The 57,671-nt window shown below is 72.0% G+C and carries 50 protein-coding genes and 2 pseudogenes (1 of these 52 running past the window's edge); 40 read left to right on the top strand and 12 right to left on the bottom strand.

What is annotated here, in order from left to right:
* From HNR23_RS00005 to truA, 11 genes and pseudogenes are all read left to right on the top strand, one after another.
* Positions 1-174, top strand: a pseudogene (locus HNR23_RS00005) (preprotein translocase subunit SecY); the annotation flags it as partial.
* Positions 174-824, top strand: a complete 651-nt coding sequence (locus tag HNR23_RS00010; protein WP_184072234.1) for an adenylate kinase — start codon at positions 174-176, stop codon at positions 822-824. The pseudogene HNR23_RS00005 and the gene HNR23_RS00010, both read left to right, overlap by 1 nt.
* A complete protein-coding gene (gene map, locus HNR23_RS00015) occupies positions 824-1,648 on the top strand; it encodes a type I methionyl aminopeptidase (protein ID WP_184072236.1) in 825 nt (274 codons plus the stop codon). The genes HNR23_RS00010 and map overlap by 1 nt, the downstream gene beginning before the upstream one ends.
* A gap of 88 nt (positions 1,649-1,736) precedes the next feature.
* Complete coding sequence (locus tag HNR23_RS00020) at positions 1,737-2,237, top strand: DUF1707 domain-containing protein (protein WP_184072238.1); 501 nt, start codon at positions 1,737-1,739, stop codon at positions 2,235-2,237.
* Positions 2,238-2,556: 319 nt separating this feature from the next.
* Positions 2,557-2,778: a translation initiation factor IF-1 gene (gene infA, locus HNR23_RS00025; RefSeq protein WP_017593374.1), complete on the top strand. Its 222-nt coding sequence runs from the start codon at positions 2,557-2,559 to the stop codon at positions 2,776-2,778.
* A 67-nt stretch (positions 2,779-2,845) separates the two neighbouring features.
* Complete coding sequence (gene rpmJ, locus HNR23_RS00030) at positions 2,846-2,959, top strand: 50S ribosomal protein L36 (RefSeq protein WP_013156136.1); 114 nt, start codon at positions 2,846-2,848, stop codon at positions 2,957-2,959.
* 222 nt (positions 2,960-3,181) lie between these two features.
* Positions 3,182-3,562 carry a 30S ribosomal protein S13 gene (rpsM, locus tag HNR23_RS00035; protein WP_184072240.1) on the top strand — a complete coding sequence of 127 codons (381 nt, stop codon included), beginning with the start codon at positions 3,182-3,184 and terminating at the stop codon, positions 3,560-3,562.
* Positions 3,563-3,633: 71 nt separating this feature from the next.
* A complete protein-coding gene (gene rpsK, locus HNR23_RS00040) occupies positions 3,634-4,041 on the top strand; it encodes a 30S ribosomal protein S11 (RefSeq protein ID WP_017621562.1) in 408 nt (135 codons plus the stop codon).
* Between the two features lie 141 nt (positions 4,042-4,182).
* Positions 4,183-5,202: a DNA-directed RNA polymerase subunit alpha gene (locus HNR23_RS00045; protein WP_184072242.1), complete on the top strand. Its 1,020-nt coding sequence runs from the start codon at positions 4,183-4,185 to the stop codon at positions 5,200-5,202.
* Positions 5,203-5,269: 67 nt separating this feature from the next.
* On the top strand, positions 5,270-5,797 hold the full coding sequence (gene rplQ / locus HNR23_RS00050; RefSeq protein ID WP_184072244.1) for a 50S ribosomal protein L17: 528 nt from the start codon (positions 5,270-5,272) through the stop codon (positions 5,795-5,797).
* A 109-nt stretch (positions 5,798-5,906) separates the two neighbouring features.
* Positions 5,907-6,758, top strand: a complete 852-nt coding sequence (gene truA, locus HNR23_RS00055; RefSeq protein ID WP_184072246.1) for a tRNA pseudouridine(38-40) synthase TruA — start codon at positions 5,907-5,909, stop codon at positions 6,756-6,758.
* 105 nt (positions 6,759-6,863) lie between these two features.
* Here the strand turns inward: truA and HNR23_RS26420 are convergent, their stop codons facing one another.
* The gene (locus HNR23_RS26420; RefSeq protein ID WP_246421505.1) at positions 6,864-8,474 is read right to left on the bottom strand and encodes a hypothetical protein; all 1,611 of its coding nucleotides are present in this window, start codon (positions 8,472-8,474) and stop codon (positions 6,864-6,866) included.
* Between the two features lie 1,324 nt (positions 8,475-9,798).
* Here HNR23_RS26420 and rplM point away from each other — a divergent pair.
* From rplM to glmM, 3 genes are all read left to right on the top strand, one after another.
* Positions 9,799-10,248, top strand: coding sequence for a 50S ribosomal protein L13 (rplM, locus tag HNR23_RS00065; protein WP_184072248.1), 450 nt, complete (start codon positions 9,799-9,801; stop codon positions 10,246-10,248).
* Between the two features lie 35 nt (positions 10,249-10,283).
* Positions 10,284-10,799 (top strand): 30S ribosomal protein S9, encoded by a 516-nt coding sequence (rpsI, locus tag HNR23_RS00070; RefSeq protein WP_184072249.1) that lies wholly within the window; start codon positions 10,284-10,286, stop codon positions 10,797-10,799.
* 332 nt (positions 10,800-11,131) lie between these two features.
* Complete coding sequence (gene glmM, locus HNR23_RS00075) at positions 11,132-12,478, top strand: phosphoglucosamine mutase (protein WP_184072251.1); 1,347 nt, start codon at positions 11,132-11,134, stop codon at positions 12,476-12,478.
* Positions 12,479-12,498: 20 nt separating this feature from the next.
* On the opposite strand, the gene HNR23_RS00080 is transcribed toward glmM, so the two are convergent.
* Both HNR23_RS00080 and glmS read right to left on the bottom strand, forming a co-directional pair.
* Positions 12,499-14,034, bottom strand: coding sequence for a M1 family metallopeptidase (locus HNR23_RS00080; RefSeq protein ID WP_184072253.1), 1,536 nt, complete (start codon positions 14,032-14,034; stop codon positions 12,499-12,501).
* A gap of 395 nt (positions 14,035-14,429) precedes the next feature.
* The gene (glmS, locus tag HNR23_RS00085; RefSeq protein WP_184072255.1) at positions 14,430-16,283 is read right to left on the bottom strand and encodes a glutamine--fructose-6-phosphate transaminase (isomerizing); all 1,854 of its coding nucleotides are present in this window, start codon (positions 16,281-16,283) and stop codon (positions 14,430-14,432) included.
* A 297-nt stretch (positions 16,284-16,580) separates the two neighbouring features.
* Between glmS and coaA the strand changes: the two genes are divergently transcribed.
* The 3 genes from coaA to HNR23_RS00100 all read left to right on the top strand — a co-directional run bounded on the left by coaA (position 16,581) and on the right by HNR23_RS00100 (position 19,375).
* Positions 16,581-17,525, top strand: a complete 945-nt coding sequence (gene coaA, locus HNR23_RS00090) for a type I pantothenate kinase (protein WP_184072257.1) — start codon at positions 16,581-16,583, stop codon at positions 17,523-17,525.
* A gap of 196 nt (positions 17,526-17,721) precedes the next feature.
* Positions 17,722-18,201 (top strand): hypothetical protein, encoded by a 480-nt coding sequence (locus tag HNR23_RS00095; RefSeq protein ID WP_184072260.1) that lies wholly within the window; start codon positions 17,722-17,724, stop codon positions 18,199-18,201.
* 7 nt (positions 18,202-18,208) lie between these two features.
* The gene (locus HNR23_RS00100) at positions 18,209-19,375 is read left to right on the top strand and encodes a glutathionylspermidine synthase family protein (RefSeq protein WP_184072261.1); all 1,167 of its coding nucleotides are present in this window, start codon (positions 18,209-18,211) and stop codon (positions 19,373-19,375) included.
* Positions 19,376-19,397: 22 nt separating this feature from the next.
* Here HNR23_RS00100 and HNR23_RS00105 read toward each other — a convergent pair whose 3' ends face one another.
* Positions 19,398-19,913: a DUF4913 domain-containing protein gene (locus HNR23_RS00105; protein WP_184072263.1), complete on the bottom strand. Its 516-nt coding sequence runs from the start codon at positions 19,911-19,913 to the stop codon at positions 19,398-19,400.
* 328 nt (positions 19,914-20,241) lie between these two features.
* On the opposite strand from HNR23_RS00105, the gene HNR23_RS00110 reads away from it, so the two are divergent.
* On the top strand, positions 20,242-21,765 hold the full coding sequence (locus HNR23_RS00110) for an NAD(P)H-hydrate dehydratase (protein WP_184072265.1): 1,524 nt from the start codon (positions 20,242-20,244) through the stop codon (positions 21,763-21,765).
* Positions 21,766-21,785: 20 nt separating this feature from the next.
* Here HNR23_RS00110 and HNR23_RS00115 read toward each other — a convergent pair whose 3' ends face one another.
* Together HNR23_RS00115 and HNR23_RS00120 are read right to left on the bottom strand one after the other, a co-directional pair.
* Complete coding sequence (locus HNR23_RS00115) at positions 21,786-22,286, bottom strand: NUDIX domain-containing protein (RefSeq protein WP_184072267.1); 501 nt, start codon at positions 22,284-22,286, stop codon at positions 21,786-21,788.
* 121 nt (positions 22,287-22,407) lie between these two features.
* Positions 22,408-23,073 carry a TetR family transcriptional regulator gene (locus HNR23_RS00120; RefSeq protein ID WP_184079657.1) on the bottom strand — a complete coding sequence of 222 codons (666 nt, stop codon included), beginning with the start codon at positions 23,071-23,073 and terminating at the stop codon, positions 22,408-22,410.
* Positions 23,074-23,257: 184 nt separating this feature from the next.
* Between HNR23_RS00120 and HNR23_RS00125 the strand changes: the two genes are divergently transcribed.
* From HNR23_RS00125 to tsaD, 7 genes and pseudogenes are all read left to right on the top strand, one after another.
* On the top strand, positions 23,258-23,920 hold the full coding sequence (locus HNR23_RS00125; RefSeq protein WP_184072268.1) for a hypothetical protein: 663 nt from the start codon (positions 23,258-23,260) through the stop codon (positions 23,918-23,920).
* A 158-nt stretch (positions 23,921-24,078) separates the two neighbouring features.
* Positions 24,079-26,268, top strand: coding sequence for a PrsW family intramembrane metalloprotease (locus HNR23_RS00130; RefSeq protein WP_184072270.1), 2,190 nt, complete (start codon positions 24,079-24,081; stop codon positions 26,266-26,268).
* Positions 26,269-26,371: 103 nt separating this feature from the next.
* A complete protein-coding gene (gene alr / locus HNR23_RS00135; protein WP_184072274.1) occupies positions 26,372-27,538 on the top strand; it encodes an alanine racemase in 1,167 nt (388 codons plus the stop codon).
* 87 nt (positions 27,539-27,625) lie between these two features.
* Positions 27,626-28,120: a tRNA (adenosine(37)-N6)-threonylcarbamoyltransferase complex ATPase subunit type 1 TsaE gene (tsaE, locus tag HNR23_RS00140; RefSeq protein ID WP_184072276.1), complete on the top strand. Its 495-nt coding sequence runs from the start codon at positions 27,626-27,628 to the stop codon at positions 28,118-28,120.
* Between the two features lie 11 nt (positions 28,121-28,131).
* Complete coding sequence (gene tsaB / locus HNR23_RS00145) at positions 28,132-28,806, top strand: tRNA (adenosine(37)-N6)-threonylcarbamoyltransferase complex dimerization subunit type 1 TsaB (RefSeq protein ID WP_184072278.1); 675 nt, start codon at positions 28,132-28,134, stop codon at positions 28,804-28,806.
* A pseudogene (gene rimI / locus HNR23_RS00150) lies at positions 28,794-29,288 on the top strand (ribosomal protein S18-alanine N-acetyltransferase); the annotation flags it as partial. The gene tsaB and the pseudogene rimI, both read left to right, overlap by 13 nt.
* Before the next feature lie 86 nt (positions 29,289-29,374).
* A complete protein-coding gene (tsaD, locus tag HNR23_RS00155; RefSeq protein ID WP_184072283.1) occupies positions 29,375-30,415 on the top strand; it encodes a tRNA (adenosine(37)-N6)-threonylcarbamoyltransferase complex transferase subunit TsaD in 1,041 nt (346 codons plus the stop codon).
* Here tsaD and HNR23_RS00160 read toward each other — a convergent pair.
* From HNR23_RS00160 to HNR23_RS00170, 3 genes are all read right to left on the bottom strand, one after another.
* Positions 30,412-31,032 (bottom strand): Uma2 family endonuclease, encoded by a 621-nt coding sequence (locus HNR23_RS00160; RefSeq protein ID WP_184072285.1) that lies wholly within the window; start codon positions 31,030-31,032, stop codon positions 30,412-30,414. The genes tsaD and HNR23_RS00160 overlap by 4 nt on opposite strands.
* A 137-nt stretch (positions 31,033-31,169) precedes the next feature.
* Positions 31,170-33,389, bottom strand: a complete 2,220-nt coding sequence (locus HNR23_RS00165; RefSeq protein ID WP_184072287.1) for a hypothetical protein — start codon at positions 33,387-33,389, stop codon at positions 31,170-31,172.
* A 393-nt stretch (positions 33,390-33,782) separates the two neighbouring features.
* A complete protein-coding gene (locus HNR23_RS00170; RefSeq protein WP_184072290.1) occupies positions 33,783-35,024 on the bottom strand; it encodes a THUMP-like domain-containing protein in 1,242 nt (413 codons plus the stop codon).
* 202 nt (positions 35,025-35,226) lie between these two features.
* Here HNR23_RS00170 and groES point away from each other — a divergent pair, with 202 nt between their 5' ends.
* The 9 genes from groES (at position 35,227) to galE (ending at position 47,324) form a co-directional block, all read left to right on the top strand.
* Entirely contained in the window at positions 35,227-35,535 is a 309-nt protein-coding gene (groES, locus tag HNR23_RS00175; protein ID WP_449406824.1) for a co-chaperone GroES, read from the top strand.
* 113 nt (positions 35,536-35,648) lie between these two features.
* A complete protein-coding gene (groL, locus tag HNR23_RS00180) occupies positions 35,649-37,271 on the top strand; it encodes a chaperonin GroEL (RefSeq protein ID WP_184072294.1) in 1,623 nt (540 codons plus the stop codon).
* 212 nt (positions 37,272-37,483) lie between these two features.
* The gene (locus HNR23_RS00185) at positions 37,484-38,071 is read left to right on the top strand and encodes a sigma-70 family RNA polymerase sigma factor (RefSeq protein ID WP_184072295.1); all 588 of its coding nucleotides are present in this window, start codon (positions 37,484-37,486) and stop codon (positions 38,069-38,071) included.
* Between the two features lie 255 nt (positions 38,072-38,326).
* Positions 38,327-39,817, top strand: a complete 1,491-nt coding sequence (guaB, locus tag HNR23_RS00190; RefSeq protein ID WP_184072297.1) for an IMP dehydrogenase — start codon at positions 38,327-38,329, stop codon at positions 39,815-39,817.
* A 159-nt stretch (positions 39,818-39,976) separates the two neighbouring features.
* Positions 39,977-41,083 (top strand): GuaB3 family IMP dehydrogenase-related protein, encoded by a 1,107-nt coding sequence (locus HNR23_RS00195; protein ID WP_184079658.1) that lies wholly within the window; start codon positions 39,977-39,979, stop codon positions 41,081-41,083.
* 210 nt (positions 41,084-41,293) lie between these two features.
* A complete protein-coding gene (locus HNR23_RS00200) occupies positions 41,294-42,169 on the top strand; it encodes a lytic murein transglycosylase (protein WP_184072299.1) in 876 nt (291 codons plus the stop codon).
* 133 nt (positions 42,170-42,302) lie between these two features.
* Positions 42,303-44,036 carry a glycerol-3-phosphate dehydrogenase/oxidase gene (locus HNR23_RS00205; RefSeq protein WP_184072301.1) on the top strand — a complete coding sequence of 578 codons (1,734 nt, stop codon included), beginning with the start codon at positions 42,303-42,305 and terminating at the stop codon, positions 44,034-44,036.
* 86 nt (positions 44,037-44,122) lie between these two features.
* Complete coding sequence (locus HNR23_RS26425) at positions 44,123-46,195, top strand: hypothetical protein (RefSeq protein ID WP_184072303.1); 2,073 nt, start codon at positions 44,123-44,125, stop codon at positions 46,193-46,195.
* Between the two features lie 112 nt (positions 46,196-46,307).
* The gene (galE, locus tag HNR23_RS00215) at positions 46,308-47,324 is read left to right on the top strand and encodes a UDP-glucose 4-epimerase GalE (RefSeq protein WP_184072305.1); all 1,017 of its coding nucleotides are present in this window, start codon (positions 46,308-46,310) and stop codon (positions 47,322-47,324) included.
* Between the two features lie 97 nt (positions 47,325-47,421).
* On the opposite strand, the gene HNR23_RS00220 is transcribed toward galE, so the two are convergent.
* On the bottom strand, positions 47,422-48,690 hold the full coding sequence (locus HNR23_RS00220; RefSeq protein ID WP_184072307.1) for an FAD-dependent oxidoreductase: 1,269 nt from the start codon (positions 48,688-48,690) through the stop codon (positions 47,422-47,424).
* Positions 48,691-48,924: 234 nt separating this feature from the next.
* Between HNR23_RS00220 and HNR23_RS00225 the strand changes: the two genes are divergently transcribed.
* The 4 genes from HNR23_RS00225 to guaA all read left to right on the top strand — a co-directional run bounded on the left by HNR23_RS00225 (position 48,925) and on the right by guaA (position 54,216).
* On the top strand, positions 48,925-50,496 hold the full coding sequence (locus HNR23_RS00225) for a succinic semialdehyde dehydrogenase (RefSeq protein WP_184072309.1): 1,572 nt from the start codon (positions 48,925-48,927) through the stop codon (positions 50,494-50,496).
* 273 nt (positions 50,497-50,769) lie between these two features.
* Positions 50,770-51,351, top strand: a complete 582-nt coding sequence (locus HNR23_RS00230) for a methanogen output domain 1-containing protein (RefSeq protein ID WP_184072311.1) — start codon at positions 50,770-50,772, stop codon at positions 51,349-51,351.
* Positions 51,338-52,462 (top strand): SpoIIE family protein phosphatase, encoded by a 1,125-nt coding sequence (locus HNR23_RS00235; protein WP_184072313.1) that lies wholly within the window; start codon positions 51,338-51,340, stop codon positions 52,460-52,462. Before HNR23_RS00230 ends, HNR23_RS00235 begins: the two co-directional genes overlap by 14 nt.
* Positions 52,463-52,629: 167 nt before the next feature.
* Positions 52,630-54,216, top strand: coding sequence for a glutamine-hydrolyzing GMP synthase (guaA, locus tag HNR23_RS00240; RefSeq protein WP_184072315.1), 1,587 nt, complete (start codon positions 52,630-52,632; stop codon positions 54,214-54,216).
* 128 nt (positions 54,217-54,344) lie between these two features.
* Here the strand turns inward: guaA and HNR23_RS00245 are convergent, their stop codons facing one another.
* Both HNR23_RS00245 and HNR23_RS00250 read right to left on the bottom strand, forming a co-directional pair.
* Complete coding sequence (locus HNR23_RS00245) at positions 54,345-54,593, bottom strand: hypothetical protein (RefSeq protein ID WP_184072318.1); 249 nt, start codon at positions 54,591-54,593, stop codon at positions 54,345-54,347.
* Positions 54,580-56,019 (bottom strand): PspC domain-containing protein, encoded by a 1,440-nt coding sequence (locus HNR23_RS00250; protein ID WP_184072319.1) that lies wholly within the window; start codon positions 56,017-56,019, stop codon positions 54,580-54,582. Before HNR23_RS00250 ends, HNR23_RS00245 begins: the two co-directional genes overlap by 14 nt.
* A gap of 285 nt (positions 56,020-56,304) precedes the next feature.
* On the opposite strand from HNR23_RS00250, the gene HNR23_RS00255 reads away from it, so the two are divergent.
* The gene (locus tag HNR23_RS00255; RefSeq protein WP_184072321.1) at positions 56,305-57,594 is read left to right on the top strand and encodes a PspC domain-containing protein; all 1,290 of its coding nucleotides are present in this window, start codon (positions 56,305-56,307) and stop codon (positions 57,592-57,594) included.
* A gap of 71 nt (positions 57,595-57,665) precedes the next feature.
* Positions 57,666-57,671 carry the 5' portion of a response regulator gene (locus tag HNR23_RS00260; protein ID WP_184072323.1) on the top strand. It continues 681 nt past the right edge of the window, so only the first 6 of its 687 coding nucleotides appear in the window; its start codon is at positions 57,666-57,668; its stop codon lies off the right edge, out of view.

A 57,671-nucleotide genomic window follows, 5' to 3' on the forward strand; every position in this document is an offset into this window, starting at 1 on the left:
TACCTCGGGCTGATCGCTCTGCTGCCGATGATCGCTCTGGGAGCCTCCGGTGCCACCCAGAACTTCCCCTTCGGCGGGACGAGCATCCTGATCATGGTCGGTGTCGGGCTGGACACGGTGAAACAGATCGAGTCTCACCTCCAGCAGCGGAACTACGAAGGTTTTCTGCGATAGTGCGTGCCGTATTGGTGGGACCCCCGGGAGCCGGTAAGGGCACCCAGGCCCAGATCCTGGCGTCAGAGTTGTCGATTCCGAAGGTGTCCACAGGCGACATCTTCCGTGCCAACGTGAGCGGTGGCACCGAGCTAGGGAAGCAGGCCAAGGCCTACATGGACCGGGGCGACCTGGTCCCCGACGAGGTCACCAACGCGATGGTGCGCGACCGCCTCGGCCAGCAGGACGCCCAGAGCGGTTTCCTGCTGGACGGGTTCCCGCGCAACGTCGCCCAGGCGGAGACCCTGAACAAGATCCTCGACGACATGGGTGAGCGCCTCGACGCGGTGCTGGAACTCAAGGTCGACGAGGAGGAGGTCGTGAAGCGGCTCTCCGGCCGCCGCTCCTGCCGGAACTGCGGCCATGTGCAGCACGTGCTGTACGACCCGCCGAAGAAGGAGGGCGTCTGCGACGCCTGCGGCGGCGAGCTGTTCCAGCGGGAGGACGACCGGGAGGAGACCATCCGGCACCGCCTGGAGGTCTACCGCGAGCAGACCGCACCGCTGGTGTCGTTCTACGAGGGCGAGGGGCTCCTGGTGTCGATCCAGGCGACCGGCGCCGTCGAGGACGTCACGGCGCGGGCTGAGGAAGCACTGAGGGCCAAGGACTGATGTTCCGGAAGGCAGACCCCGCGATCCAGCTGAAGACCGAGGCGGAGATCGCGAAGATGCGGGCGGCGGGCCAGGTCGTCGCCCGCACGCTCGACCTGCTGCGCTCCTCGGTCGAGCCCGGCATGAGCACGCTGGACCTCGACGCGATCGCCGAGCGCAGCATCCGCGGCGCGGGGGCGATCCCGTCGTTCAAGGGCTACCACGGCTTCCCCGGTTCGATCTGTGCGTCGGTGAACGAGGAGGTCGTGCACGGCATCCCGCGTGAGACCACGGTGCTGGAGCCCGGCGACATCATCTCGGTGGACTGCGGCGCCATCCTGGACGGCTGGCACGGCGACTCCGCGATCACCATCCCCGTCGGCGAGATCGGCGAGGCCGACCGGCGGATGCTGGAGGTCTGCGAGGAGTCGATGTGGCAGGGCATCGACCAGCTCCGCCCCGGCAAGCGGCTCGGCGACATCGGCCACGCCATCGAGTCCTACATCAGGTCCCAGGGCGCCTACGGCAATGTGCAGGAGTACGGCGGGCACGGTATCGGCACCGAGATGCACATGGAGCCGCACGTGCTCAACCACGGGCGGCCGGGCAAGGGCCTGCGGCTGGCCGAGGGCATGTGCCTGGCCATCGAGCCGATGACCAACATGGGCACCCGGCACGTGGTGCAGCTGGAGGACGGCTGGACGGTCGTCACCCGTGACGGAAAGCGCTCGGCACACTTCGAGCACTCGGTCGCGATCACCGCCGAGGGCCCCATGGTCCTCACGGCTCGTGAGGAGAACCGGGCGAAGATCGCCGAGATGGGATTCGTGGATCCGGGCTTCTGACGCTCGAAATGGAGGGACGTCGCGCCTGTCGCTAGGATGGGCGGCGATGGTCATCCGGTCCCGGTCAGTCGTCGAGGATGGTGTGAGCGTGTCCGAGTCAGCGCCGGAGATCCGGGCTTCCGACACCGATCGCGATCGCGTGGCCAAGCTTCTGCAGGAGCACTTCGCCCAGGGGCGGCTCGACAACGAGGAGTTCAGCGCCCGGCTGGAGCGGGCCTACAAGGCGCGCACGGTCGGCGAACTCCAGCCGCTCACCCGCGATCTTCCCGAACGCGATCTCACCGAGCCCCGCGGCGCACGGTACCGGGCGGCCGCAGGGGAGGTGCGCCGGGCCGAGGGCGCCGCGGTCGAGCGCCCGGCCCAGGTCGGCGACCTGTTGAAGGATCCGGCGCTGCTGATCCCGTGGGGGCTGTGGGCCGGGGTCAACACCATCTGCTTCTCGGTCTGGTCCATCCTTTTCCTGACCGGAACCACCGGCGGATACCCGTGGTTCTTGTGGGTGCTCGTTCCATGGGGGATGATCATGTTGCTCATCACCCTGGCCCTGCTCTTCACCCGGACGGGATCGGGTCGGCCCGAGGGCGACTGAGCCGCCTCCGGGCGTGGTTCCGGGCGCGACATAGGCGTGATGGGCGCCGGCGGACCGGGAGGGCACCGCCGTCCCGCGGCACGTCGCGCCCCGTTGTCGAGAGCACCCGTCCGGGCACGCTAGACTGGCACTGCCCACACTCGGGCTGTTGGGTCAGGCTGCCTGAAATCGCATCCGCTCGGTTCCTGGACGTATGCTGACGCAGTTGACCTGATTTCTCAGTGTTCGATTCAGCAAATGGTTACCGGGCCCCAGCGGCCCTGCCTCGTGTCCCCCGCGACCGTGCGGCCGCGAGGCGTGATTCCGAAGCGTGGAGGATATGGCTAAGAAAGACGGCGCCATCGAGATCGAGGGCTCCGTTATCGAGTCCCTGCCCAACGCTATGTTCCGAGTGGAGCTCGACAACGGGCACAAGGTGCTTGCCCACATCAGCGGCAAGATGCGGATGCACTACATCCGCATCCTTCCCGACGACCGCGTCGTCGTGGAGCTGAGCCCGTACGACCTCACGCGCGGGCGCATCGTTTACCGCTACAAGTAGGCCATCGCGCGTCGGCCGCTTTTTCCATGGAGACGGCACGGCGTGGTGGCATGAGTTCGGAGACACCATGAAGGTCAAGCCGAGCGTCAAGAAGATCTGCGCGAAGTGCCGTGTCATCCGCCGCAACGGCCGGATCATGGTCATTTGCTCGGACCCGCGCCACAAGCAGCGTCAGGGCTGACGGCTTCTTTCTTGACAGGCTGGTCCGCCACGGGGGCGACAGGTTCGCCCACCCGTCGGCGGCGGTAGAAGTTTCGAAGTCCCGTTCCCATCTCCCCGATCCGCGGGTGACCGCGAGGCGGAGGGATAACCCCCGGTCGGAGGCCGGGGCCTCGTCGATTGGGCGACGAGAGGGTGGAGGAACGGGAAAGACCTCCGCACTAGTACGAAGGAGTTCGCCCACATGGCACGCGTTGCCGGCGTTGACATCCCCCGCGACAAGCGGGTGGAGGTCGCTCTCACCTACGTTTTCGGGGTCGGGCGCACCCGGTCCACCGAGACCCTGCAGAACACGGGCGTCAACCCCGACACCCGGGTCCACCAGCTGACCGAGGACGAGCTGGTGAAGATCCGTGAGTGGATCGACGCCAACTACAAGGTCGAAGGTGACCTCCGCCGTGAGGTCCAGGCCGACATTCGGCGCAAGATGGAGATCGGCTGCTACCAGGGCATCCGTCACCGTCGCGGCCTGCCGGTCCACGGCCAGCGGACGCAGACGAACGCCCGTACCCGCAAGGGCAAGAAGAAGACCGTGGCCGGCAAGAAGAAGGCCGGCAAGAAGTAGTCCGCCCCGGACGTAAGCCAACCGCTTCGTGTCCGGGAACGCCAACGGACCGATGATCTTGGGAGTAGTCAATGCCGCCTAAGGGCCGTCAGCAGGGCGCAGCGCGTAAGGTGCGCCGCAAGGAAAAGAAGAACATTGTCCACGGGCACGCTCACATCAAGAGCACGTTCAACAACACGATCGTGAGCATCACCGACCCGACGGGTGCGGTGATCTCGTGGGCGAGCTCCGGACAGGTCGGCTTCAAGGGCTCGCGCAAGTCCACCCCCTTCGCCGCGCAGATGGCCGCCGAGGCCGCCGCGCGCCGTGCCCAGGAGCACGGGGTGCGCAAGGTGGACGTCTTCGTGAAGGGCCCCGGCTCCGGCCGTGAGACCGCGATCCGCTCGCTGCAGGCCACCGGCCTGGAGGTGGGCTCGATCCAGGACGTGACGCCGGTTCCGCACAACGGCTGCCGTCCGCCGAAGCGCCGCCGGGTCTGACCCGCCGCTTCGCCGCGCTGTCCGCGCGGGTCCGCTCGATCCGGACCCGCGGGGCGGGTATGAGGTAATCAGGCTCCGCGCTCGCGGAGCCGTCCAGTGGCCGTCATATAGCGGGCGGCCGTGGGAAAGGAAACACGGACCATGTTGATCGCTCAGCGTCCGACGCTCTCCGAGGAGTCGGTCTCGGAGTTCCGCTCCAAGTTCGTCGTCGAACCCCTGGAGCCGGGCTTCGGGTACACCATCGGGAACTCGCTCCGGCGGACCCTGCTGTCGTCCATCCCCGGTGCCGCTGTCACCAGCATCCGCATCGAGGGCGTCGAGCACGAGTTCACCACCGTTCCCGGTGTCAAGGAAGACGTCACCGAGATCATCCTGAACCTCAAGGGCCTCGTCGTGAGCTCCGAGCACGATGAGCCGGTGCTGATGTACCTGCGCAAGCAGGGCCCCGGTGTCGTCACCGCGGCCGACATCGCGCCGCCCGCGGGGGTCGAGGTGCACAACCCCGACCTGCACATCGCGACGCTCAACGGCAAGGGCAAGCTGGAGATGGAGCTGACGGTCGAGCGCGGCCGCGGCTACGTCTCGGCCGCGCAGAACAAGCAGCCGGGTCAGGAGATCGGGCGTATCCCGATCGACTCGATCTACTCGCCGGTTCTGCGGGTCACCTACAAGGTCGAGGCCACCCGTGTCGAGCAGCGGACCGACTTCGACCGGCTGATCGTCGACATCGAGACCAAGCCGGCGATCCGGCCGCGCGACGCCGTCGCGAGTGCCGGTAAGACCCTGGTCGAGCTGTTCGGCCTGGCCCGCGAGCTCAACGTCGACGCCGAGGGCATCGACATGGGCCCGTCGCCGACGGACGCCGCCCTGGCGGCCGACCTGGCACTGCCGATCGAGGACCTGAACCTCACGGTCCGTTCCTACAACTGCCTCAAGCGCGAGGGCATCCACAGCGTCGGCGAGCTCGTCGCACGCTCCGAGCAGGACCTCCTCGATATAAGGAACTTCGGCGCGAAGTCCATCGAAGAGGTCAAGCAGAAGCTCATCGACATGGGCCTCTCGCTCAAGGACTCCCCGCCCGGATTCGACCCGAGCAGCGCGGCGGACTCCTACGGTTCCGACGATGAGGACCAGTCCTTCGTCGAGACCGAGCAGTACTAGAAGACGTCGCCCAATGGTCCACGGCCGAGTGCCTGGTCGAGGACCGCACCACTAGGAGAACGACACCATGCCCACGCCAACCAAGGGGCCTCGCCTGGGGGCCGGCCCGGCCCACGAGCGGCTCATGCTGGCGAACCTGGCGACCTCGCTGTTCCAGCATGGCCGCATCAGGACCACTGAGGCCAAGGCCAAGCGTCTGCGCCCGTACGCCGAGAAGCTCATCACCCTCGGCAAGCGCGGCGACCTGCACGCCCGCCGCCAGGTGATGACCAAGATCCGCGACAAGTCGGTCGTGCACGAGCTGTTCACCGAGATCGGCCCGCGCTACGAGAACCGCAACGGCGGATACACCCGGATCACCAAGATCGGGCCGCGCAAGGGCGACAACGCCCCGATGGCCGTGATCGAGCTGGTCGAGGCCCTGGTCGCGCCGGCCGCGAAGGCCGTGCCGGCCGAGCCGGCGGCGGAGAAGGCCGCCGACGCCAAGGCCGAGGAGGCCAAGGCCGACGAGAGCACCGAGGCTCCGGCCGAGGCGAAGGCCGAGGACACCAAGGCCGAGGACACCAAGGCCGACGAGGCCACCGAGGAGAAGTAGGGACGCCCGCGTTCCTGCCTCACTCACCGCGAAGTGCCCGACCCCCGGGACCGGGGGCCGGGCACTTCCGTCATGTGGGGGCAGGGCCACCGAGACCACGGAGCAGACCATGACCGACACGGCGCCGCCGACGAGCGCCGCTGAGCTCCTCCGCCTGCGGCTGGACATCGCCTACGACGGCACCGACTTCTCCGGGTGGGCGGACCAGCCCGGACGCCGGACCGTCCAGGGCGAGCTGCAGGCCGCCCTGGCGCGTGTGCTGCGCCTGGACGGCGTCCAGTTGACCGTGGGCGGCCGAACGGACGCGGGCGTGCACGCCCGGGGTCAGGCGGCCCATCTGGACGTCCCCGTTGATCTGTGGGCCGCCGAAGGCGACCGGCTCCTCCGCCGCCTGTCCGGGGTGCTCCCCGCCGACGTGCGGGTCCGCGCCGTGGGCCCCGCCCCCGCGGGGTTCGACGCCCGGTTCTCCCCCCTGTTCCGCCGGTACGTCTACCGGGTCAGCGACGCCCCCGGCGGCGTCGACCCGCTGCGCCGCCGCGACGTGCTGTGGCACAAGCGCCCTCTCGACCTGGACCGGATGAACCGGGCCGCCGCCGAGCTGCTGGGCGAGCACGACTTCGCCGCCTACTGCCGCAAGCGCGAGGGTGCCACCACCATCCGCGAGCTCCTCCGCCTGGACTGGGTCCGCGAGGACGACCATCTCTACGCGGGCACGGTGCAGGCGGACGCCTTCTGCCACAACATGGTCCGCGCCCTCGTCGGCGCCCTCCTGGCGGTCGGCGACGGCCGCCGCGACACGTCCTGGCCGCGAACGGTCCTCGGCGCCGGGGTCCGCGACTCGGCCGTCCACGTCGTCCCGCCCCACGGGCTGTGCCTGGAGGAGATCCGCTACCCGGCCGACTCCGAACTGGCCCGGCGGGCCGCCGCCACCCGCAGGGTGCGAACCCTTCCCGGCACCTGAACCCGGACCGCCCGGCCACCGGCCGGGAGACACGACCGCCGGTCGACGCCCCGGTACCCGCTGTGGTGGCCGGGGCGTCGCGCGTGGACGCTCGTGCGGCTCCCGTCAGCCGACGTTGGCGGAGAGGGACGACAGGGACTCGCCGGTGAAGCCGTCGCTCAGGCCGGCCAGATCGGAGTCGGCGGCCTCGGGAGCCCGGCCGTCGCTGTTGGCGGCCAGGGCGAACACCAGGTACGGGCCCCACTGGGCGCCGGAGGCGTGGCCGCCGGCGAAGCCCATGCGTTCGGCGCCCCCGTCGTTGCCCTTGAGGCCCGCGAACCAGTCGGCGGAGTCGAGGTCCTGGGCCTGGCGCACGGCGTCCGCTTTGTCCGGTGCCGGAAGCGCGGCCACACCGGTGGTGACGGCGCGGTCGCCCTCCTTGCTGACGTAGGTGGCGCGGATGAGCTGGCGGCAGTCGTTCTCGGTGAGGACGTCGCCGTAGTCGCCGTGGGCGGCGGTCGCGCAGTCCTCACCGGTGTCGTCGGTGATGACGCGCGTGAACGTCACCCCACCGACCTCGACCTCGTCCGGGAAGATGGCTCCGGGTTCGAGGTCGACCGGCGCGTCGGGTGTGGCCACGGCTCCGCCGCCCGAACCGGTCTCGGGATCCGCCGAACCGCCGCCGCTGGCGATGAGGAATGCGCCTCCGCCGCCGAGCAGGAGCAGGACGGCGAACCCCGCGCCCAGCAGGATGCCCTTCTTGCCGCTGCCGCTGCCGCTGCCGCTGCGGCGACGGCCCCGGTCGCGGCCGGCGGGCTCCTCGCCGTCGATGTCCATGGCGGACAGGTCGATCTCGGCGGTGCGCTCATAGGTCGCGCCGCTCCTGCGGGTCTCGTCGCGGAACATCGGCAGGCCGCCGAAGTCGTCCTGGACGGGCGGGATCGCCTGGGTCGCGTTGTCGTCGACCACGGCGCTGATGCTCTGCGTTGCCGCCCCGGCGTCCGCGGGGAAGACGGGGTCGTCCGCGACGGGCTCGGCCTCCGGCGTGGATGCCCCGGGCTGGAGGACACGGCCTTGGAGGGGCCGGTGCGGTGCATCGCCGACCGGAGGCTGGTGCGCGTCGCCCATGGAGCGCTGCCCGCCGGTGGGGCTGCCCGGCGGAGGCTCCTGGCCGCCCATGGGGCGCTGCCCGCCCGTCGGGACGTTCAGCGGCTGCTGGCCGCCGGTGGGCCGCCCCATGGCCGGGTGCCCTCCGGTCGGGGGGTTCGGCGGAGGTGTCGTGCCCGGAGCCGGGGGCAGGGCACGCAGGGCCTGTGCCTGCGGTGGCTGCTGCGGGGCGAGGCCGCCGGGTGCAGGCGGTGGGCCTGCGGGGCCGGGCCGCTGGGGTGCGCCCTCGGGGGCCGGAGGCAGCGCCGGGCGCTGCGCCTGTCGGGGCCCGGGCGGGTTCGGCGAGGGGGCCCGCGGAGCGCCCTGCGGCGGCGGAGAGGACGGGCCGCTGGACGGACCGCTGGGGCGGGACAGTGGCTGCTGGGCGCCGGTCGGCGGCTGCGGCTGCGGGGGCGGACCCGCGGGCCGCTGCTGGGGGCCGCCGTTGGGCGCCGGTCGCTGGGCGCCGCCGTGCTGCGGCTGCGGCATGGGGGCCTGCCCGCCGGTGGGCGGCTGGGCGCCGGGGCGCCCGCCCGGAGTCGGCTGCTGGGGTGGGGGCAGGGGACGCTGTCCCCCGGTGGGGGCGGCCATCGGGGGCTGGCCGCCGGTGGGCGGCTGCGGCCCTGGTCGCCCACCGCCCGGCTGGGGCGGCTGCGCCTGCGGGGGCTGCTGGGGGCGCTGAGGTTGCCAGGGCGGCTGGGGGCCAGGAGCACTCGGAGCCGGGGCACCCGGTCGGCCCTGCGGGGCGGGCGGCGGGCCGGTGTGGCGCGCGGGTGCCCCGGGGCCGCCCGGAGGCGCGGGTACGGTCGGCGGCCCGGCGTGCGGCGGCGCACCGGGGGAGGGGGGAGCGGGCTGACGCGGCCCCTGGGTGCCGGGCCCATGGGGCGGCGGGCCGGGCTGCTGCGGTCGCGGGGTCTGCGCGGGCTCCTCGGCGGGTCCGGGGGTCATGGCGGCGTGCCGCCCGTGATGTCGGCCGTCGGGGCCGGGGCGGCCGTCGGTCGGCTCGTTCGGATGCGGTGCGATGGGAGGCTCCGGAGACTGTCCTGGGGCGGCACATGGGGGGCGTGGCGCGGCCGGTCGGTCCGGGAAGGTGTTCGGTGTACCTGCGGCGTCCTGGAGCACAGCGGCCGGGTGCCGCCCGACTGTCGGGGTGACCTGCTGCGTCCCGGGACGAGGCGCCGACGGATCCGTTCGCGGCTCAGGGGTCGCGCATCGACCGTGCGGCCAGAGGATAGCTTGTCAGGGGCTCGGGTATCCGTTGCCGGGTCGTTCTTCTCCGTTCTCGCCCCCGGCCATCCGTCGGGACCGCGTGGACGGGCCGGGCCGGCGTGGCACGTGTGGGAAGGCGTGTGCGCGCCGGGCTGTGCGCACCGGATCGGCACGACGGCGCACGGTTCGCCCTCAGGCTATGCTCTGCAGGCGGCTCCGGGGTCCGCTTCGCCGCTGTCCGCCGGGTCGGCGGGTGAGTATGGCGGTAATCTCCCGTGAGTTCGCGATCGACCCGGTCTGACGAGCGGCGATCCCCCAGGCTGCGGGCGTCGCGGCCGTGCGCCGGGGCGGCGCGCGGGTACGGTGTGCCCCGGGACCGGCGAAAGCACTCGCCGGGGAGGGCATAATGAAGGTGGAGTAAACACGGATCGTGGTGTCAGTGCTCGTCGACCCATATCAGTGCAGAGTATGATCATGGGTCGTTTTGACTTGCAGTGCACCCGGCCGGTAGGATACTCCGTCGTTGTGCGTTGAGTTGCCGTGGGTTCCCACATCTGTTGGATGGGCGCCGGTCACGCATCATCGTCTGCACACTCATTTGCCGGCCGGGCCCTCTTCCGGAGGTCGAGGCGGCCGGTCCAGTAATTACGAGTTCCCCATCTCCGCTCGCGGGGATGGACCACGCCGACTGAGAAGGCTTACGATCGTGCGCACATTCAGCCCTAAGCCCAGCGATGTCCAGCGTCAGTGGCACGTCATCGACGCCAGCGATGTCGTGCTCGGGCGGCTGGCCAGCCACGTCGCCACGCTGCTCCGAGGCAAGCACAAGACCTACTTCGCACCCCATGTCGACACCGGCGACTTCGTGATCGTCGTGAACGCCGACAAGGTTGCGCTGACCGGTAAGAAGCTGGAGCAGAAGCGGGCCTACCGGCACTCCGGTTACCCCGGCGGTCTGCGTTCCGTCGCCTACAGCGAGCTGCTTGAGAAGCACCCTGAGCGGGCCATCGAGAAGGCCGTCAAGGGCATGCTGCCGAAGGGTTCCCTCGGCCGCCAGATGGCCAAGAAGCTCAAGGTGTACGCCGGCGCGGAGCACCCGCACCAGGCCCAGAAGCCGGTGCCGTTCGAAATCACCAAGATCGACCAGCCCGCCTAGGCGTTCGCGAGACTGAAGGAAGTACGAGGAGAACCGTGGTCGAGCCCACCGGTATCGAAGACGTCGCCACCCAGGACTTCGAGGAGAACTCCGAGGAGTTCCCGAGCGAGTACACCAGCGAGACGCCCGAGGCGTCCGGTGCGGCTTATGTCCCCACCGCCACCGGCCCGGGTGCCGGCACCGGCCGCCGCAAGCAGGCCGTCGCCCGCGTCCGCATCGCGCCGGGCTCCGGCGAGTGGAAGGTCAACGGCAAGCCGCTGGAGGCCTACTTCCCGGACAAGGTCCACCAGCAGCTGATCAAGGAGCCGCTGGTCGCCCTCGGCTTCGAAGACTCCTACGACGTCTTCGCCCGCCTCAACGGCGGCGGCCCCAGCGGCCAGGCCGGCGCCCTGCGCCACGGCATCGCCCGTGCGCTGTCCGGGCTGGACCCGGAGAACAACCGCCCGGTCCTGAAGAAGGCCGGCTACCTCACCCGTGACGCCCGCGAGGTCGAGCGGAAGAAGGCCGGTCTCAAGAAGGCCCGCAAGGCGCCGCAGTTCTCCAAGCGGTAACCACTCCGTCGAGACTCTCCGAGCACCGAGCATGCCGGTGCCGCACGCTACGGCCCGCCTGTCCCCTGGTCTTTCGGGGGACAGGCGGGCCATAGCCGTTTCTCGGCGTCGAAGTGGTGAATCCGACCCGTGGAGCGTCGCCGCCGTGGATACTCTCACGGGGGCCGTGCGCGCGTCGCCGCGCCGAGAACGTTCACCCTCCGGGGCCGTCGAGGCCGGGCCCCGGGCCGTCCGTCGCACCAGTGGTCGGCGGTCGGTCGACGGGGCGCCGAACGGCGTCCCGACGGCCCTGTCATCGGACTTCCATGAGATGTGTAAGGGGCGAAGGATACGTGGCTCGGCTGTTTGGCACTGACGGAGTACGGGGGGTCGCCGGGCGCGACCTCACCGCCACCCTGGCACTGGACCTCTCCATCGCCGCGGCGCGGGTTCTGACCGAGGGGCGCGATACGGGTGCGGACGCTCGCCCGCTCGCGGTCGTCGGACGGGACCCGCGCGCGTCCGGGGAGTTCCTGGAGGCCGCCGTCGTGGCCGGCCTGGCGAGCGCCGGAGTGGACGTGGTCCGCCTCGGCGTGCTGCCCACCCCGGCGGTCGCCCACCTCACCGCCGAACTGGGCGCCGACTTCGGCGTCATGCTCTCCGCCAGCCACAACCCGGCCCCCGACAACGGGATCAAGTTCTTCGGCCGGGGCGGGTTGAAGCTCCCCGACGAGGTCGAGGACCGCATCGAGGCCCGGCTCGCCGACCCCCGCGAAGGCGCCACAGGTGCCGGGGTGGGCCGGGTGACGGAGGCGGCCGACAGCGCAGAGCGCTACATCGCGCACGTCGTCGCGTCGCTGCCGCACCGACTCGACGGGCTGCGCGTCGTCGTGGACTGCGCCAACGGCGCCGCCTCGGGGATCGCCCCCGAGGCGCTGCGCCGCGTCGGCGCCGAGGTCATCGCGATCGGCGACCGGCCCGACGGCCTCAACATCAACACCGACTGCGGGTCGACGCACCTGGACGCGCTGCGTGCGGCGGTGGTGGAGCACGGCGCCGACGCGGGGATCGCGCACGACGGCGACGCCGACCGCTGCCTCGCCGTGGCCGCCGACGGGTCGGTGGTGGACGGGGACCGGATCCTCGGCATCCTCGCCGTGGAGCTGAAGGAGGCAGGGCGCCTCGCGCGGGACACGCTCGTCGTCACGGTGATGTCGAACCTGGGGCTGAAGCTGGCGATGAGCAAGGCCGGGATCCAGGTGGTGGAGACGGCGGTCGGCGACCGGTACGTTCTGGAGGCCATGCACGCCGGGTCGTACTCGCTGGGGGGCGAGCAGTCCGGGCACGTGGTGCTGCTCGACCACGCCACCACCGGCGACGGCCTGCTCACCGGTCTGCACCTGCTGGCCGCGGTGGCCCGGCGCGGGAAGCCGCTGGCCGAGCTGGCCACCGTCATGACCCGGTTGCCGCAGGTCCTGGTCAACGTCCGCGGTGTCGACAAGAGCCGGGCGGCCACGTCCCCCGTGGTCGCCGACGCGGTGAAGTTCGCCCAGGCCGAACTGGGCGACTCCGGCCGGGTGCTGATCCGGCCCAGCGGGACCGAACCGATGGTCCGGGTGATGGTCGAGGCCACCACCGAGAACCGGGCCGAGGAGATCGCCGGGCGCCTGGCCGGGGTCGTCAAGTCCGACCTGGGCTGACACCCATCCCTGAACGGCGTTCAGGGATGGGTGTGGCCCAGCCGGTGCATCAGGTCGTGGTTGGCCTTGATGGTCCGCCAGGACTCGGGCTCCTTCGGCACTGCGCCGGGCGCCGGGGCCGTTCGGGCGCCGTCCCGCGGTGCCGGGGGCGTCGCGGGACGGCCCTCGGTGAACAGCCAGGTGTCGAAGAGCTCGGTGAGGTCCTGGCCGGAGACCTTCTGGGCCAGCTCGGTGAAGTCATCGACGGTGGCGTTGGCGTCGGTGTACTGGCTCTGCCAGGTGGTGAGGATGTCGGAGAACGTCTCCTCGCCGACCGCCAGGCGCAGCGCGTGCACGGCGAGCGCGCCCCGGTCGTAGACCGCCGAGTGGAAGACGTTGTCCGCCCCGGGGGCGCCCGGGGGCACCGTCCAGAACGGGTCGTCCTCGGGGTAGGACGCGTAGACGTAGTCGGCGAGGTCCTGGGCGGTGCCCTCGCCCTCGTGCTCGGAGAGCATCCACTCGGCGTAGCTCGCGAAGCCCTCGTTCAGCCAGATGTCCTGCCAGCGCGCCAGTGACACGTGGTTGCCCCACCACTGGTGGGCGAGTTCGTGGGCGACGACGTAGGGGTTGGATCCGCGGGCGAAGAAGGCGTGGCTGTAGACCGGCCGGGTCTGGGTCTCCAGGGCGAAGCCGAGCCCGGTCTCGGGTCCGGTGACGATGCCGCCGAGCGCGTTGAACGGGTAGGGGCCGAAGTCGCGCTCCTGCAGCTCCAGAATCTCCTCGCTGCGTTCGATGCTGGCCCTGGCCGCGCCCATCATCGTTCCGAGGCCGGGGTCGTAGGCGTTGTACACGGGCAGGCCCGACGCGGTGGTGTCCTGGTTCACCTCGTAGCGGGCGACCGCGAGTGTGGCCAGGTAGGTGGCGGCCGGCCGGTCCTGGCGCCAGGCGTACACGCTTCTTCCGCCCAGTGTGTACTGGCGGGTGAGGACGCCGTTGCTGACCGCCGTGTAGCCCTCGGGGACGTTCACCAGCACGTCGAAGGTGGCCTTGTCCCGAGGGTGGTCGTTGCCGGGGAACCACCACCAGGCGACCTCGGGCTGACCGAGCGCGACGGCGCCGTCCGGGGAGCGGTGCCACCCGTGGACGTCGCCGCCGGTCCAGCGCACTTCGGAGGGCACGTCGGCGTACTTGACGACGACGGTGAGCGGGCGGCCCTCCTCGACGGGGGAGGCGGGGGTCACGACGACCTTGTGGGTGCCCCGGGGGGCGAACTCCGCAGGTTTGCCGTTGACCCGCACGGACGTGACGTCGAGGAGGAAGTCCAGGCTGAACGCGTCGAGGTCCTCGGTGGCCTCCGCGACCAGTGTGGCGGTGCCGGAGAGCCGGTCGGTCTCGGGCTCGTATCTGAGCCGGAGGTCATAGTGGTCGACGGAGTAGCCGGTGTTGCCGTAGGTGGGGAAGTAGGGGTCGCCGATCCCGTTACCGGGAGCCGCGGCCGCGATCGCGGTGGGCGCCGCGGTGAGCAGAACCGCCGTCACCGCGGCGGCGCCGACCCGCCTCAACCGGCTGCGTGCCATGCCTGGTCCTCTCCGCGCGGAAATCTCGCCATGGTGCACCGGCACGGCAGCGGATCGGGAAATCGATCCCCGTCCGCGGCGGGTGCGATGCCGTACATCGCTTATCGTGGTGGCTCCGCGGCCGATCGCCGAGAACCGCCACGCGGTAGGCCCTCCTACCTCGCGTATTCGATCCCGGAACGTTGCCCGCACGTATTCCGCGGGTTTCTTCCGCCTTATTCGGGGCCGTACCACTCCGCCCGTCCGTCGATTTCGGCAAAGTGCACCGGAATTCTGCCGATTATTCGGTGTACTTCGCCGAGGTCAACGCAGAAAAGCGGGTGGGTCCTCGTGAGGACCCACCCGCCGCACGCGGTGGCCGACGGTCCGGGCCGCACGTGCCCGGACGCGTGCGGCTACTCCACGGTCACGCTCTTGGCCAGGTTGCGCGGCTGGTCGACGTCGTTGCCCTTGGCCAGCGCCAGCTCGCAGGCGAACACCTGGAGCGGCACGGTGGCCACGATCGGCTGTAGCAGCGTCGGCACCGCGGGCACCTCGATCAGTTCGTCGGCGAACGGACGCACCGTCTCATCGCCCTCCTCGGCGATCACGATGGTGCGCGCGCCCCGGGCGCGGATCTCCTGGATGTTGGAGACGATCTTGTCGTGCAGCACGCTGCGCCCCGCACGCGACGGCACGACCACGACGACCGGCAGGTCCTGCTCGATCAGCGCGATCGGGCCGTGCTTGAGCTCGCCGGCGGCGAACGCCTCGGCGTGCATGTAGGCGAGCTCCTTGAGCTTGAGCGCGCCCTCCATCGCCACCGGGTAGCCGACGTGCCGGCCCAGGAACAGCACGGTGTCGGCGTCGGACAGTGAGCGGGCCAGCTCCCGCACCGGCTCGACCGTGGCCAGGACCCGCTCCACCTGCTCGGGCATGTTGGCGAGCTGGGCGATCACGGCGTTGATCTCGTCGCCGAACTTCAGTCCGCGCACCTGCGCCAGGTACAGGCCGATGAGGTAGCAGGCGATGAGCTGGGTGAGGAACGTCTTCGTCGCGGCGACGCCCACCTCCGGGCCGGCGTGGGTGTAGAGCACCCCGTCGGACTCGCGCGGGATGGTCGACCCGTTGACGTTGCAGATGGCCAGCACGCGGGCGTTCTGCTCGCGCGCGTAGCGGACCGCCATCAGCGTGTCCATGCTCTCGCCGGACTGGGAGATCGCGATGACCAGGGTCTGTCGGTCGAGGATCGGGTCACGGTAGCGGAACTCGCTGGCGACCTCCACCTCGCACGGGATGCGGCACCAGTGCTCGATCGCGTACTTGGCGATCATCCCGGCGTGGTAGGAGGTGCCGCACGCGATGATGACGATCTTCTCGATGTCGCGCAGGTCGGAGGGGGCGAGGCGCATCTCGTCGAGGGTCAGCGTGCCGTCGACGCCGACGCGCCCCAGGAGGGTGTCGGCGACCGCCTTGGGCTGCTCGACGATCTCCTTGAGCATGAAGTAGTCGTAGCCGCCCTTCTCGGCGGCCGACGCGTCCCAGTCCACGTGGTACTCGCGGACGTCGACCGGGTTGCCGTCGTAGTCGGTGACCCGCACCGAGTCGCGGCGCAGCTCCACCACCTGGTCCTGGCCCAGCTCGATGGCGTCGCGGGTGTGCGCGATGAACGCGGCCACGTCGCTGGCGAGGAAGTTCTCCCCCTCGCCCCGGCCGACGACCAGCGGCGAGTTGCGCCGGGCCGCCACGACCAGGTCGGGATCGCCGACGAACATGGCGACCAGGGTGAACGCGCCCTCCAGGCGGCGGCAGACCGCGCGCATGGCGGCGGCCAGGTCGTCGTCGCCGCGCTCCTTGAGCTCCCGGGCCAGCAGGTGGGCACTGACCTCGGTATCGGTCTCGGAGCTGAACTTGGCGCCCTGCTCCTCCAAGTCCAGGCGCAGCGCTGCGAAGTTCTCGATGATGCCGTTGTGGATGACCGCCACCCGGTGGTCGTTGTCCACGTGGGGGTGGGCGTTGAGGTCGGTGGGGGCGCCGTGGGTGGCCCAGCGGGTGTGCCCGATGCCGATCCCGTCGGCGTCGCGGGGGCTCCGTTCCAGCGCCGCCCGCAGGTTCGCGAGCTTGCCGGCCCGCTTCTCGGTGTCGAGTTTGCCATCGGTGAGGACGGCGACGCCCGCGGAGTCGTATCCCCGGTACTCCAGCCGTGCCAGGCCGTCCACGATGACATCGAGCGCCGGTTGCGGCCCGACGTAGCCAACGATTCCGCACATGAGCGCCAGCGTAAGCGATCGGAAGGGGTCGCCGGGCACCGCGCAGCGCCAGACCATTGGCCATTTTCGCAGGTGGCGGTATAGACCAGTTGGTGTGTGTCGGGTCGATGGCGCACGTCAGGCGCGGCGCGGGTAGGACGAGTGCCCCCGGGACGTGTCCTTGGTCTCGCGGCGAAAAAAATCCCGTCGGGTGACGATCCGGACGTACATATCGGGGCAGAACGATCGGAACTCAATGGCGATCGCCTCAGGGGCGGTGGCCGGTCCGGGGCAGGGGCTGTTCTAGGGTGGGCAGACGTGTCTCAAGCGACGAAGAACGGCTTCTCAACGCCCTACGTTGAGCTCGACCGACAGGCGTGGGCGGCCCTCCGCGACTCGACTCCCCTCTCTCTGACCGAGGCGGAGCTCGACGTCCTGCGCGGAACCACGGACCCCACGTCGCTCGATGAGGTGCGCGACATCTACCTGCCCATGTCGCGGCTGCTCAACCTGTATGTGAAGGCGACACGGCAGCGGCACGGCGCGGTGCGCGCCTTCCTCGGCGAGGACGACCGCCCGGCCCCGTTCATCATCGGTGTGGCGGGCAGCGTGGCCGTCGGCAAGTCCACCACCGCCCGTCTGCTGCGGACGCTGCTGGCCCAGTGGCCGGACCACCCCGACGTGGAGCTGGTGAGCACCGACAACTTCCTCTACCCCAACGACGTGCTCAAGCAGCGCGGCATCATGCACCGCAAGGGGTTCCCGGAGAGCTACGACCGGCGCCGCCTGGTGCGGTTCGTCTCCGAGATGAAGTCCGGCGCCGAGAAGATGGAGATCCCCGTCTACTCGCACCTGCACTACGACATCATCGGCGGGGAGAAGCAGACTGTTTACCGGCCCGACATCCTCATCCTTGAGGGCATCAACGTGCTGCAACCGGCACAGCCGGGGCGCCTCGCCGTCGCCGACTTCTTCGACTTCTCCATCTACGTCGACGCCAAGGTCGACCACATCCGCTCCTGGTACCTGGAGCGGTTCCTGGAGCTGCGCCGCACCGCGTTCTCCGACCCGCGCTCCTACTTCCACTCGATGGCCACCTCCGTACCCGAGGACGAGGCGGTGCAGTTCGCCCAGCACACCTGGCGCACGGTCAACGAGCTCAACCTGGTGGAGAACATCCGGCCCACCCGGGCCCGGGCCACCCTGGTCCTCTACAAGGGAGCCGACCACCGCGTCCGCCGCGTACGGCTCCGCAAGACCTGAGCGCGGCCCGTCCGGATTCCGCCACGTCCGGTCGGTTGGCCGGAGTCGGCCGGGTCCGGGGGGAGGTTTTCGCGTTCCGGGCGGGAACCGCGACGCTCCGGCGCGGGTCGAAACCGGGTACGGGGACGCGGAGGACGCGCACGGCGCCGTTCCGCACCCACCCCGCGTCGACGAGCCGAGGAGAGACAGCAGCGCCATGTCGCCAGGGAACACCACAGCCGCCCGCACCGGCGAGGAGCCGCCGCAGCCGGGGCGGAAGAGTTCGTCGACGGTACTGATCGGCGCGATCGGCGCCCTGTCACTCGCGGTCGCCGGCTGCTCGACCCCTGCCAAAGAGGTCACGGCGCACTGCGTCGAGGACGGGAACAAGGGACGGCCGACCCCCGGTGCGTCCCCCGACCCCTGGGGGACCCCTGCGCCCGGCCCGACGGCCGCAGCGGACGGCGGCGGCCGCGACGGGCAGCGCGTCGTCGACGAGCGGCACTGCAAGCGCTCCGGCGGTTCGTCCGGGGTCGGCAGCGGCTACCACTACTACTACGGCGGAACCGTCGACAACGGCCGGGTCAGCGGCGGCACCACCACGCGGCCCTCGGACGCCAAGGTCGTGACCGAGCGTGGCACGGTCATCCAGCGCGGCGGCGCGGGCGGCCGCGGCGGCAGCGGATGGGGCGGCTGAGGCGCACATGATCAGGAAGAGCGGCAACCCCGTCCGGCCCGACTGGCGCGAGATCGTGGAGGCGCAGGGGCTCGGCTTCCACGTCGCGGTCCACCCCGAGCACCTGGAGCGCACCTACTGGGACGAGTCGGTGCACTACGAGTTCGAGATGGAGCAGGTGCTGCACCTCGAAGCGGTGGTGGAGTCCCTGCACCGGATGTGCCTGGAAGCGGTCGAGCACGTCGTCTCCGAGAACCGCTTCGCCGACTTCGGCATCCCCGAGTGGGCGGCGCCCGCGATCCGCGACTCCTGGCGGCGCACCGACCCCTACCTGTACGGCCGGTTCGACCTCCGCTACGACGGCGTCAACCCGCCCACACTGCTGGAGTACAACGCCGACACCCCCACCTGCCTGGTGGAGGCCGCGATCGTGCAGTGGCACTGGCTGCAGGACACCCACCCGGGCGCCGACCAGTGGAACTCGCTGCACGAGCGGCTCATCCACCGGTGGGCCGCGCTGCGCCCCCGCCTGCCCGACGGTCCGGTGCACTTCGCCTGGACGAACGAGGACGAGACCGGCGAGGAGGCGCTGACCACCGCCTACCTGCAGGAGACCGCGGACCAGGCGGGGCTGTCCACCCAGGAGATCGCGCTGGAGGACATCGGCTGGGACTACTCGGCGAGTGAGTTCGTCGACCTGGAGGAACGCACGATCACCGCCGCCTTCAAGCTCTACCCGTGGGAGTGGCTGATCCGGGACCGGTTCGGCCCGCTCATCCTGCAGCAGCTGCACGGCGTCCCCTGGATCGAGCCGCTGTGGAAGATGGTGCTGTCCAACAAGGCGCTGCTGGCCGTGCTGTGGGAGATGTACCCGGGCCACCCCAACCTGCTGCCGTCCTACCTCGGCGACCCCGGGCCGCTCGACTCCTACATCGCCAAGCCGCTGCTGGGCCGTGAGGGGGCGAGCATGCGGATCGTCACCCCCGACGGCGAGCTGGAGCGGACGGGGGGCGACTACGGGGTCGAGGGCTACGTCTTCCAGCGGTTCCAGCCACTGCCCGAATTCGAGGGGTGGCACCCGGTGCTGGGCACATGGGTGGTGGGGGACTCCTCCGCCGGGCTGGGCATCCGCGAGACGTCCCGCCTGATCACCGACGACACGTCGTCCTTCGTGCCCCACCTCATCCGGGTCTGACGGCACCCGCGCACGGGGTGGCTCAGGACGGGGCGCCGCGGCGGCGCTCGACGTGGCCGGCGGGGGTCAGGCAGGCCGCGAAGGGGCCGTCGTCCGAGCACAGCCGGTCCAGGACCGGGTCGAGGTGGTCGCGGTGCCAGACCGCCGGGCCGACCGGTCCCGAGCGCTCGGTGTCGGTCAGTTCGCCGTAGGAGAGCCGCAGCGCGTGCAGGCGGCCCACCGCTTCGTGGTGCTCCCACCACGCCGGGCACCACGCGGAGCCGTCGCCGATGTAGACCGGCACCAGGAACTCGTCCACCCACCGCACCAGGGCCGCGAGCTCCCGCTTGTAGGCGTCCCGGGACATGTTGAAGATGAACGGAACCGGCTCCTCGGCCTTCTCCTCGGTCGGCTGCGGGGGTGCCGCGGTCGCGAGATCGGTGAGCTGGGTCTGCAGCCGGATGACGTCCGCGCCGAGCTTGTGCATGGCGTTCTGCAGGTGCGCGACGCGTTCGGACAGTCCGTCATCGGTCGCGATGCGGTTGTCGGTAAAGGTCATGCGGAAACGTCCTGTGCTGCTGTCCGTGCCTGGAATATCGCTATTCGGGCCAGTAAATCAGTGGCCCGTGCGCGCCGCTTCATGCCGGTGCGCCGAGAAGGGGATGCCATCGACGGTACGCGACCGGCGGCGTCGGCCGGTCCGCTCCGGCGGACCCGCCACGCCCCACTCCGCCGCGCGGCACGGCCACCGGAACAGGGTCGAAGGGGCAGGGCCGCAGGGCCACGGCCCGCACCGGGGTGGTCAGGCCGCCGCAGGCGGGGCATGCTCTGGTGATGAGGGCACTTGTGCGTGCCCGGAGTTGCGGAGTACGGGGCGGGGAGGCACGGTGCGGTACGCACACACGGTCGAAGCGGTGCGCAAGGCCGAGGGCGAGCTCATGGCGCGGCTCCCGAACGGCGCGCTGATGCAGCGGGCGGCACGCGGGCTGGCCGCGGTGTGCGTCCGGATGCTCCCGCGGGTCTACGGCTCCCGGGTCGTGCTGCTGGTGGGCGGCGGCGACAACGGGGGAGACGCCCTGTACGCCGGCGCCTTCCTGGCACGGCGGGGAGCGGCGGTCCGGGTCGTTTCGGCCGGGTCGCGCGTGCACGAACAGGGGCTCGCCGAGCTGCGGGCCGCCGGTGGACGCGCCATCGCGGTCGGCGACGGGGGCGGACGAACCCGGGGCGGTCCGGGTTTACGGCACGTGCCCATCGCCGAGGCCGCCGTCGAGATCAGCGCCGCCGACCTCATCATCGACGGCCTCGTCGGCATCGGCGGACACGGCGGGCTACGTGAACCGCACGCCGCGGTCGCCGCCCTGGCGGGCGCCGCCACGGCGCCGGTCGTCGCCGTGGACCTGCCCAGCGGGATCGACGCCGACACCGGAGCAGTCGGCGGCGCGGCGGTGCGCGCCGACGTCACCGTGACCTTCGGCACGCACAAACCCGGGCTGTTCGTCGACCCGGGGGCGGAGCGGGCCGGGGTGGTGGAGTTCGTCGACATCGGGATCGGTGCGGAACTGCCCGCCGCGCGCGTGGAGTCCCCGCAGGCCGAGGACATCGCGACGCTCCTGCCACACGTGGGCGCCGAAGCCGACAAGTACCGCCGCGGTGTCCTCGCCATAGCCGCGGGTTCGACGCGCTACCGGGGCGCCGGAGTGCTGGCGGTCGGCGGGGCGTTGCGCGGCGGCGTCGGCATGGTCCGCTACGCCGGACACCAGGACGCGGTCGACGAGGTGCTGCACAGCTGGCCGGAGGCGGTGACCTCGGTGCTCGACCCTCTCGATCCGGTCAACGGGCTGCCCGATCGGGTGAGCGCCTGGGTGATCGGACCGGGCCGGGGGCTGTACCCGGCGGCCACGATGGAGCTGGCCCGGGTGCTCGGCACCGGCCTGCCGGTCCTGGTCGACGCCGACGCCATCACGCTGCTGGCGAGCGACCCCCGCATGGTCCGGGAGCGGGCGGCCCCCACCCTGCTGACCCCGCACGCCGGTGAGCTCACCCGCCTCCTGCCCGGAACCGACCGCGCCGACGTCGAGGCTCGCCGCCTGGAACACGCCACCCGCGCCGCCGAGGAGTACGGCTGCACGGTCCTCCTCAAGGGGTCGACCACCGTCATCGCCGAACCGGGGCGGCCCGCGGTGGTCAACCCGACGGGGACGCCCCTGCTGGCGACGGCCGGCAGCGGCGATGTGCTGGCCGGCCTCATCGGCTCGCTGCTCGCCGGGGGCCTGGCCCCGCGCGAGGCGGCGGTGTGCGGCGCCTACCTGCACGGACTGGCCGCCCGCCTGGCCAATGACGGTGCCCCGGTCGCCGCCTCCGACCTGCTGTCGGCCCTGCCGCGCGCCATCCGCGAGGTCCGGCGGCGCTGACCGCCGGGCCGCCGGCGCGGTCAGGCCCGGCCGCGCGGCCTCCGGGCGCTGCGCAGGCCGCGGGAGACGATGTCGGTGATGAAGTACTCGCCGGGGTCGCGGTGGTCGTGCAGGAGGTCGACGTGGTTCTCGTCCACCCACATGAACTCGGTGTGCTTGCCCGGCTCCAGGCGCGGCGCCGTCAGGTCGCCCTCGACGCGGACGAGGTAGTCGACCTCGTGGCGTTCGATGCCGTCGCCCGGCGTCCACACGAGCCGGTACAGCTCGTCGAGGACGGCGGTGAGCTCCCAGCCGGTCTCCTCGGCGACCTCCCGTCGCAGCGCCTGGAGCATGGTCTCGCCGGGTTCGACGTGCCCGCCCACGATGTCCCAGCAGTGCGGGAAGACCTTCCGGTCCGGCGATCGGCGCTGCGCGAAGGCGCGCCCCGCGTCGTCGATGATCACCGCGCCGCCGACCCACCGTCCGCCGTCCGCCGTGTCGGGGAAGACGATCCCCTCCGCGACCTCCACACCGCTCGCCACCGTGGCGCTCCCCTCGTCTCGGTTCCACCGGGCCTCCGCCCGTGTCGGCACCGACGCTACCGGCGCCGACGGCCCTTCCCGCGAGCTGCTCCCCGCCGGCGCTCCGGTCGCGCCCGGCCGTTCAGCCTCCGTCCGGAGCGTGGGCCGCGCCCGCGCCTCCCGCGCGCCGGGGCAGCCGGAGGGTGAGGAGTCGGGCGCGCGGCGCCACGCGCGCCGCGAGGTCCAAGACGGCTGCGGTGCGGCTGCGGTCCTCGTCGAGCACGGAGAAGAAGTTGGCGCCCATGTAGTAGGTGATCGCGCCGTAGGCGACCTCGCGCGCGGGCAGCAGCCGGGCCAGCGGAGAGCCGCCGACGACCCGCTCGTAGTGCTCTTCGACGAACGCGATCCACGGCTCGGCCCGTGCGTTGATCTCGGCGCGCAGCTCGGGGCGGGTCACAGCGGCCGCGACGAGCTCGGCGAACTCGGCGAGGTACCCGTGCTCCAGGTCGGTGCGGTAGATGTGCACCGCGGCCTCGACCAGCTCCTCCAGGGTGGCGGCGCGCGCCGCGGTGGCCCGGTGCAGCGCCATGCGCTCCTGCGCCGAGCGGTCCAGCAGCGCGAGCAGCAGCTGGTCCACGCCCCCGAAGTGGTAGAAGATCAGCGCCGAGTTGACGTCGGCGGCCTTGGCGATGGCCCGCGCCGACGTCCCGGTGTACCCCTCCTCGCGCAGGACCTGTCCGGCTGCGGTGATCAGGCGGTCGCGGGTCTCCTCGCTCGACCGGCGGCCCTGCGCGCCTCCCTTGGCCACGGCTCCATCCCTCTCCATCGGTCCGGCGGGCGCCTTCATCGTACGCTTTAACCATCTGATTAAATCGAACGGTGAAGCGCTCGGCGAGCCGGAACCGGCGGGGAGGGCAGGACATGGTGCACGAGAAGCGACCCGCTGCGGGCGCCACCGCACCCGCGGCCGCGGAAGGCGGGAGGTCGCGGTGATGCCCGCCGCGGCCGTGCAGCTGGTCGGCGGTGCCGGGCAGGTGGCCGCGGACCCCGTCGTCATCCGTGCCGTCGCCCTGATCGCCCCGGCCCTGGTGGTCGCGGCCCTCGTCGCCGCCCACCGCCCCTCGCCGCGGGACACCGCCGCCGCGGTCGCCGCCACCGCTTGGAGCGGGACCGGCGTTCTCGGCCTCAACCTGCTCGCCTTCCGCGCGGACTGGTGGTCCTTCCACAGCGAGGGGCCGAGTGTGCTCGGTGTCCCGGTGGAACTGTGGTGGGGGTGGGCGGTGCTGTGGGGAGTGCTGCCGGTACTGCTCGCCCGCGACCTGCCGGTGCCGCTCGTCGTGGGCGCCATCGTCTGGCTGGACCTCATCCTGATGCCCCTGGCCGCGCCGGTCGTCCGGCTGGCTCCGGGCTGGCCGGTGGGGGAAGCCGTCGGCGTGGTCCTCTGCCTCCTGCCCGCCGTGCTGCTGGGGCAGCGGATCCGCCAGGGCCGCCACCTCGCCCTCCGGGAGCGGGCACAGGCGGCACTGCCCGGGATCGCGTCCCTCGCCCGGTCTGCGGCCGGTGCCCTCGGCGCCCGTCCCGGGGGGCCGCGGCCGCGCACGGGTCCGGGAAGCGATGCCGCCAACGCGGGCGACACCGCGGACCCTGCGCGGTGACGTCAGGGTGGTGAACATCCGCCAAGGCCTTGCCCCGCGCCGCTGCCGGCGCGATAGCGTAGGCGATCGCCGGGGCCGGGCAGGGAACTCGCCTCGGAACGATAACGCGGGGGAATTATCGAGAATTCGTCGGACACGGCCTTAGACAAAGGGAGCCAATGGACGAACAGGCCATGCTCACCCGCGACCTCGTCCTGCGGCTGTGCGCCGATCCGATCGACTTCGACGAGGAATGGCTGCGGTCGGACGGAAAGATCACCGTCCCCTTCACCGCGCCGCGCGACACCTCCCTGATCGACACCATCGTGGCCGCGGGACGGGCCATGGGCGTCGACCACCTGCTCATCTGCCGGACGCGCAACGAGTTCGCCTTCGAGCCGGTGACCGACGTGCCCGCCGACACCGCCAGTATCGTCGCGGTCATCCGCGGCTGGGGCGACGAACCCACCGACCTGGTCGTGGCCGTCGAGGACCTGTCGGCCGCCGTCTTGGTCACCGCCTCCGAGCTCACCGTCGCCGCCGGGCCCGACGACTTCCTGCGCCCCTTCGTCGGCCGCGACCTCGCCGGAGCCCGCACCGCCTTCGCGGAGGAGGCCCGCAAGGACCGCGACCCCCGGCTGCTGCGTGCCGCCCAGCGCTACGGCTGCATCGACCAGGGCCATGCCACCGCCGCGCGCGCCCCCGGGCCCGACCTCGCCGAACGTGTCGCGGTGCGCGCCCGCAGGCTGCGCGAAAGCGCCGACCGCACCGTGGCGTGGATGCGCGCCCTGCGCGGTGCCTGGGGGTGGGCGATGGTCGCGGTCCTACTGGCCGCGGCGCTCATCGTGCCGGGCATCTCGGCGTCCCTCCCCGTCCTCGCCGGCACGCTGTGGCTGATGGCCCAGTTCGCCTGGTTCGCCCGCTCCCGAACCGTGGGGTTCGCGACCCTGATGCGGGTGGTGGCGCTGGGCGCGCTGATGATCTGGCCCGCCGCGCTGGCCGGGCGGCTGCTGGCCGGGGCACTCGGCGACGTGGAGGCCTGGGTGGGCCCGACCTACATCGCCGTCCTCGTGGAAGAACCCATGAAGCTCCTCCCACTGCTGCTGTGCCGGATGGTCGCCGGGCGCCGCTTCAGGCGGCTGGCCGCCGTCGACTACCTGCTGCTCGCCGCCGCATCCGGCGCGGGATTCCACCTGGCGGAGCAGGCGCTGCGCGCCGCCACCGGCGGGGCCGGCCCTGCCCCCGTCTACGGCGTCCTCACCCTGTTCCCCGGCTGGACCGAACTGCCCGGCCTGGGCATCCAGTTCTCCGGGCACGCCGTCACCACCGGGCTCATCGGCGCCGCACTGGGGCTGGCGATCGTCGGCCACCGGCACTACGGCGCGCGGCTATGGATCCTGCCCCCGCTCGCCCTGTGGGTGGCCGCACTGGAGCACATGACGTTCAACGCGGCGATCGCCGGCGTCGACCCCACTCCCGTCACCGCCGTCCTCGCCGCACTCACCGGCGGCGGCGCCGCGACCCGGTGGATCCTGCTCGCCCTGCTGGTCGCCGCGGTCCTCCTCGACCACCGGCTTGCCGGGGCCGCGGCCGACACCACCCCCGCGCTGCCCGGGGAGCCGCCGCTCGCCGGTCTGCGCCGGTGGGCGCGCGGCCGGTCGGTCCGCATCCGGGTGCGCGTGCCCGGAGACATCGCCCCCGTCTTCCGCCGCGCGGCCTACTCCTGGGCACTGCTCCCGGTGACGCTCGTGACCGCGCTCTCCGCGATCCTGCACGAGTTCGCCGTGATGCTCGCGGCCGCCGCCCGAGGCCCGGCCACACTCTGCACGACCTGGGACTTCCTGCGGCAGCGCCGCGCGTACGCGATGGGTGCGGCCCGTGCCGGGGACCGCCCCTGGCGCCGCTTCCCGCGCCGGGAGGACCTGGCCGCCTCGGCCCGCTCCCTGCGCGCCGCCCTGGCGCCCGCCCCCGCCTCCCTTTCGGTCGCGGCCGCCGCCAGCGTCCTGGTGGCCCTGCACCCGCACGTCGGGTCGGGATACCTCGGCGGCGAGTGGGCCGCCGTCCCGGAATCCGGCGGCGGTTTCGGCTACGCGGTGGCGGTCCTGGGCGACGCCGCCACCTGGCTGGGTGCCCTCTCACCGGTCCAGCAGGCGTGGGCCTGGGCCGCCGTGGCCGCCTTCGTGAGCCTGCTGGTCAGCGGTTGGGCCGTCCCCCGGGTGCATCCCACCGTGGGCGACGTCCTGCGCAGGCCGGGCCACAGCATCACCCTTCTCCTCGGCGCCTGCGCACCCGGCCAGACCCCCTACGCGATCACGGCCGTGGCCGGACTGGCCCTACCCCGGTCCACCGACCGCCTGCTGCGGGGATAGCCGCAGGCCGCGGAGGCTCGGGATGGACGCCGCCACCACATCCCGTTGCCTATGCCACACCGCGTTCGCGCACGTCGGTCCGCGTGCGTGCCAGACTTGAGCCATGCCTCCAACTTTCGCCGAAGCGCGCGTGGACCTGGGCGCGATCACAGAGAACATCGAGTTCCTGCGGGGCCGGGCACGCGGTGCGGATGTCATGGGTGTCGTCAAGGCCGACGGCTACGGGCACGGAATGCTCCCCGCCGCCCGCGCCATGTTGGCCGGCGGCGCGACCTGGCTCGGCACGGCGTTCATCGAGGAGGCCCTGCGACTGCGCGCCGACGGGATCCGTGTCCCCGTGGTCGCGTGGATCGTTCCGCCCGGCGAACCCCTCACGGCGGCCATCGCCGCCGACATCGACCTGGGGGTGAGCTCGCTGTGGCTGCTGGAGGCGATCGAGGCGGCCGCCCGGGAGGCCGGGCGGCGCGCACGCGTCCACCTGAAGGCCGACACCGGGCTCAGCCGCGGCGGCGTCACCACCGACGAGTGGCCCGCCGTGGTGGCCGCGGCCGCGCGCGCCGAAGCGTCCGGGCCGATCCAGGTCACCGGTGTGTGGTCGCACTTCGCCTGTGCCGACGAACCCGGCCACCCCTCCATCTCCGCCCAGATCGCCGTGTTCCACGAGGCCCTGGAGATCGCGGAGAAGGCCGGGCTGCGCCCCGATGTGCGACACCTCGCCAACTCCCCGGCGACGCTCACCCTCCCCGAAACCCACTTCGACCTGGTGCGCACCGGGATCGCCGGCTACGGCATCAACCCCATCCCGGGCCTCGACGTCCCCGAGCTGCGCCCGGCCATGACCCTGAGCACGAAGATCGCCATGGTCAAGCGGGTCCCCGCGGGCAGCAGCATCTCCTACGGGCACCGCTACACCACCGCGCGCCCGAGCAACCTCGCGCTGGTCCCTCTCGGCTACGCCGACGGTGTGCCGCGCGCCGCTACCGACACCGCGCCGGTGCTGGCCGCCGGGCGGCGCCGCACGATCGCGGGCACGGTCTGCATGGACCAGTTCGTCGTCGACCTCGGCGACGACGCGGCCGCGGCCGGGGACCGCGCCGTCCTCTTCGGCCCCGGTGACGACGGCGAACCCACCGCCCAGGACTGGGCGGACGCGCTGGGGACCATCCCCTATGAGATCGTCACCCGTATCGGCCAGCGGGTACCGCGCGTCCACGTCGGTGGTCCGGGGCGGTCGACGGGGCGACCGAACATCCCGGAAGAGGAGGGGTAGGCCGACGCGGCACGCCACCGCGGAGTTGTGCCTACCCTGGTGAGGGGCACCGACCTCGGGCCCCTCCGTCGACATCGCTGTGAGCTCATGACCGACACCACCGACACCACCACCCTCGCCACCGGCGCGCTCGTCACCGCGGCGACCGACGCGGACATGCGGGCACTGGGCAGGCGCATCGCCGGGCTGCTGCGCCCCGGCGACCTGCTCATCATGTCCGGGCCGCTGGGCGCCGGAAAGACCACCCTGACCCAGGGGATCGCCGACGGGCTCGACGTTCGCGGGCCGGTCACCTCGCCCACCTTCGTGATCGCGCGCGTCCACCCCCCGCTCTCCGGAGGACCGGCGCTCGTCCACGTCGACGCCTACCGCTTGGGCAGCGCCGCCGAGGTCGACGACCTCGACCTGGAGGCGAGCCTCGACGACGCGGTCACCATCGTCGAGTGGGGCGAAGGCGTGGCCGAGGAGCTGTCCGACGACCGCCTGGAGATCTCCATCGACCGGCTGCCCGACGACACCCGCACCGTCCGGCTGACCGGCGTCGGCGTGCGCTGGGCCGATGCGCTACCGAGCGCGGACTAGGCTGGACGATCGTGCTGCTACTGGCTTTCGACACCGCGACCCCGGCCGTCACCGCCGCGGTCTGCGAGCTCTCCGGCGCCGAGGTCCGGGTGCGCGCGAGCGCATCCTCGGTCGACGCGCGCCGCCACGGTGAACTCCTCACCCCCGGCGTGCGCGACGTCGTCGAGCAGGCGGGCGCGACCCTCGCCGAGCTGACCCACGTCGCGGTCGGCATCGGCCCCGGCCCCTACACCGGGCTGCGGGTCGGCCTGGCCACCGGGCTGGCCCTCGCCGACGCCCTGGCCATCCCGTGCCACGGGGTCGCCACTCTGGACGCCATCGCGTTCGCCTCCGGCCGGACCACCCCCTTCATCGCGGCCAGCGACGCGCGCCGCAGGGAGGTGTTCTGGGCCCGCTACGCCGACGCGTCCACCCGTGCCGGGGAGATCGCCGTCGACCGCCCCGCCGACGTCGACACCGGAGGGCTGCCGGTGATCGGCCACGGCGCGCACATGTACGCCGAGGCGTTCGGGCAGGACCCGGAGGCCGCCGAACCGCTGTACCCGTCCGCCGCGGCACTGGGTGAGCTCGCGCTGCGTCGACTGGCGGCGGGCGAGGAGCTGCCCGAGCCCCGGCCGCTCTACCTGCGCCGACCGGATGCCGCCGTCCCCGGGACACCGAAGAAGGTGCGGCAATGGCAGGCGTGACGCCCGGCGCGGGCACCGGAGCCGGTGTCGGGCTGCGGCGGATGACCGACGCCGACATCGCCCTCGTGATCGGGTTGGAGCGGGTGCTGTTCCCCAAGGACGCGTGGACCGAGTCGATGCTGCGCGGCGAGATGGCCGAACCGTCCCGCCACTACGTCGTCGCCCACGAGGAGGGCGACCCGGCGGCGGTCGTCGGGTACGCCGGCCTGCGCGCCGTGCCGCCGCAGGGCGACGTGCAGACCATCGCCGTCGCCGTGGGCCACTGGGGGAGGGGCATCGGCTCGACACTGCTGACGGAGCTCATCACCCGGGCGGCCGAGCGCGGCGTCACCGACCTCTTCCTGGAGGTGCGCTCCGACAACCCGCGCGCCCAGGAGCTGTACCGCCGCTTCGGGTTCACCGAGATCGGCATCCGACGCCGCTACTACACCGACGCCGACGCGATCGTGATGCGCCGCTCGGCCTCGCCCGCGGAGCGGGCCGCAGGCGGCGCCGCCACCACGGACCTGAGCACCCCCGCGGGCGCGGCTGGCCGACGCCGCGCGGCGGAGAATGAAGAGAAGACGCGATGAGCAACCGTGACCTGCCTCTGATCCTGGGGATCGAGACCTCGTGCGACGAGACCGGCGTCGGCCTCGTGCGCGGCTGCGAGCTGCTCGGCGACGAGGTGGCCTCCAGCGTGGAGCAGCACGTCCGCTTCGGCGGCGTCGTCCCCGAGGTGGCCAGCCGCGCCCACCTTGAGGCGATGGTTCCGACCGTGCACCGCGCACTCGACGGCGCCGGGGTGAAGCTCTCCGATGTCGACGCGATCGCCGTCACGGCCGGCCCGGGTCTGGCCGGGGCTCTGCTGGTCGGCGTCTCCGCCGCCAAGGCCTACGCGCTCGCCCTGGACAAGCCGCTGTACGGGGTCAACCACCTCGTCGGCCACGTGGCCGTGGACCAGCTGGAGCACGGCCCGCTGCCCAAGCCCGCCATCGCGCTTCTGGTCTCGGGCGGCCACACCTCCCTGCTGCTGGTGCGCGATGTGGCCACCGACGTGCGGTCGCTCGGCGGCACCGTCGACGACGCCGCCGGTGAGGCCTACGACAAGGTCGCCCGGCTGCTCGGCCTGCCCTACCCGGGCGGCCCGCACATCGACCGCGCGGCACGCGAGGGCGACCCGATGTCGATCCGCTTCCCGCGCGGCAAGTGGGGCGACGGAACCTACGATTTCTCCTTCTCCGGCTTGAAGACCGCGGTCGCCCGCTGGGTGGAGGACGGGCAGCGCAACGGCGACGCCCTGTCGGTGCCCGACATCGCCGCCGCGTTCCAGGCGTCCGTCGCCGACGTGCTCACCCGCAAGGCCGTCGACGCGTGCGTCGCACACGGGGTGGGCACCCTGGTGATCAGCGGTGGTGTCGCCGCCAACTCCGGCCTGCGCGCCCTGGCCGAACAGCGCTGTGCGGAGGCCGGCATCGAGCTGCGCGTGCCCCGGCCGCGCCTGTGCACCGACAACGGCGCCATGATCGCGGCCCTGGGGGCCGAGGTCGTCGCCGCCGGCCTCCCCCCGTCCACCCTGGACCTGGCCACCGACACCTCCCTGCCGGTGGACCGCCCGCTGGCCGTCTAGTGGTTCGGAGACGTCTTCGTTCCGTCCGTGGAGGCCGATGACCCGTACATCCGGAAGTCCGCGGTCTCGATCCGGATGCCGTCGAGCGGACCGGGGAGCTCGATGACCTCCCCGAAGCCGGCCTCATGCGTTGTGCGGTACCTGCCCTTGGCCGGGTCCGAGTAGACGAACACGCCACCCTTGCGGGGATCGACCAGGAGGTAAACCGGGATGTGCCAGGCGGCGTACTCTTCGAGCTTGTCGGTGAAGTCGCAGTTCGCATTGCCCGGTGAGGCCACCTCGACGGTCAGGTCCACGGCATCGGCGTCCAGTAGCCAGCCGTCCTCATCTTCGACTGCGGCAGGAACGACCACCAGGCCGGGCGAGGTGTAGTCGTCGGCGTCGATCGGAGAAGCGATCGAGTACATCTGCTGCGCGATCCGATTCTCGTCGAGCTGGGCGAGGAGCTGCTGTCCGATGCGTCGGACGGTGCCCCCGTGCTTGAACGAGGGCGTGGGCGACATCACGATGCGTCCCCTGATGATCTCGACCCGGAACCCCCTGGGTGTGGGGGCTTCCTCCACTAGGCGGCGCAACGAACCGGCGGTGGTTCTGCGGTCCGGCAGGCTGAGCGCCATGTTCACTCCCCTGACTTCGCCTGTGACCCATGGTAGGCCGGTTGGTCGTGGAGCGGCGAGGCTTTCCACAGGCTGAGGCAAAAGGGCCGGTCCGTGCGGACCGGCCCTCGGTGGTCATGCGGTGGTGACGTCCGGGTCTACTCGTCGTCTTCGTCGTCCTCGTCGCGGCGGCGCTTCTTCTTGCCGTCGCGGGCCGGGCGCAGGAGCGCCTCGGCCAGGGCGAGCATGGTCTCCTCCAGGGAGGCCAGGCGCTTGGTGACGTCGTCGTGGGACGTCTCCACGGCCTCGTTGACGGTCTCCTCGAACTCGTGCCGGTCCGGGCGGTTCTGGAGTTCGCGCAGGATCGGCTCCAGCGATTCGACCAGGGCGCGGTCGACCGCGTCGAAGCGGTCGGAGTGGTCGATGACCGGGCGGTCGACCAGTTCGGTGAGGCGGCGGTGCACCTCGCTGACCTCCAGCGAGGCCGGCAACTGGGCGAGACGCTGGTTGAGGGCCTCCAGGCGGTCGTCCACGGCCTCCAGGCGGCCGTCGACGCCGCTGATGTGGCCGTTGACGCCCTCGAACTGGCCCTCCACACCGGTGACCCGGCCGTCGATGCCGTCCAGGCGGCCGTTGAGGCCGTCGAGGCGGCCGTCGACGCCGTCGATCTTGCCGTCGATCCCCTCGAAGCTGCCCTCGAAGTGGCCCTCGAAGCTGTCGAAGCGGTCGGAGAGGCGGCCGAGCCCGTGCTCGTACTTGCCCGTGATGGTGTTGAGGTGCTGGTCGACCTTGGCGTTCAGTTCCCGGTGCTGCTGCTCCAGGCGGTCGTCGACGGAGGCCCGGTACTCCTCCAGCCGGTCGTCGACCGCGCCCCGGTGCTGTTCCAGGTGCTCGGCGACGGCCGACTGGTGCTGCTCGGTCAGCTCCGCCAGCCCGAGGTGCCGCTCGTCGACCTTCTCGTTGAGCGCCTGGACGTTGCGGTCCAGCGAGGTCCGCATCTCGGCGAGCGCGGTGGTGGCCGCCTCCAGGTCCTCCTCGGCCTTGGCGCGCAGGTTCCGGGTGGTCTCCTCCAGTCGCGCGAGGATGCTCTCGCGCTGCTGGTCGTCGCGCTCGCGCAGTTCGGCGCGCTGGAGTTCCAACTGCTCGTTGAGCTCGCCGAGGCGCTCGCGCAGGTGGGCGCCGAACGCCCCGAGCTTCTCGTCGGTGGCCTCGGCCAGCTTGACGACCGCGCTGTTGGTGTCGGCGACCGCAGCGGTGGCCTCCGCGTGGTTCTCATCGGCCTGGGTGCTGAGGTTGGCGACGCTCTCGCGCAGCGCGGCGGTCAGCGCCTCGTGCTGCTCGGTGGCGGTACCGGTCAGCGCCTGCATTCCGTCGTCGAGTTTGGCGGCCAGCGCGGTGTGCTGCTCGGTGGTGCTGCCGCGCAGGTCGTCGGTGCTGGCGTCGACCTTGGCGCGCAGCTCCTCGGCTGCGCTGTCCAGCTTGCCGCTCAGCAGTTCGGTGGAGGTGTCCAGTCGGCCGCCCAGCTCCTCGGCGGTGCCCTCCAGCCTGGTGGTGACGGCGGTGTGGTGCTCCTGAGCGGTGCCGCGCAGTTCCTCGGCGGTGGTGTCGAGCTTGGCGGTGACCGCCTCGTGCTGCTCGGCCAGGGCGGCCCGCAGCGCCTCGTGCTGCTCGGCGGCGGCCTCGGCCAGGGACCGCCGACCGTCGGCGACCGCCTGCTCCACAGCGGCGCGGCCCTCGGCGACGGCCGTGCTCAGCGCCTCGTGCTGCTCGGCCGCCGCGGCCAGCGCGGTCTCATGCCGCGACTCCGCGCGCTCGGCGAGGCCCGCGACCGCGGTCTCCAGGGCAGCGGCGCGGGCGGCCAGGGACTCCACGGCCTCATCCACGCGGGCGAAGCGCGCCTCGATCGCGGCGGACAGGTCTTCCAGGCGGCCGTTGGCCGCGTCGACCTGGGAGGCGGTGCGGTCACCGGTCTCGATGACGCCCTGCAGGCGGGTCAGTGCGGTGTCGACGTTGCCGCCGATCTGGCGGACGTCGGTGCGCAGCGTCGCCATCTCGGCCAGTGGCTTGACCCGCTCCCCGACCAGGGCGATGTGCTCGGCCAGGGTTTCGGCCCACTCCGGCGGCCGGGTGGTCAGCTCGTCGACGCGCCCCTGCACCGTGGCGAGGCCTTCCGCCAGGGTGGCGAACTCCCGCTCACGGAACTCGCGTAGCAGCCACTCCATGCCCTCCAGGCGCTGGCGCATCTCCTCGGAGATCGCGCCCTGCGTCTTCTGCTCCGAGACCTGGTCCTGCGCGGCCCGTGAGAGGAGGTCCCGCATTCGGTCGGAGATCCCGGTCTGACCTCCTCCGTTGAGGAAGTTGTGGTTGGACTGTTCCACCGAGGTGCTCCTTTGGCTCTGGCGCCCCGTCCTCCTCCGACGGGAGGCCAGGGGTGGTGTGGAGAAGTTCGCCGGCACGGAGTCGAGGGGCGGGACCTGCCGACGTACCGGCGTTCACATTCGGATGTCCGACGCCTACTCGCCGTAAGCCCGCGAGGCGTGGTGAGCCGCTGTCGGTCGGGGGCTCGCCGTGCGCCCGCGCAGGCGACGCGGAGACAATCCGGGAGTAGGGGGAATGGATTCAGTGGGGGTCAGTCTAACGACATGGACAGCGTTCACCGTGATCCAGCGAGAAAAGACATCGGTTCCGGATGGAACACCGGTGTTCGTCACATTAGTACCGACTGTCTGCACCGTCACGTCGGCCCTTTTCCGGAGTTCCGGAAACTCTCTTTACCGGAAGTCCGTGACCTCGGAACACAGCAGCGACACGGGGCGCTCGCCGATCCTCGTGAGCACGACCACGGCCGACCCCGGGCCCGAGGGGCGGAGATCGCGGCGGAGTTTATCCACGTCGACCGCTGACCCGCGTTTCTTGATCGTTACGTTCCCGACGCCGCGCTCCCGAAGAGCCGACCGCAGCCGCTTAACCGAAAAGGGCAGCACATCGATCACTTCGAAGGCGCGGGCGAACGGTGTGGCGACGAGCCGGTCGGAGGTGACGTAGGCGATGTGCGGGTCCAGAAGCGCACCGTCGAGCAGTACCGCCGCCTCGGCGACCAGGTGGGCGCGGACCACCGCGCCGTCCGGTTCGTACAGGTAGCGGCCGGCTTCGGCGACCGGCGGCGGCCCCAGCGCCGGGTCGGCGGCCAGTGTGGCCGGCTCGGCACCCTCGCGCAGCAGCGTGGCCCGGCGGCCGCCGTCGCCCAGCGCTCCGAACCACAGCGCGGCCTCCTTCACCTCGCCGCCCACCGAGATCCACTCCGCCTCGGCCCCCGCGGGCACGAGCTCGTGCGGGATCCCCGGCGCCGCCTTCACACACGCGGCGGGAGCCCCCTGGGCCAGTCCCATCACGGTGCTCCACGGCGGTGAGTAGGCGTCCGGGTCGAAGATGCGGCCGCGCTTGCCGCGGCGGGCCGGGTCGCAGAACACCGCGTCGTAGCCGCCCGGCTCGACCGCGCCGACGTCGCCCCGGCACACCCGAGCGCGGGAGGCCAGCCCGCGGGCCTCGACGTTGGCGCCGGCCACCGCCACCGTGAACGGGTCGGCGTCGACCCCCTCCACCCGCAGCCCGGCCTCGGCCAGGCTCAGCAGGTCGGCCCCGATCCCGCAGCACAGGTCGCCGACCAGGGCGTCCGGGGGGAGCGCGGCGGTGAACCGGCGGGCGCGGTAGGCGGAGACCACCAGGCGGGTCGACTGCTCCAGCCCGTCGGGGGTGAAGTACATGCGCTCGGCCAGCCCGCCGAACTTCTCCCGCGCGCGTCCGCGCAGGCGCGCCTGTGTGAGGGCCGCACCGACCAGGTCGGACAGCTCGACGCCGAGGCCCTCCGCGCCGTGGGGCGGGTTCCGCCGGAGTCGGGTGGCGACGCCGAGGGGATCGGCCTCCACCTCCGCCGGGTCCAGGGTGTCCACAAGGCGTCGTCCGGCAGGCGTGAGCAGCGCCTGAAACGCCGTGACCTGCCCGTTGCTCTGCACTCGGATCCGCCTGCCCTTCCCCCCGTGACCTGTTGTTTGACGAGCCCTGCGGGCGCGACTAATGTTCCATACTGGCACTCTCAAGGGTAGAGTGCTAATCGCGACGAGGCCGGTCTGGCACCCGCGACGGCAGGCCGCCGTGGTCGCCCCTTTTGTCAAGCATGACGTCTCGAACCATCTCATGAAGGGGGAGGTCACAACCGTGTCGACCGCCACCAAGACCGTGCTCAAGCCGCTTGAGGACCGCGTCGTCGTCAAGACGCTCGAAGCCGAGCAGACCACGGCGTCCGGCCTGGTCATCCCGGACACCGCCAAGGAGAAGCCGCAGGAGGGCGAGGTCCTGGCCGTGGGCCCGGGCCGCCTCGACGACAACGGCAAGCGCGTCGCCCTGGACGTCAAGGTCGGCGACGTCGTCCTGTACAGCAAGTACGGCGGCACCGAGGTCAAGTACGACAACGAGGAGTACCTCGTCCTCTCCGCCCGCGACCTGCTCGCGGTCGTCGAGAAGTAGATCTCGGCACACACCGGCGTCACCCATGTGACATCCCGCCCCGGCCGGCTCGCAGCCGGGCGGGGCGGTTCTCTTTATCTCCGACGTACCTGCACGGATAGAGGAAACTCACCATGCCGAAGATCCTGGAGTTCGAGGACGAGGCCCGCCGCGCCCTCGAACGGGGTGTCGACCGCCTCGCCGACGCCGTCAAAGTGACGCTGGGCCCGCGCGGCCGCAACGTCGTCATCGACAAGAAGTTCGGTGCGCCGACCATCACCAACGACGGTGTGACCGTCGCCCGTGAGATCGAGCTGGAGGAGCCCTACGAGAACCTGGGCGCCCAGCTGGTCAAGGAGGTCGCCACCAAGACCAACGACGCCGCGGGCGACGGCACCACCACCGCCACCGTGCTCGCCCAGGCACTGGTGCGCGAGGGCCTGCGCAGCGTCGCCGCCGGCGCCTCCCCGATGTCGCTGAAGAAGGGGATCGAGGCGGCCGCGGCCCGCGTCTCGGAGGTGCTGATCGAGCGCGCCCGCGAGGTCGGCGAGCGCGCCGACATCGCCTACGTCGCCACCAACTCCGCCCAGGACGCCCAGATCGGCGACCTGATCGCCGAGGCCTTCGACAAGGTCGGCAAGGACGGCGTCATCACCGTCGAGGAGTCCCCGGCCTTCGGCCTGGACCTCGACTTCACCGAGGGCATGCAGTTCGACAAGGGCTACATCTCGCCCTACTTCGTGACCGACGGCGACCGCCAGGAGGCGGTCCTGGAGGACGCCCAGATCCTGATCACGCAGGGCAAGATCGCCAACCTCAACGAGCTGCTGCCGCTGCTGGAGAAGGTCGTCCAGAACAAGAAGCCGCTGCTCATCATCGCCGAGGACATCGAGGGCGACGCGCTGGGTGCGCTGGTCCTCAACAAGATCCGCGGCACGCTCAACGTCGCCGCGGTCAAGGCACCGGGCTTCGGCGAGCGCCGCAAGGCGATGCTGCAGGACATCGCGACGCTCACCGGCGGGCAGGTCATCGCCGAGGAGGTCGGCCTCACCCTGGAGAACGCCGACATCGACGTCCTGGGCTCGGCTCGCCGCGTCACCATCACCAAGGACGACACCACCATCGTCGACGGTGCCGGTGAGCAGTCCGCGATCGACGACCGGGTCAACCAGATCCGCAAGGAGATCGAGGCCAGCGACTCCGACTGGGACCGCGAGAAGCTGCAGGAGCGTCTGGCCAAGCTGGCCGGCGGCGTCTCCGTGCTGCGCGTCGGCGCGGCCACCGAGGTGGAGCTCAAGGAGAAGAAGCACCGCCTGGAGGACGCGATCTCGGCCACCCGCGCCGCCATCGAGGAGGGCATCGTCGCCGGTGGCGGCGCCTCCCTGGTGCACGCCGCCGATGCCCTGGACGACCTGGGCCTCAGCGGCGACGAGGCCACGGGTGTGGCGATCGTCCGCAACGCCCTGGTCGAGCCGGCCCGCTGGATCGCGGAGAACGCCGGGGCCGAGGGCTACGTGATCACCTACAAGATCTCCGAGCTGGAGGTCGGCCACGGGTACAACGCGGCCACGGCCGAGTACGGCGACCTGATGGCCCAGGGCATCATCGACCCGGTCAAGGTCACCCGCTCCGCGGTGCAGAACGCCGCCTCCATCGCCGGCATGCTGCTGACGACCGAGGCGCTGGTCGTCGACAAGCCGGAGGACGAGGACGACGCCGCGGGCGGCCACGGCCACGGCCACGGTCACGGCCACTGATCTGCGCTCCGTCCGCGCGATCGGACGCGCGGCGGGCCCGCGTCAGCGGTCCCATGCCGTACCACGCGTGCCCCGGGTCCCACTCGGGGCACGCGTGTCATTACCCGGCATTTCCCTTAAATGTGATCATTCTGTAGCCGTGGTTCGTGACTGCCGGGTCCACACGCGGGGGCATCATTCGATACGTGACGGATCCACGCGGTGCGGGGGGCATGCTCGCGGAACGATCAGGTGCCCGGCGGCACGATACGGAACTCAGCCAGCTGACGTCGTTGGCGGTCCAGGGTGACCATGGCGCGGTGGACTCGCTCATCCGCGAGGTGCGTCCCATGGTGGTCCGATATTGCCGGGCACGCCTGGCCCGTGTCTCGGGTTACGTACACTATTCCGATGACGTCGCGCAAGAGGTGTGTATCGCACTCCTGGCCGCGCTCCCCCGCTATGAGGACATGGGTCGGCCCTTCGCGTCGTTCGTGTTCGGGATCGCCGCGCACAAGGTGGCCGACGCCCTGCGCGGCTCCACCCGCGACGTTCCCACCGACGCGGTGCCGGACCATCCCGACGACGGTCCCGGCCCCGAGGAGGCCGCGGTCCGCACCATCGAGGCGGAGCGGGCCCGGGCACTGCTCAGTGAACTTCCCGAGCAGCAGCGACGGCTGCTGGTCATGCGCGTGATTGCGGGTCTATCTGCTGATGAGACGGGACATGTTCTGGGAATGTCGGCCGGAGCGGTTCGGGTTGCCCAGCACCGAGCTCTTGCTCGGCTTCGGAAGGTGGCCGTGGCGAACCGCCTCATCTAGCAGCACCCACCACGCCCCGCTCCGGCCCGGCCCCCGCGGGCGCCGCTGCCCCTCGCGCATCCGGTCCCGGACCCACTGCGCCTACGGCCGCCGCCTGCGCTGACCGCGCCCGGGGGGGAGTGCCGGCACGCGTCCCGAACGGTGCCGCCGCCGGTGTGACGTGCGTCGTCATGCCGGACGGAGAATCGGCGCCGGTCAGCGTCCTAGGATGAAATGACACGCGGTAGCGGTCGCAAAAAAGAGGGTGAGGGTGTCATGACGCGGACGAACACGGGGGACGGCGACAAGGTTCTGCCGCCGGGGCTCACCTACGACGACGTGCTGCTGGTCCCGGGCTACTCGGACCTGCAACCGGGAGAGACCGACACCGGAACCCGGCTCTCCCGCAACATCGGCCTGCGCATCCCGCTGCTCTCGGCCGCCATGGACACCGTGACCGAGGCCCGCATGGCCGTGGCCATGGCCCGCCAGGGCGGCGCCGGGGTGCTGCACCGCAACCTGGCCATCGAGGAGCAGGCGGCCCAGGTCGACCTGGTCAAACGCTCCGAGGCGGGGATGGTCACCGACCCGGTGACCTGCCGTCCCGACGACACCCTCGCCGACGTCGAGGAGCTCAGCGCGCACTACCGGATCTCCGGCGCGCCGGTGACCGACGACGACGGCCGCCTCGTCGGCATCGTCACCAACCGCGACATGCGCTTCGAGGACGACCGCAGCCGCCGGGTGCGCGAGGTCATGACCCCGATGCCGCTGGTCACCGCCCCCGTCGGGGTGAGCCGGGACGAAGCCCTCCGGCTGCTGCGGCAGAACAAGGTCGAGAAGCTGCCGCTGGTCGACGCCGACGGCAGGCTGCGCGGCCTGATCACCGTCAAGGACTTCATCAAGAGCGAGCAGTTCCCCGACGCCACCAAGGACGCCGACGGCCGTCTCGTCGTCGGCGCCGCCGTCGGTGTGGGTCCCGACGCCGAGCAGCGCGCCAGGGCGCTGGTGGACGCGGGCGCCGACTTCATCGTCGTCGACACCGCCCACGGCCACTCCTCCGGCGTCCTGGAGATGATCGCCAAGCTCAAGGCCAACACCACCGCGGACGTCGTCGGCGGCAACATCTCCACCCGCGCCGCGGCCCAGGCCCTGGTCGACGCCGGTGCCGACGCCGTCAAGGTCGGGGTGGGTCCCGGTTCCATCTGCACCACCCGCGTGGTCGCGGGCGTGGGCGCCCCGCAGGTCACGGCCGTCCTGGAAGCGGCCAAGGCGGCCGGCCCGGCCGGTGTCCCGGTGATCGCCGACGGCGGCCTGCAGTACTCCGGCGACATCGCCAAGGCCATCGTCGCCGGAGCGAGCACGGTGATGCTGGGCAGCCTGCTCGCGGGTGTGGAGGAGAGCCCGGGCGAGCTCATCTTCATCAACGGCAAGCAGTACAAGACCTACCGCGGTATGGGGTCGCTGGGCGCCATGCGCGGGCGCTCCTTCTCCAAGGACCGCTACTCCCAGGCCGACGTCGCCTCCGAGGAGAAGCTCATCCCCGAGGGCGTGGAGGGCCAGGTGCCCTACCGCGGCCCGCTGCAGGCCGTTTCCCACCAGCTCGCGGGGGGGTTGCGCCAGTCCATGTGGTACGCGGGCGCGCGCACCGTCGCCGAACTGCGGGAGAAGGGGCAGCTGATGCAGATCACATCGGCCGGCCTCAAGGAGAGCCACCCGCACGACATCCAGATGACCGTCGAGGCGCCGAACTACTCCAAGCGCTGACAGGGCGGGCCCGCGGCCGCAGTGCCGAGCGCGCCCGCACCCGCCGCCGAAAGGGCGCCGGGGCACCCCCGGGTGTCCCGGCGGTAAACTCGCGGCGGCAGTACCCGCCGGTGATCGTGCCGGTGAAGCACGCAAGAGGGGAACTAAGCGTTGGCTCAGGTGGAGATCGGGCTGGGCAAGAACGGGCGCCGCGCCTACGAGCTCGACGAGATCGGGATCGTTCCCGCCCGGCGGACCCGCGACCCCGAGGAAGTGTCCATCGCATGGCAGATCGACGCCTACCGGTTCGAGACGCCGCTGGTCGTCAGCCCGATGGACAGCGTCGCCTCGCCGCAGACGATCGTCTCCGTCGGTGAGCAGGGCGGGCTGGGCGTGCTCGACCTCGAAGGGCTGTGGACGCGCTACGAGGACCCCGAGCCGCTGCTGGCCGAGATCCACGAGCTCGACGATGAGGCCGCCACCCGCAGGCTGCAGGAGATCTACTCCGCCCCCATCAAGGAGGAGCTGATCGGCCGCCGCATCGAGGAGATCCGTGCGGCGGGCGTCATCACCGCGGCCCGGCTCTCCCCGCAGCGCACCGCGCAGTACCACAAGGCCGTCATCGACGCAGGCGTCGACATCTTCGTCATCCGCGGCACCACGGTCTCCGCCGAGCACGTCTCCGGGCGCGCCGAGCCGCTCAACCTCAAGCAGTTCATCTACGACCTGGACGTCCCGGTCGTCGTCGGCGGCTGTGCCACCTACACCGCCGCCCTGCACCTGATGCGCACCGGCGCCGCCGGCGTGCTGGTCGGCTTCGGGGGCGGCTCCGGGCACACCACCCGCTCCGTGCTGGGTGTGGCCGTGCCCATGGCCAGCGCGATCGGCGACGTGGCCGCGGCCCGCCGCGACTACCTGGACGAGTCCGGCGGCCGGTATGTGCACGTCATCGCCGACGGCGGCATGACCAGCAGCGGCGACATTGCCAAGGCGCTGGCCTGCGGCGCCGACGCCGTCATGGTCGGCTCCCCGCTGGCGCGCGCCAGCGAGGCGCCCGGCCGCGGCTACCACTGGGGCAGCGAGGCCCACCACAGCGAGCTGCCGCGCGGAGAGCGGGTGCAGGTCGGGACCATCGGCGACCTGCGGTCGATCCTGCACGGCCCGGCGTCCACCAGCGACGGCTCCATGAACATGATGGGCGCGCTGCGCCGCACCATGGCGACCGCCGGCTACACCGACCTCAAGGAGTTCCAGCGGGTCGAGGTCGTCGTCAATCCGCACCGCTGAGGTCCGCCGGCACGGCCCCGTCGGACGGGGCGCCGCTCGAACGGGAAACGAGGGCGCCCCGGGCTTTTTTCCTTTCTCCCCTGCCCGAGATCCGCGAAGTCGCGTAGGTTGTTCACTCGGCGTAGGCCATGCGAAAGTGAGGGCGTGCCGAGTGCGACGCACCACCCCCGTATCATCCGGCGCGCGCTCGGTGAGCGAATGAGGTAGTCGGTGACAGCTTCCCCCCGGGTCGATCAGGACGCCGACGCGTCCGCAGGAAAGCCCCTCCCTCATCGGAAACCCGTCGTGGCGGCCACCGCCGCCGTTCTCTCCGCCGCGGGCCTGACCGTCGGAATCGTCGCCGTCGTCGGCGGACTGAGCCCGTCGGCCGCGCCCCCGCAGCCACCACCCGGCCCTCAGGAGGCGGGTGGCGTGGTCGACACCGTCCCCGCCGAGGCCGCGGACGCCGAGGAGCAGGTCGGCGTGCTCGCCGACGAACGCCCCTCGCCCGCCGAGCAGCAGCCCGCCACGTCGGCCGACCCCCTGCCCGAGTGGCTGGACACCATCTCCGAGGCCAGCGGCGTGCCGCGCCGCGCCCTGCAGGGGTACGCCAACGCCCAACTGCGGCTCATGGAGGAGCAGCCGGCCTGCCAGGTCTCCTGGCCGACCCTGGCCGCGATCGGCGAGGTCGAATCGCGGCACGGCACGTACGCCGGCGGCGAGATCGGCCCTGACGGGCGCACCACGGTCGACGTCATCGGCATCCCGCTGGACGGCACCAACAACACCGCCGCCATCCCCGACACCGACGGCGGCGAGCTCGACGGCGACCCCGTGTGGGACCGCGCGGTCGGGCCGATGCAGTTCATTCCCACGACCTGGGAGCAGTGGGGGGCCGACGGCAACGGCGATGGCCGGGCGAACCCGCACAACATCGACGACACCGCGCTGACCGCGGCCCGCTACCTGTGTGCCGAGGGGCGCGACCTCACCGACCAGGATGACTGGTGGCAGGCGATCCTCTCCTACAACCGGTCCGAGACCTATGTCCGCGACGTCCTGGACATCGCCAACCGCTACGCGGCCGACGCGGCCCGCGTCTCCTGACCCGCCCTGCCTTATCCCGGGGAGTCCCGACGCGCCGACGGGCCCGACGGGTGTTCCGAGTGGTGCGGGTTAGCCTGGATATCCGCAGATGTTCCGGGTAGGCGTTCGGTGGCACGTGTCGGGAGGGCATGACATGACGGCAGCGCGGATGGGGCCGGACGAGCGGGCCGCGGCGCTCGCGCACATGGCCGGCAACGAGCTCGACGTCCTGGTCGTCGGCGGGGGCATCGTGGGCGCGGGCGTGGCCCTGGACGCGGTGTCCCGCGGCCTGTCGGTCGGACTGATCGAGGCGCGCGACTTCGCCTCCGGCACCTCCAGCAGGTCCAGCAAGCTGATCCACGGCGGCCTCAGGTACCTGGAACAGCTCGACTTCGAACTGGTCCGCGAGGCGCTGACCGAGCGCGGGCTGCTGCTCGGCCGCCTCGCCCCGCACCTCGTGCGGCCGGTCCCGTTCCTCTTTCCGTTCCACAAGCACTGGGAACGCGCCTACATCGGGGCGGGCGTCACTCTCTACGACCTCCTCTCGCTGACCGGCCGCAACACCCGCGGCCTGCCCCCGCACCGGCACCTCACCCGAACGGGCGCGCTGCGCGTCTTCCCGGCGCTGCGCCGCGACGCGCTCGCCGGCGCCCTGCAGTACTGGGACTGCCAGGTCGACGACGCCCGCTACGTCCTCACCGTGTTGCGCACCGCCGCCACCTACGGCGCGCGGATCGCCTCGCGCGCCCAGGCCGTGGGCTTCCTGCGGGAGGGCGAACACGTCACCGGCGCCCGGGTGCAGGACCTGGAGACCGGCGACGAGATCGACGTCCGCGCCCAGCAGGTGGTGAACGCCGCCGGGGTGTGGACGGACGACATCCAGGAGATGGTGGGCGGCCGCGGCCAGATCCATGTCAGCGCTTCCAAGGGCATCCACCTGGTGGTGCCGAGGGACCGGATCCAGGCGTCGTCGGGGATGATCCTGCGCACCGAGAAGAGCGTGCTGTTCGTCATCCCATGGGGCCGCCACTGGATCATCGGCACCACCGACACCCCGTGGAACCTGGACAAGGCGCACCCGGCGGCCAGCCGCGCCGACATCGACTACGTCCTGGACCACATCAACGCGGTGCTGCGGGTCCCGCTCACCCGAGACGACGTCGAGGGCGTGTACGCCGGCCTGCGCCCGCTGCTGTCGGGGGAGTCCGACGAGACCTCCAAGCTGTCCCGGGAGCACACCGTCGCCCACCCGGTGCCCGGCCTGGTCCTGATCGCCGGCGGCAAGTACACCACCTACCGGGTGATGGCCAAGGACGCGGTCGACGCCGTCGCGCACGGGCTCGACGGCAAGATCCCGGAGTCGGTCACCGACCGCATCCCGCTCGTGGGCGCCGACGGGTTCGCGGCCCTGTGGAACCAGCGCCACACGATCGCCCGCGAGTCCGGCCTGCACGTCTCCCGGGTGGTGCACCTGCTGCGCCGGTACGGTTCGCAGATCGAGGACCTGCTGGAGCTGATGCGGCGGCGCCCCGAGCTCAAGGAGTCGGTGGCCGGGTCCGACGACTACCTGCGTGCCGAGATCGTGTACGCGGCCGAGGCCGAAGGCGCTCGCCACCTCGACGACGTGCTCTCGCGCCGGACCCGCATCGCGTTCGAGACGTGGGACCGCGGCATCGCCGCGGCCGAGGAGGCCGCCGAGCTCATCGCCGGGCCGCTGGGCTGGAGCGAGGACCAGGTCAAGCGGGAGATCGAGTACTACCGCAAGCGCATCGAGGCGGAGCGCGCGGCCCAGGAGCAGGAGAACGACCACGAGGCCGACGCCGTGCAGCACGGCGCCCCCGACATCGTCCCCGAGGCGACCCCGAAGCCGCCGCGTGTGAAGAGCTGAGCCGGGCGTGCCCCGGCCCCCTCCACCGGGCGTGCCGGGCGGAAAACAGCTCGATATCGGACATCGGCATCGCCCAGACTGGGGGCGTGCTATTGACGATCACGACCACCCGCCGACCCGCCACCGACCTGGGCTATCTGCTGCACGAGCACCCCGACCGGGTGCAGTGCTTCGCGCAGTCCTTCGGAACGGCGCACGTCTTCTACCCGGAGGCGGGCGCGGACCGCTGCACGGCGGCGCTGATGCTGGAGGTCGACCCGCAGGAGCCGCTACGCGCCCGCACCACGGTGCGGAGCCCCGACTTCGCGCTCGCGCGGTACGTCGACGACCGGCCCTACGCCGCAGCCTCGCTGTTCGCGGTGGCGCTCGGGGACACGTTCCGGTCCGCCCTCAAGGGGCGCTGCCCGGCCCGCCCCGACCTGGCCGTGACGGCCCTACCGCTCACCCTCTCGCTGCCCGCTGTGCCCTGCCGGGGCGGGGCCGCGCGGGCGCGGTCGCTCTTCGAACCGCTGGGCTGGCAGGTGGATGCGGTCCCCGTTCCCCTGGACCCCGGCCTGCCCGGGTGGGGGGACTCCCGCTACGTCGGTCTGACCCTCACCGGTGAGATGCGGCTGGCCGACGCACTGAGCCACCTGTACGTGCTGCTGCCCGCCATGGACGGCGCCGAGCACTACCGGGTCGCCGAGGACGAGATCGACAAGCTGGCGCGGGCGGGGGAGGGCTGGCTTTCCGGACACCCGGAACGCGCCTGGATCACCCGCCGCTACCTGTCGCGTCGGCAGCGCCTGTTCAGCGCGGCGATCGCCCGCCTGGATGAAGTCGACGACCTGCCCGGATCCGACGCGGGGGCCGACCCCGACGAGCCTGCCGACCCCGCCGCACCCGTGGCGGAGCCCGGGGAACCGCCGCGCGAGGACCGTGCTCCCTCCCTCGCCGACCGGGCCGTCTCGGGCGGCGGTGTCGAGACCGCGCACGGCAGGGTCCGCATCGGCCCGGAGAACGCCCTGGCCGCGCTGGAGGTGATGAGCCGCTTCGCGGTCGACCCGCGCTGGCTGCTCTACCTGCCGCCGACCATGGCGCCGGCACCCACCGCGGCCGACCCGGAACTGCTGGAGCATCCCGCCGAGGCGTTCGCGCACTATCGGAGCGCCGGCGTCGACGCCGGCACGGTGATCTGCCAGGAGAAGCACATGGGCTCGCGGGCGGTCGCGGTGGTGTGCCGCGATGCGGCCGCCGCCGAGCGCCGGTTCGTGCCCGACTCCCTCGGTGCGATCCACACCCGCACGGGTCGCCCGTTCTTCACCGACCCGAAGGTGGAGTCGGAGGTGCTGGCCGAACTGCGCGCCGGGATCACCGCGGCCGGGCTGTGGGAGCGGCTCGACACCGACTGGGTCGCGCTCGACGGTGAGATGCTGCCGTGGTCCGCCAAGGCCGAAGGCCTCATCCGCGAGCGGTACGCCGCGGTCGGTGCGGCGGCGCGGGCGGCGCTCCCGGCGGCCGGGGCGGCACTCGCCGCCGCGGCCGGGCGCGGCCTGGAGGTCGGCGAGCTCGCCGACCGGGTCTCCCGGCGCGCCGACGGCATCGAGGCGTTCAGCCGGGTCTACCGCCGCTACAGCTGGCCCACCGAGGGGGCGGCCGGACTGCGGTACGCCCCTTTCGCGGTGCTGACCGCGGAAGGCAGGGCGTTCACCGACGCCGACCACCTGTGGCACATGGCGGTGGCCGAGCGCCTGGCCGACGCCTGCGACCTGGTCCGCAGCACGCGCTACCTGGTCGTGGACGTCACCGACCCGGACGCCACCGCGGCGGCGGCCGCCTGGTGGCGGGAGCTGGTCGACGCCGGCGGCGAGGGCATGGTCGTCAAACCCCTCACCGGTGCGCTCGCGCGCGGGCGCCAGGGTCTGGCCCAGCCCGGGCTGAAGGTGCGCGGTCCGGAGTACCTGCGGATCATCTACGGCCCCGACTACACCGAGCCCGAGCGCATGCGGGTGCTGCGTGAGCGCCGACCGGACCGAAAGAGCGGGCTGGCGATGCGCGAGCACAAGCTCGGCCTGGAAGCGCTGGCCCGGCATGCCCGCGGCGAACCGCTGTGGCGGGTGCACCAGGCCGTGTTCGGCGTCCTCGCCCTCGAATCGGAGCCGGTCGACCCGCGACTCTGACCGATGCCCGGGCGGAGGCGGACGGGGAAGGAAGGGGGCGTGCATATCCTGATGGGAGTGCCGCATGTGGCCGGGGAACCGTGCGGTCGTCTCCCAGGAAGCAGGAACGCCGATGAAGGTATTGCTGACCGGTGGCGCCGGATATATCGGGACGCATACCGCCGTCGAGCTCATCAGAGCCGGCCACGACGTCGTGGTGCTCGACGCGCTCACCAACGGCCACGCCGAAGCCGTCCGCCGGGTCGAGCGCATCACCGGCCGCACCGTCCCCTTCTACCCGGAGGACTGCGCCGACCCCGTGGTCATGGAGAAGGTCCTCACCGACCACCCCGTCGACGCCGTCATCCACTGCGCCGGGCTCAAGGCCGTGGGGGAGTCCACCGAGCAGCCGCTGCGCTACTACCGCAACAACCTCGACGCGCTGCTCACCGTGTGCGAGGCCATGCAGGCCCACGGCGTGCGCCGCATGGTCTTCAGCTCCTCGGCGACCGTCTACGGCGACCCGGCCCGCGTGCCGATCACCGAGGACATGCCGCTGTCGGTCACCAACCCCTACGGCGCCACCAAGCTGTTCATCGAGCAGATCCTCACCGACCTGGCCGCCGCCGACGAGCGGTGGGAGGTCATCTCGCTGCGCTACTTCAACCCGATCGGCGCGCACGAAAGCGGCCTGATCGGGGAGGACCCCCACGGCGTCCCCAACAACCTCTTCCCCTACATCGCCCAGGTCGCCGCGGGGAGCCGCGCCCGGGTGCGGGTCTTCGGCGCCGACTACGACACCCCCGACGGCACCGGCGTGCGCGACTACCTGCACGTCACCGACCTCGCCCTGGGACACCTCGCCGCCTTGGAGCACCTGGCCGGGACCCCCGGGCACCGTGTCTACAACCTCGGCACCGGGCAGGGCACCTCGGTCCTGGAGTCCATCGCGGCGTTCGAGCGCGCCTGCGGCCGCCCCGTCCCCTACGAGATCGTGGAGCGCCGCCCCGGCGACATCGCCACCTGCTATGCCGATCCGTCCGCCGCCCGCCGCGATCTCGGCTGGCGGACGACCCGCGGTATCGACGAGGCGTGCGCCGACGCCTGGCGCTGGCAGTCCGCCAACCCCCGCGGCTTCGCGGACGGCTGACACCGCGTCCACCATGCCGCCCCGGCTCCGAGGATCCGGGCGGAGATCCGACCCGATTCCCCCGGTCCATCGACGGGGCGGTCCCGGCGGCGCAGGATCACTCGGCCCCGGGTGACCGGTCGGGCGTGCGCACGTGCTCCGGACGCAGCCCGAGCATGAGCACCCGCGTGCCCACCCACGACAGCGCCCCGCTCGCGGCGAGTGCCCGCAGCGCGATCGGCACGTCGAACGGCTCCTCGGGCGTGGTGCTCAGCGCCTGGGCGATGAGCCGCCGCTGCACCACGCTCTGCAGGGCCTGGGTGCCCACCGTCGGGAACATGCGCCGCCTCTGCACCCGGGCCAGCAGCTCCGGGTTGAGCGTCCGCTCGAAGCGGCGGGGGTCGGCCTGCGCCCGGTGCAGGGCGTCGCACAGCAGGTTGGCGGTGGCGACGGCGTCCTGGACCGCCAGGTTGATGCCGACCCCGCCGACCGGGCTCATCGCGTGCGCGGCATCGCCGATGCACAGGTATCCGGGCGTGTACCAGCGCTCCAGCCGGTCCATCCGGACCTCCAGGAACGCGACCTCGTCCCAGTCGTCGACCGCGCGCACCGACTTCTCGTCCAGGTACGGCAGCATCTCCAGGAGGGTGTCCTGGAACTCGGTGACCGGCCGGGAACGGATGTCCTCCAGCCCTCCCTTGGGGATCAGGAACGCGATCTGCCAGTAGTCGCCGCGGTCGATCCCCACGGCCATGGCGCCGTCGCCGATGCGGGCCTGGAGTCCGGACCCCGCGTCCGGGGTGCGGTCCACGCGCAGCCACAGGACGTCCATGGGGCTGCCGAACTCCCGCGAGGCCAGCCCGGCGGCGCGGCGCAGCACGGAGTTGCGGCCGTCGGCGGAGACGGTGAGCACGGCGCGCAGTTCGTGCTCGCCCTCGGCGTCGGAGTAGCGCAGCCCCCTGACCGCGCCCCCTTCCCGGATGAGGTCGGTGGCCTCGGCGTTCATCAGGATCCGGAATCCGGGGTAGCGCTCGGCGTGCTCGACGAGCATGTTCAGAAAGTCCCACTGCGGCGTCATCGCGACGTAGCGGTAGCGGCCGGGCAGGCGGTCGAGGTCGACACGGACGACGGGTGCCTCGGTGTTGCCGACGGCCAGGGAGCGGACCTTGCGGTGCGGGATCCGCTCCATCTCCTCGGCCAGCCCCAGTTCGTCGAGGAGTTGCAGGGTGGAGGGGTGCACGGTGTCGCCGCGGAAGTCCCGCAGGAAGTCGCCGTGCTTCTCCAGGACGGTGACGTCGACTCCGGCGCGGGCGAGCAGCAGGCCGAGCATGATCCCGGCCGGGCCGCCCCCGGCGATGGCGACGGTGGTGGTGTGGGTGCGTGTCATCGCGGCCTCCGCGTGGCGCGTGGTGGTCGGCTGACCGACATAATTCAACACTCGATGAAATAAAACCTCGCGTCCGCCGGATCGTCCAGAGGGCCGAGGCGGTGACGCGCGACACCCCTGCGGTCGGCGGTCCGGTGCCCGCACTCCCTACCTTCCCCCCGCGGACGTGTCCCCCGACACAGCGGGTGTTACCGAGAGGTAGTCAAGGGGCAGGGCGCGGATTAGGCTCCTGATATGGGTATCGCCACAGGTTCCACCGAGATCTCGGCCCTGGACCCCGCGACCGTGGAGCGCCTGACGCGCCGCGTCGCCGGCACCTCCGGCCGCAGTACGACCACCACCGCCCCGTTCACCGGCAAGCCCCTGGCCGAACTCCCCGAGTCGACCGCCGCCGACGTGCGCGACGCGTTCCAGCGCGCCCGGACCGCCCAGCGGGCCTGGGCCACGGCCTCCCCCCGCGACCGGGTCGCCCCCTTCCTCCGCTTCCACGACCTCGTGCTGGACCGCCAGCAGGAGATCCTGGACATCCTCCAGGCCGAGACCGGCAAGGCCCGGCGGCACGCCTTCGAGGAGGTCTACGACGCCGCCGCGGGGACCCTCTACTACGCGCGCCAGGCACCGGCCATGCTGCGCCGCCGACGCGTCCCCGGCGCCGTGCCCGGCGCCACCCGGGCCTACGTGCACCGCCAGGCCAAGGGCGCCGTCAGCGTCATCTCGCCGTGGAACTACCCGCTGGCCCTCCCCGTCGGCGATGCCGTGCCCGCGCTGCTGGCCGGCAACGCCGTCGTCGCGAAACCCGATACCCAGACCGCGCTGAGCGCCCTGTGGGCCATCGACCTGCTCGTCGAGGCCGGTCTCCCCGAAGACCTGTGGATCCCGGTCCTGGGGGACCCCGCCGAGATCGGCGACCCGCTCATCGACCACTCCGACTACGTCGCCTTCACCGGCTCCTCGGCGGCCGGCGCGAAGATCGCCCAGCGCGCCGCGAGCCGCCTCATCGGCTGCTCGGCCGAACTCGGCGGCAAGAACCCGGCGATCGTGTGCGAGGACGCCGACCTCGACTGGACCGTCGAGGGCGCGCTGCGCGCCTGCTTCAGCAACGCCGGGCAGCTGTGCATCTCCATGGAGCGCATGTACGTCCACGACGCGATCTTCGACGAGTTCGCCGAGCGCTTCGCGGTGGCCGCCAACGCGATGGAGCTCAACACCCGCTACGACTTCTCCGCCGACATGGGGTCGCTCACCTACCAGCGCCAGCTCGACCGCGTCATCGACCACGTCGACCAGGCCCGGGAGAAGGGGGCGACGATCCTCGCCGGAGGGCGGCCCCGGACCGACATCGGCCCGCTGTTCTACGCGCCCACCGTCATGACCGACGTCGAGCCGACCATGGCCGCCTGTGCGGAGGAGACCTTCGGCCCGCTCGTCTCGCTCTACCGGTTCACCGACGAGAGCGAGGCCGTCGAGCGCGCCAACGCCACCGACTACGGGCTCAACGCCAGTGTGTGGACCCGCGACACCGCCCGGGGCCGCCGGATCGCCGAAGGCATCCGCGCGGGCACCGTCAACATCAACGAGGGCTACGGCGCCGCGTGGGCCAGCTACGGCGGCCCGATGGGCGGCATGGGGAAGTCCGGCCTCGGGCGGCGCCACGGCGCCGAGGGGCTGCTGCGCTACACCGAACCGCAGACCATCGCCAGCCAGCACTTCGTCGGTTTCGGCGGCACCCCGGACATGGACGGCGCGACTCTCGCCGCCCTGATGACCCGCGGTGCCCGGCTGATGAAGCGGTTCCACATCCGCTGACCGGCCCCGCCGCCCCGGACCCGCCCCGGACCCGGCCCGGGGCGGCGGGCGACACGGACGCGACAGGTGTGACAGGTGTGGCACGAGGGTGCACCGGTCGCCAACACGTCGGAAACCCCGCGTTCCGCTCCCACCTCGACAAAAAAGCGGAAAAGCCCTGCGTGGGCTCGCCGGACCGGCGTAACGTTCCGGGTACGGCAACCGCGCTGCCACCCCCTCCCGGTTCCCCAAGCACACGGCGGCCGCGGCCCGTACGGGTCTTATGGAGGCACTATGCGAGTAATAGATGCCGCTGTCCCACTGGAACGAGACGACTTCATGCGCCGCCTCCTCACCGAACTCGCGGCCTCCCTGGAAGCCGTCGTCGGACTCGAAGAAGCGTCCGGTTACATCGCTCTGGCGGGACAGCGCATGGGGGATGCGCTCGGCGACCTCTACACCAGGGAACTGGAGCTGGACAACCTCGACCGCCACCAGATCGCCGAAGTACTCGTCGATCTCTACCGCCGGATCCAGGGAGACTTCTACATCGTCTCCCAGGACGAGGACCGCATCGTCCTCGGCAACCGGACCTGCCCCTTCGGCGCCCCGGTCCTGGGCAACGAGGCGCTGTGCACCATGACGTCCAGCGTCTTCGGCAACCTCACCGCGCGCTACCTCGGCTATGCCAAGGTCGACCTGACCGAGACCATCGCCCGCCACCACGCCCGCTGCATGGTGGTGATCCACCTGAACCCCGGGCCCGACGCCGACCGGGCACCCGGCAACGAGTACTACGGCGGGTTCGACGAGTTCCCGGCCACCCTCCCGCCGTGCGTCGGCGGCGACGGCGCGGACGGCCGTGAGCGCGGGTGAACTGTTCGGTGCGATCACCCGCACCGTGAGCGAGCCGATGCTGCTCGTCGCCATCTCCGGCACCATCCTCGGGGCGAACCCCGCCATGCGCCGCACCTTCCCCGAGGCCGGAGCCGGGTCCAACCTCTACGACCTGACCGCCGATGATGCCGACGACACCGCCGAGACCCTCTGGCGGTGGGCGCGGTGCGGTGCCCCGATCGTCGGCGCCCTCGCCCTGCGGGGTCCCGACGGCGGCACCCACCGCTGCCACTGCTTCGGAGCGCGGGCGGCCTGGGCGGCCGACGCCTCCGGCGAGCCGGTCGTACAGGTCCGGCTCGTCCCCCCGGGCCGCCGCGGACGCTTCCCCCGGCCGTCAGCGCGCGACGAGCGCGAACGCCACCTCCGTGCCCGCCTGGAGCGCGAACACGAAGTGGCCGCCGAGGTACAGCGCAGCTTCCTGCCCGACCACATCGACGGCACGGTGCTCAGCGTCGCCGTCGACTACCGGCCCACCGCCCACGGGGCCGAGATCGGCGGCGACTGGTACGACGTCTTCGGCATCCCCGACACCGAACGCGTCGCCCTGGTCATCGGCGATGTCGCCGGGCACCGGCTGTCGGAGGCCATGGTCATGGCGGAGCTGCGCAGCGCGCTGCGCGCCGCCGCGCTGGAGGAAGAGGCCCCGGCCGACCGGGTGGTGTCCCGGGTCGACCGCTACGTCGACACCTACCTCCCCGCGAGCATGGCCACCGCCTGCTTCCTCGTCTACGAACCGGCGGAGGCGCGGCTCACCTACGCCAACGCCGGACACGTGCCACCCCTCCTGCTGCGGGCCGACGGCCGGTGCGAACCCCTCGACGCGGTCGTCGACCCTCCGCTGGGCTGCTCCCTGGGCGCCGCACGGACCCGCGACCGCGTCGGGGTCGGCACCGGCGACATGCTCGTCCTCTACACCGACGGCGTGGTCGAGCGGCGCGGCGAGTCGCTCGACGTCGGCCTCGGCGAGCTCGCCGACCTGCTCACCGGCCTCGGCGGCCCCGGGCCCACGCAGGTGTGCTCCGCGATCATGGAATGGTCCTCGGCCATCGGCCACGCCGACGACCGCGCCGTGCTCGCCGCCCGGTTCTAGGGTGTGGCGAACCCACGTGGGTACCCACCGGCCACCCCTCTGACCAGCCGGTTCGCGGACACGCGCCGCGACGCCGTGACGCATACCCCCTCCGCGGCCTCGCCACCCGGTCCACAACGCGCCTTAGACTGGGGGCAATCCATATCTACCTGCGGGAAGGCCGTTACGTGTCCCTTGCCGGTGCTTCCGATAGCACGTTCGACACCGTCCTCGTCGTGGATTTCGGCGCGCAGTACGCACAGCTGATCGCGCGGCGGGTCCGCGAATGCCACGTCTACAGCGAGATCGTGCCCTCGACCATGCCGGTCGGCGAGATGCTCGCGAAGAACCCCAAGGCCATCATCCTCTCCGGCGGCCCCTCGTCCGTCTACGCCGACGGCGCCCCGCAGGCCCCGGCCGAACTGTTCGAGACGGGCGTCCCGACGTTCGGCATCTGCTACGGCTTCCAGGCGATGACCCAGGCGCTCGGCGGCACCGTCGCCAGGACCGGGCTCAGCGAGTTCGGCCGCACCGAGATCGAGGTCGGCACCGACACCCTCCTGTTCGACGGCCTGCCCGCCGTGCAGAACGTGTGGATGTCGCACGGCGACTCGGTGACCGAGGCCCCCTCCGGCTTCCGCGCGACCGGCACCACCGCCGGCGCCCCCGTCGCCGCGTTCGAGAACCGCGAGCGCGGGCTGTACGGCGTGCAGTTCCACCCCGAGGTGATGCACAGCGAGCACGGCCAGGCCGTCCTCCGCCACTTCCTCTACGACGCCGCCGGGTGCCGCCCCACCTGGACCATGGTGAACATCGTCGACGAGCAGGTCGAGCGGATCCGCGCCCAGGTCGGCAGCAAGCGCGTCATCTGCGGGCTGAGCGGCGGCGTCGACTCCGCCGTCGCCGGCGCCCTGGTCCAGCGCGCCGTGGGCGACCGGCTCACCTGTGTCTTCGTCGACCACGGCCTGCTGCGCAAGGGCGAGGCCGAGCAGGTCGAGAAGGACTTCGTGGCCGCCACCGGCGCCGCGCTCAAGGTCGTCGACGCCCAGGAGCGCTTCCTGGCCGCGCTCGCCGGGGTCAGCGAACCGGAGGAGAAACGCAAGATCATCGGCCGCGAGTTCATCCGCGTCTTCGAGCAGGCGGCCCGCGAGGTCGTCGCCGAGAGCGGTGCGGCCGGCGAAGAGGTCGAGTTCCTGGTGCAGGGCACCCTCTACCCCGACGTCGTCGAGTCCGGCGGCGGCACCGGCACCGCCAACATCAAGTCGCACCACAACGTCGGCGGCCTTCCCGACGACCTCCAGTTCACCCTCGTGGAGCCGCTGCGCGAGCTGTTCAAGGACGAGGTCCGCCGCGTCGGCGAGGAGCTGGGACTGCCCCCGGAGATGGTGTGGCGCCAGCCCTTCCCCGGACCCGGCCTGGGCATCCGCATCATCGGCGAGGTCACCCGCGAGCGCCTGGACGTACTGCGCGAGGCCGATGCCATCGCCCGTCAGGAGCTGAGCCGCGCCGGACTGGACCGCGACATCTGGCAGTGCCCCGTGGTGCTGCTCGCCGACGTGCGCTCGGTCGGGGTGCAGGGCGACGGCCGCACCTACGGCCACCCCGTGGTGCTGCGCCCCGTGAGCAGCGAGGATGCCATGACCGCCGACTGGTCGCGGCTTCCCTATGACGTCCTCGCCACCATCTCCAACCGCATCACCAACGAGGTGCGGGAGATCAACCGGGTGACGCTGGACGTCACCAGCAAGCCGCCGGGCACCATCGAGTGGGAGTGAGCCGGGCCCTCGCCGCACCCCCCGCCCCACCGGTCCCCTGACCGGCGGACCGGCCCCCGGACGGAGCACTCCGTCCGGGGGCCGGTCCATGCTCGCCCTGGTGATCGCCCTCGCGTGCGCCGTACCCGCTACGTCTCGGCGCGCCCGTCCCGTGCATCGCCGGAGGGTGTGCCACCGGAGTCACCGTCGGCCCGATCGGAGTTTCGCGACAGCGCCCGCGCGACCCCGGCAAGGCCGAGCCCGATCGCGAGGATCGGCAGTACCCACAGCGGGTCGAACTCCCAGTCCGTGCGGTTGCTCACCACGAAGGCGATCCCGAGGCCCACGAAGAGCAGACCGGCGACCAGCGACCCCCAGTCGGTCCTACGCCGTTTCACGCCGCACCTCCATCTCGGCGACATAGGACGTCAGGGCCAGAGCCACCGTGGGGGGCTCGGCCGACGCCTCAGGTCCGCCGTCCGCCGGCGCCTCGGCGCCGGACGGCTCCAGTGTCATCCGCATGTCCAGCCGTGTTCCGGAGCGCCGTACATCGTCGACGGCGACCGCCCCCAACCGCGTGGCGGCATGGACCTCCACGCGTGCCGCGTCCGGCACCGTGACGTCGAGTCTGCCCACCGCCACATCCGCGGCGACCTCGACACGCTGACCGGGCTCCAGGTCGACCCGGGTCAGGTCCAGCGAGGCCGCGCCCATGGTGAGGTCGAAGGGCCGCGTCGCCTCGGCCGCCGACTGGGGCCGCCAGTCGGCCGTACCGAATCGCATCGCCGTCACGTTCACGGTCGAGACGGCCACCAGCAGCAGCGTGGCCAGCACACCCAGGGTGATCAGCCCGCGCGGGTTTCCGGCCCACGCCCCCACCAGCAGGGCCAGGCCGATGATCACGACGACGCCTCCCACGTACAGCGGGCCGGTCACGGGGCCCACCAGGGCCGTCAGTGACGGCTCCCCGGCCAGGGCGAAGGCCAGGCCGGTGACGGCGAGCACGGCCCACAGCACGAGGGCGAGCAGCGGCACGCCGCAGCGCTTCCGGGCCTCCTTGCGCCGCCGCCGGGCCTCCCGAGCGCGCGCCCGCTCCCGCGCCGACTCGGCCATGTACCGCTCCCAGTCGGAGCCGTCGTCCCGCGTGCCCCCCTCGGCACCGTCCCCAGCGTCCGGGCCGCCCGCGCCCGCGTCCTGCGGCTCGGCCGTCCCCGGCTCCTGCCCGGAGACGACCGCGAGGTCGATCGGGCCGCTCGGTGCCTGCGCCCACGGCTGGGCCGGGTTGTAGTAGGAGGGGCTGGGCTCCGGCGCCGGAGCCGTCGGCGGCGGCTCCCGCGACTTCAGCAGGGACGGCAGCTCACGATAGGTCCGGCGCAGGTCCACCCCGCGGTTGTGCGCCACCAGCACACCCAGGATCAGCGGCGTGGCCAGCACCAGTGTGCCCCAGCCGAACCCGCCCACCAGGCTCAGCGCCGCGGCCGCCGCCAACCCCGCGCCGAGCAGCGCGGGCACCGCCCGCCCCTCGATCCGCCGGTTCAGCAGCTGCTCGGCCATGGCCGGACCGCCCTGCTGGTCCCGCATCACCGTCCAGGCGGCGATGTACAGCATCACCCCGACTCCGGCGCTCAGCGCCGTCAGCGCGAACGCGACCCGCCACACCACCGGGTCGATCCGCGTGTACTCGCCGAGCCCGGCGCACACCCCCGTGACCACACCGGTCTCGCTGTGTCGGCGCAGCTCCCGCTCCTCAGATGTGAACGGGGAGTCGCCGGAGGCCGACGCCGGGCCTCCGGTGTCGTTCGCCGGCTCACGTCCGTCAGTCATGGTCGGCCACCACGTCTTCCTTCACACTGCCCATCGTCGCTGCTCACACCAGAGATTCCCATCCGGGAGGACCCTGAGCGCACCCTGAGCCCCTCCGGGGCGGGTGAGGGCGTGCCCCTGATGCCGAAAAGGACACACAAGGGGCATCCTGGAATCAGGACGAAACCACGACACCGGCGAGACCGACCCGCGCGACCACCGCAACGCTCACGCGCGTGGCACTCGGCGCGGACGCGAGCGGCCGGCGAGGGCGACCATGACGACGGAGACGAGGACACCCCGACAGTGACGGAGACGGCGACCGGGACACCGCGGCTGTACCGGGCCCGCAGCGGGCGGCTGCTCGGCGGTGTCGCGGCGGGCCTCGCCCGGCACCTCGGCATCGACCCGGTCGTCACCCGGCTCGCGTTCCTCGCCCTGGGGATCGGCGGCCTCGGCATCGCCGTCTACCTGGTTCTGCTCTTCTTCGTCCCGCTGGAACCCGAAACCGCGACCGACACCCCCGCAGACGGCGCCGCACCCACGCCCGCCGCCCCCGCGGGTACGGGCGCGGACACGGCCACAGCCGGTGAGAGCGCCGGGCGGGCCGAACACGAACGCTCCCGCCAGCGCGGGCGCGACATCAGCCAGCTGCTCGCCTACCTGGCGCTCGCCGGCGGCCTGGGCGTGCTCTTCCTCATCTTCGGCGGCGTCTTCGACCCGCTCCTGTGGTTCCTCGTCTTCGGTGCCCTCGGCGGCGCCATCCTGTGGCAGCAGGCCAACCCCGCCGTGCGCGACGAGTGGATGTCGGCGACCGTCCTGCAGAGCCGCAAGAGCTGGGTCCGCAGCGGCCTGGGTGTCCTCCTCATCGTCATCGGCGTCATCGGCTTCCTCGGATTCCAGCAGCAGCTCCAGGACGCGCGCGCCGGCCTGACCTTCGCCGCGGCCATGATCGCCGGGATCTCCCTCGTCGCCGCCCCTTGGATCATCGGCCTGGTCCGCGAACGCGACCGCGAGCGCCGCGAGCGCATCCGCAACCAGGAGCGGGCCGAACTCGCCGCGCACATCCACGACTCCGTGCTGCACACCCTCACCCTCATCCAGCGGCGCAGTGACGACCCGCGCGAGGTCCAGCGCCTGGCCCGCGTGCAGGAGCGCGCCCTGCGCAGCTGGCTCTACCAGCGCCCCGCCGACGCCGAGACCACCGTGAAGCCCGCACTCGAACGGGTCGCCGCCGAGGTGGAGGAAGCGCACGGCGTCCCCATCGAGGTGGTGTGCGTCGGCGACGGCCCCATCGACGACAACATCCAGGCGGCGCTGCGCGCCGCCCGCGAGGCCATGGTGAACGCTTCCAAGTACGCGGGTGCCGACTCCATCTCGGTGTTCGGCGAAGTCGACCCGCGGGAGGTGCTGATCTTCGTCCGCGACCGGGGCACCGGATTCGACCTCGACGGCATCCCCGAGGACCGCATGGGCGTGCGCGGATCCATCGTCGGGCGCATGGAGCGGCACGGGGGCAGTGCCCGCATCCGCACCGCCCCCGGAGAGGGCACCGAGGTGCAGCTGCGCATGCCCCGCACCACCGAGAGCGCCTGAATCGGCCCGACGGCGACGCGCGCTTCCCCCACGACCCACCCGGCCCGGTGAAAGCCCATCGAAAGGCCGCAATGGGT

It is taken from the genome of Nocardiopsis mwathae (assembly GCF_014201195.1).
Taxonomy (GTDB): Bacteria; Actinomycetota; Actinomycetes; order Streptosporangiales; family Streptosporangiaceae; genus Nocardiopsis_C; species Nocardiopsis_C mwathae.

What these genes read in the sequence shown, in the direction of transcription:
- map (WP_184072236.1), top strand. Translation starts at nt 824, where the DNA reads ATGTTCCGGAAGGCAGACCCCGCGATCCAGCTGAAGACCGAGGCGGAG.
- infA (WP_017593374.1), top strand. Translation starts at nt 2,557, where the DNA reads ATGGCTAAGAAAGACGGCGCCATCGAGATCGAGGGCTCCGTTATCGAG.
- rpmJ (WP_013156136.1), top strand. Translation starts at nt 2,846, where the DNA reads ATGAAGGTCAAGCCGAGCGTCAAGAAGATCTGCGCGAAGTGCCGTGTC.
- rpsM (WP_184072240.1), top strand. Translation starts at nt 3,182, where the DNA reads ATGGCACGCGTTGCCGGCGTTGACATCCCCCGCGACAAGCGGGTGGAG.
- rpsK (WP_017621562.1), top strand. Translation starts at nt 3,634, where the DNA reads ATGCCGCCTAAGGGCCGTCAGCAGGGCGCAGCGCGTAAGGTGCGCCGC.
- HNR23_RS00045 (WP_184072242.1), top strand. Translation starts at nt 4,183, where the DNA reads ATGTTGATCGCTCAGCGTCCGACGCTCTCCGAGGAGTCGGTCTCGGAG.
- rplQ (WP_184072244.1), top strand. Translation starts at nt 5,270, where the DNA reads ATGCCCACGCCAACCAAGGGGCCTCGCCTGGGGGCCGGCCCGGCCCAC.
- truA (WP_184072246.1), top strand. Translation starts at nt 5,907, where the DNA reads ATGACCGACACGGCGCCGCCGACGAGCGCCGCTGAGCTCCTCCGCCTG.
- HNR23_RS26420 (WP_246421505.1), bottom strand. Translation starts at nt 8,474, where the DNA reads ATGGCCGCCCCCACCGGGGGACAGCGTCCCCTGCCCCCACCCCAGCAG.
- HNR23_RS00080 (WP_184072253.1), bottom strand. Translation starts at nt 14,034, where the DNA reads ATGGCACGCAGCCGGTTGAGGCGGGTCGGCGCCGCCGCGGTGACGGCG.
- glmS (WP_184072255.1), bottom strand. Translation starts at nt 16,283, where the DNA reads ATGTGCGGAATCGTTGGCTACGTCGGGCCGCAACCGGCGCTCGATGTC.
- HNR23_RS00095 (WP_184072260.1), top strand. Translation starts at nt 17,722, where the DNA reads ATGTCGCCAGGGAACACCACAGCCGCCCGCACCGGCGAGGAGCCGCCG.
- HNR23_RS00100 (WP_184072261.1), top strand. Translation starts at nt 18,209, where the DNA reads ATGATCAGGAAGAGCGGCAACCCCGTCCGGCCCGACTGGCGCGAGATC.
- HNR23_RS00105 (WP_184072263.1), bottom strand. Translation starts at nt 19,913, where the DNA reads ATGACCTTTACCGACAACCGCATCGCGACCGATGACGGACTGTCCGAA.
- HNR23_RS00125 (WP_184072268.1), top strand. Translation starts at nt 23,258, where the DNA reads ATGCCCGCCGCGGCCGTGCAGCTGGTCGGCGGTGCCGGGCAGGTGGCC.
- HNR23_RS00130 (WP_184072270.1), top strand. Translation starts at nt 24,079, where the DNA reads ATGGACGAACAGGCCATGCTCACCCGCGACCTCGTCCTGCGGCTGTGC.
- alr (WP_184072274.1), top strand. Translation starts at nt 26,372, where the DNA reads ATGCCTCCAACTTTCGCCGAAGCGCGCGTGGACCTGGGCGCGATCACA.
- tsaE (WP_184072276.1), top strand. Translation starts at nt 27,626, where the DNA reads ATGACCGACACCACCGACACCACCACCCTCGCCACCGGCGCGCTCGTC.
- tsaD (WP_184072283.1), top strand. Translation starts at nt 29,375, where the DNA reads ATGAGCAACCGTGACCTGCCTCTGATCCTGGGGATCGAGACCTCGTGC.
- HNR23_RS00160 (WP_184072285.1), bottom strand. Translation starts at nt 31,032, where the DNA reads ATGGCGCTCAGCCTGCCGGACCGCAGAACCACCGCCGGTTCGTTGCGC.
- groL (WP_184072294.1), top strand. Translation starts at nt 35,649, where the DNA reads ATGCCGAAGATCCTGGAGTTCGAGGACGAGGCCCGCCGCGCCCTCGAA.
- HNR23_RS00185 (WP_184072295.1), top strand. Translation starts at nt 37,484, where the DNA reads ATGCTCGCGGAACGATCAGGTGCCCGGCGGCACGATACGGAACTCAGC.
- guaB (WP_184072297.1), top strand. Translation starts at nt 38,327, where the DNA reads ATGACGCGGACGAACACGGGGGACGGCGACAAGGTTCTGCCGCCGGGG.
- HNR23_RS00205 (WP_184072301.1), top strand. Translation starts at nt 42,303, where the DNA reads ATGACGGCAGCGCGGATGGGGCCGGACGAGCGGGCCGCGGCGCTCGCG.
- galE (WP_184072305.1), top strand. Translation starts at nt 46,308, where the DNA reads ATGAAGGTATTGCTGACCGGTGGCGCCGGATATATCGGGACGCATACC.
- HNR23_RS00220 (WP_184072307.1), bottom strand. Translation starts at nt 48,690, where the DNA reads ATGACACGCACCCACACCACCACCGTCGCCATCGCCGGGGGCGGCCCG.
- HNR23_RS00225 (WP_184072309.1), top strand. Translation starts at nt 48,925, where the DNA reads ATGGGTATCGCCACAGGTTCCACCGAGATCTCGGCCCTGGACCCCGCG.
- HNR23_RS00230 (WP_184072311.1), top strand. Translation starts at nt 50,770, where the DNA reads ATGCGAGTAATAGATGCCGCTGTCCCACTGGAACGAGACGACTTCATG.
- HNR23_RS00250 (WP_184072319.1), bottom strand. Translation starts at nt 56,019, where the DNA reads ATGACTGACGGACGTGAGCCGGCGAACGACACCGGAGGCCCGGCGTCG.